At 62.7% G+C, this 56,795-nt stretch carries 59 protein-coding genes (2 of these 59 cut by a window edge); 42 read left to right on the top strand and 17 right to left on the bottom strand.

Annotated elements, in window-relative coordinates:
- Window positions 1-134: the 3' end of a sulfate adenylyltransferase subunit CysN gene (gene cysN, locus C7435_RS15490; RefSeq protein WP_075191188.1), read on the top strand. It extends 1,762 nt beyond the left edge of the window; only the last 134 of its 1,896 coding nucleotides appear in the window; its start codon lies beyond the left edge, outside the window; the stop codon is at window positions 132-134.
- A gap of 45 nt (window positions 135-179) precedes the next feature.
- On the opposite strand, the gene cysQ is transcribed toward cysN, so the two are convergent.
- Complete coding sequence (gene cysQ, locus C7435_RS15495; RefSeq protein WP_170150510.1) at window positions 180-977, bottom strand: 3'(2'),5'-bisphosphate nucleotidase CysQ; 798 nt, start codon at window positions 975-977, stop codon at window positions 180-182.
- Window positions 978-1,279: 302 nt separating this feature from the next.
- Between cysQ and C7435_RS15500 the strand changes: the two genes are divergently transcribed.
- On the top strand, window positions 1,280-2,290 hold the full coding sequence (locus C7435_RS15500; RefSeq protein ID WP_121212392.1) for a glycosyltransferase family 2 protein: 1,011 nt from the start codon (window positions 1,280-1,282) through the stop codon (window positions 2,288-2,290).
- Here the strand turns inward: C7435_RS15500 and C7435_RS15505 are convergent.
- Window positions 2,278-2,874, bottom strand: coding sequence for a hypothetical protein (locus tag C7435_RS15505; protein WP_075191191.1), 597 nt, complete (start codon window positions 2,872-2,874; stop codon window positions 2,278-2,280). The two genes, C7435_RS15500 and C7435_RS15505, sit on opposite strands and share 13 nt — an antisense overlap.
- 2 nt (window positions 2,875-2,876) lie before the next feature.
- Between C7435_RS15505 and C7435_RS15510 the strand changes: the two genes are divergently transcribed.
- The 4 genes from C7435_RS15510 (at window position 2,877) to C7435_RS15525 (ending at window position 5,025) form a co-directional block, all read left to right on the top strand.
- Entirely contained in the window at window positions 2,877-3,383 is a 507-nt protein-coding gene (locus C7435_RS15510) for a DUF4164 family protein (RefSeq protein WP_121212393.1), read from the top strand.
- A 4-nt stretch (window positions 3,384-3,387) separates the two neighbouring features.
- A complete protein-coding gene (locus C7435_RS15515) occupies window positions 3,388-3,813 on the top strand; it encodes a cell division protein ZapA (RefSeq protein WP_121212394.1) in 426 nt (141 codons plus the stop codon).
- 196 nt (window positions 3,814-4,009) lie between these two features.
- Window positions 4,010-4,618 carry a 5-formyltetrahydrofolate cyclo-ligase gene (locus tag C7435_RS15520; protein WP_121212395.1) on the top strand — a complete coding sequence of 203 codons (609 nt, stop codon included), beginning with the start codon at window positions 4,010-4,012 and terminating at the stop codon, window positions 4,616-4,618.
- A complete protein-coding gene (locus tag C7435_RS15525) occupies window positions 4,615-5,025 on the top strand; it encodes a hypothetical protein (protein ID WP_075191195.1) in 411 nt (136 codons plus the stop codon). The genes C7435_RS15520 and C7435_RS15525 overlap by 4 nt, the downstream gene beginning before the upstream one ends.
- Window positions 5,026-5,758: 733 nt before the next feature.
- On the opposite strand, the gene C7435_RS15530 is transcribed toward C7435_RS15525, so the two are convergent.
- From C7435_RS15530 to metK, 3 genes are all read right to left on the bottom strand, one after another.
- The gene (locus C7435_RS15530) at window positions 5,759-6,241 is read right to left on the bottom strand and encodes a hypothetical protein (RefSeq protein ID WP_121212396.1); all 483 of its coding nucleotides are present in this window, start codon (window positions 6,239-6,241) and stop codon (window positions 5,759-5,761) included.
- 110 nt (window positions 6,242-6,351) lie between these two features.
- Window positions 6,352-7,761 (bottom strand): adenosylhomocysteinase, encoded by a 1,410-nt coding sequence (ahcY, locus tag C7435_RS15535; RefSeq protein WP_199288368.1) that lies wholly within the window; start codon window positions 7,759-7,761, stop codon window positions 6,352-6,354.
- Between the two features lie 72 nt (window positions 7,762-7,833).
- Window positions 7,834-9,000: a methionine adenosyltransferase gene (metK, locus tag C7435_RS15540; protein ID WP_121212398.1), complete on the bottom strand. Its 1,167-nt coding sequence runs from the start codon at window positions 8,998-9,000 to the stop codon at window positions 7,834-7,836.
- A 251-nt stretch (window positions 9,001-9,251) separates the two neighbouring features.
- On the opposite strand from metK, the gene metF reads away from it, so the two are divergent.
- The 10 genes from metF (at window position 9,252) to tkt (ending at window position 22,120) form a co-directional block, all read left to right on the top strand.
- Entirely contained in the window at window positions 9,252-10,160 is a 909-nt protein-coding gene (metF, locus tag C7435_RS15545; RefSeq protein ID WP_121212399.1) for a methylenetetrahydrofolate reductase [NAD(P)H], read from the top strand.
- Window positions 10,157-11,215, top strand: coding sequence for a homocysteine S-methyltransferase family protein (locus tag C7435_RS17290; protein WP_233350809.1), 1,059 nt, complete (start codon window positions 10,157-10,159; stop codon window positions 11,213-11,215). Before metF ends, C7435_RS17290 begins: the two co-directional genes overlap by 4 nt.
- Window positions 11,216-11,226: 11 nt before the next feature.
- Window positions 11,227-13,884, top strand: coding sequence for a methionine synthase (metH, locus tag C7435_RS15550; RefSeq protein WP_233350810.1), 2,658 nt, complete (start codon window positions 11,227-11,229; stop codon window positions 13,882-13,884).
- 83 nt (window positions 13,885-13,967) lie between these two features.
- On the top strand, window positions 13,968-14,783 hold the full coding sequence (locus tag C7435_RS15555; RefSeq protein ID WP_121212400.1) for a TIGR00282 family metallophosphoesterase: 816 nt from the start codon (window positions 13,968-13,970) through the stop codon (window positions 14,781-14,783).
- 210 nt (window positions 14,784-14,993) lie between these two features.
- Entirely contained in the window at window positions 14,994-15,263 is a 270-nt protein-coding gene (locus C7435_RS15560) for a hypothetical protein (RefSeq protein WP_147422732.1), read from the top strand.
- Window positions 15,264-15,398: 135 nt separating this feature from the next.
- Window positions 15,399-16,460, top strand: a complete 1,062-nt coding sequence (locus tag C7435_RS15565) for a mannose-1-phosphate guanylyltransferase/mannose-6-phosphate isomerase (RefSeq protein WP_075191203.1) — start codon at window positions 15,399-15,401, stop codon at window positions 16,458-16,460.
- Window positions 16,461-16,551: 91 nt separating this feature from the next.
- The gene (locus C7435_RS15570) at window positions 16,552-17,316 is read left to right on the top strand and encodes a YebC/PmpR family DNA-binding transcriptional regulator (protein ID WP_121212402.1); all 765 of its coding nucleotides are present in this window, start codon (window positions 16,552-16,554) and stop codon (window positions 17,314-17,316) included.
- 24 nt (window positions 17,317-17,340) lie between these two features.
- The gene (locus C7435_RS15575) at window positions 17,341-18,501 is read left to right on the top strand and encodes an AGE family epimerase/isomerase (protein ID WP_170150511.1); all 1,161 of its coding nucleotides are present in this window, start codon (window positions 17,341-17,343) and stop codon (window positions 18,499-18,501) included.
- Window positions 18,502-18,554: 53 nt separating this feature from the next.
- On the top strand, window positions 18,555-20,108 hold the full coding sequence (gene pgi, locus C7435_RS15580) for a glucose-6-phosphate isomerase (RefSeq protein WP_075191206.1): 1,554 nt from the start codon (window positions 18,555-18,557) through the stop codon (window positions 20,106-20,108).
- A 29-nt stretch (window positions 20,109-20,137) separates the two neighbouring features.
- Window positions 20,138-22,120, top strand: a complete 1,983-nt coding sequence (gene tkt / locus C7435_RS15585; protein ID WP_121212404.1) for a transketolase — start codon at window positions 20,138-20,140, stop codon at window positions 22,118-22,120.
- Between the two features lie 33 nt (window positions 22,121-22,153).
- Here tkt and C7435_RS15590 read toward each other — a convergent pair whose 3' ends face one another.
- The 5 genes from C7435_RS15590 to C7435_RS15610 all read right to left on the bottom strand — a co-directional run bounded on the left by C7435_RS15590 (window position 22,154) and on the right by C7435_RS15610 (window position 26,442).
- Window positions 22,154-23,296: an SMP-30/gluconolactonase/LRE family protein gene (locus C7435_RS15590; RefSeq protein WP_121212405.1), complete on the bottom strand. Its 1,143-nt coding sequence runs from the start codon at window positions 23,294-23,296 to the stop codon at window positions 22,154-22,156.
- Between the two features lie 139 nt (window positions 23,297-23,435).
- Window positions 23,436-24,620 carry a cupin domain-containing protein gene (locus C7435_RS15595; RefSeq protein WP_075191209.1) on the bottom strand — a complete coding sequence of 395 codons (1,185 nt, stop codon included), beginning with the start codon at window positions 24,618-24,620 and terminating at the stop codon, window positions 23,436-23,438.
- 140 nt (window positions 24,621-24,760) lie between these two features.
- Complete coding sequence (locus C7435_RS15600; RefSeq protein WP_075191210.1) at window positions 24,761-25,315, bottom strand: hypothetical protein; 555 nt, start codon at window positions 25,313-25,315, stop codon at window positions 24,761-24,763.
- A gap of 54 nt (window positions 25,316-25,369) precedes the next feature.
- Window positions 25,370-25,999: a hypothetical protein gene (locus tag C7435_RS15605; protein WP_075191211.1), complete on the bottom strand. Its 630-nt coding sequence runs from the start codon at window positions 25,997-25,999 to the stop codon at window positions 25,370-25,372.
- Between the two features lie 107 nt (window positions 26,000-26,106).
- Entirely contained in the window at window positions 26,107-26,442 is a 336-nt protein-coding gene (locus tag C7435_RS15610; RefSeq protein ID WP_075191212.1) for a hypothetical protein, read from the bottom strand.
- Between the two features lie 317 nt (window positions 26,443-26,759).
- Between C7435_RS15610 and ruvC the strand changes: the two genes are divergently transcribed.
- From ruvC to C7435_RS15695, 17 genes are all read left to right on the top strand, one after another.
- On the top strand, window positions 26,760-27,260 hold the full coding sequence (gene ruvC, locus C7435_RS15615) for a crossover junction endodeoxyribonuclease RuvC (RefSeq protein WP_075191213.1): 501 nt from the start codon (window positions 26,760-26,762) through the stop codon (window positions 27,258-27,260).
- Entirely contained in the window at window positions 27,257-27,895 is a 639-nt protein-coding gene (gene ruvA, locus C7435_RS15620) for a Holliday junction branch migration protein RuvA (protein WP_121212406.1), read from the top strand. The genes ruvC and ruvA overlap by 4 nt, the downstream gene beginning before the upstream one ends.
- Window positions 27,896-28,034: 139 nt before the next feature.
- Window positions 28,035-29,036: a Holliday junction branch migration DNA helicase RuvB gene (gene ruvB / locus C7435_RS15625; RefSeq protein WP_170150522.1), complete on the top strand. Its 1,002-nt coding sequence runs from the start codon at window positions 28,035-28,037 to the stop codon at window positions 29,034-29,036.
- A complete protein-coding gene (gene ybgC / locus C7435_RS15630; RefSeq protein WP_121212408.1) occupies window positions 29,033-29,500 on the top strand; it encodes a tol-pal system-associated acyl-CoA thioesterase in 468 nt (155 codons plus the stop codon). The genes ruvB and ybgC overlap by 4 nt, the downstream gene beginning before the upstream one ends.
- Window positions 29,501-29,594: 94 nt before the next feature.
- Complete coding sequence (locus C7435_RS15635) at window positions 29,595-30,263, top strand: nuclear transport factor 2 family protein (protein WP_143743085.1); 669 nt, start codon at window positions 29,595-29,597, stop codon at window positions 30,261-30,263.
- Window positions 30,264-30,437: 174 nt separating this feature from the next.
- The gene (tolQ, locus tag C7435_RS15640) at window positions 30,438-31,106 is read left to right on the top strand and encodes a protein TolQ (RefSeq protein WP_075191218.1); all 669 of its coding nucleotides are present in this window, start codon (window positions 30,438-30,440) and stop codon (window positions 31,104-31,106) included.
- 4 nt (window positions 31,107-31,110) lie between these two features.
- Window positions 31,111-31,545 carry an ExbD/TolR family protein gene (locus C7435_RS15645; protein ID WP_075191219.1) on the top strand — a complete coding sequence of 145 codons (435 nt, stop codon included), beginning with the start codon at window positions 31,111-31,113 and terminating at the stop codon, window positions 31,543-31,545.
- A 67-nt stretch (window positions 31,546-31,612) separates the two neighbouring features.
- Window positions 31,613-32,395, top strand: coding sequence for a cell envelope integrity protein TolA (locus C7435_RS15650; RefSeq protein WP_147422733.1), 783 nt, complete (start codon window positions 31,613-31,615; stop codon window positions 32,393-32,395).
- A gap of 27 nt (window positions 32,396-32,422) precedes the next feature.
- Window positions 32,423-33,784 (top strand): Tol-Pal system protein TolB, encoded by a 1,362-nt coding sequence (locus tag C7435_RS15655; RefSeq protein WP_121212410.1) that lies wholly within the window; start codon window positions 32,423-32,425, stop codon window positions 33,782-33,784.
- Window positions 33,785-33,917: 133 nt separating this feature from the next.
- Window positions 33,918-34,442 carry a peptidoglycan-associated lipoprotein Pal gene (gene pal / locus C7435_RS15660; protein ID WP_121212411.1) on the top strand — a complete coding sequence of 175 codons (525 nt, stop codon included), beginning with the start codon at window positions 33,918-33,920 and terminating at the stop codon, window positions 34,440-34,442.
- Between the two features lie 111 nt (window positions 34,443-34,553).
- Entirely contained in the window at window positions 34,554-35,441 is an 888-nt protein-coding gene (gene ybgF / locus C7435_RS15665) for a tol-pal system protein YbgF (RefSeq protein WP_121212412.1), read from the top strand.
- A gap of 2 nt (window positions 35,442-35,443) precedes the next feature.
- Complete coding sequence (gene tilS / locus C7435_RS15670; RefSeq protein WP_170150512.1) at window positions 35,444-36,799, top strand: tRNA lysidine(34) synthetase TilS; 1,356 nt, start codon at window positions 35,444-35,446, stop codon at window positions 36,797-36,799.
- 101 nt (window positions 36,800-36,900) lie between these two features.
- The gene (gene ftsH, locus C7435_RS15675; RefSeq protein ID WP_121212414.1) at window positions 36,901-38,814 is read left to right on the top strand and encodes an ATP-dependent zinc metalloprotease FtsH; all 1,914 of its coding nucleotides are present in this window, start codon (window positions 36,901-36,903) and stop codon (window positions 38,812-38,814) included.
- 145 nt (window positions 38,815-38,959) lie between these two features.
- The gene (locus C7435_RS15680; RefSeq protein WP_121212415.1) at window positions 38,960-39,454 is read left to right on the top strand and encodes a hypothetical protein; all 495 of its coding nucleotides are present in this window, start codon (window positions 38,960-38,962) and stop codon (window positions 39,452-39,454) included.
- A 101-nt stretch (window positions 39,455-39,555) separates the two neighbouring features.
- On the top strand, window positions 39,556-40,386 hold the full coding sequence (gene folP / locus C7435_RS15685; protein ID WP_121212416.1) for a dihydropteroate synthase: 831 nt from the start codon (window positions 39,556-39,558) through the stop codon (window positions 40,384-40,386).
- A complete protein-coding gene (locus C7435_RS15690) occupies window positions 40,386-41,027 on the top strand; it encodes a glutathione S-transferase N-terminal domain-containing protein (RefSeq protein ID WP_121212417.1) in 642 nt (213 codons plus the stop codon). Before folP ends, C7435_RS15690 begins: the two co-directional genes overlap by 1 nt.
- Window positions 41,028-41,031: 4 nt before the next feature.
- On the top strand, window positions 41,032-41,370 hold the full coding sequence (locus C7435_RS15695; protein ID WP_121212418.1) for a DMT family transporter: 339 nt from the start codon (window positions 41,032-41,034) through the stop codon (window positions 41,368-41,370).
- On the opposite strand, the gene C7435_RS15700 is transcribed toward C7435_RS15695, so the two are convergent.
- The 4 genes from C7435_RS15700 to C7435_RS15715 form a co-directional block, all read right to left on the bottom strand.
- Window positions 41,367-42,560: a M24 family metallopeptidase gene (locus tag C7435_RS15700; protein WP_121212468.1), complete on the bottom strand. Its 1,194-nt coding sequence runs from the start codon at window positions 42,558-42,560 to the stop codon at window positions 41,367-41,369. The genes C7435_RS15695 and C7435_RS15700 overlap by 4 nt on opposite strands.
- A gap of 93 nt (window positions 42,561-42,653) precedes the next feature.
- On the bottom strand, window positions 42,654-43,415 hold the full coding sequence (locus C7435_RS15705; protein WP_121212419.1) for a cupin domain-containing protein: 762 nt from the start codon (window positions 43,413-43,415) through the stop codon (window positions 42,654-42,656).
- Window positions 43,416-43,515: 100 nt separating this feature from the next.
- The gene (locus tag C7435_RS15710) at window positions 43,516-44,169 is read right to left on the bottom strand and encodes a TetR/AcrR family transcriptional regulator (RefSeq protein ID WP_121212420.1); all 654 of its coding nucleotides are present in this window, start codon (window positions 44,167-44,169) and stop codon (window positions 43,516-43,518) included.
- A 4-nt stretch (window positions 44,170-44,173) separates the two neighbouring features.
- Entirely contained in the window at window positions 44,174-45,181 is a 1,008-nt protein-coding gene (locus C7435_RS15715; RefSeq protein ID WP_121212421.1) for an RluA family pseudouridine synthase, read from the bottom strand.
- Between the two features lie 163 nt (window positions 45,182-45,344).
- Between C7435_RS15715 and C7435_RS15720 the strand changes: the two genes are divergently transcribed.
- Window positions 45,345-47,705 carry a TonB-dependent receptor gene (locus C7435_RS15720; protein WP_121212422.1) on the top strand — a complete coding sequence of 787 codons (2,361 nt, stop codon included), beginning with the start codon at window positions 45,345-45,347 and terminating at the stop codon, window positions 47,703-47,705.
- Between the two features lie 177 nt (window positions 47,706-47,882).
- Complete coding sequence (locus tag C7435_RS15725; RefSeq protein ID WP_121212423.1) at window positions 47,883-49,583, top strand: alkaline phosphatase D family protein; 1,701 nt, start codon at window positions 47,883-47,885, stop codon at window positions 49,581-49,583.
- Window positions 49,584-49,592: 9 nt separating this feature from the next.
- Here C7435_RS15725 and C7435_RS15730 read toward each other — a convergent pair whose 3' ends face one another.
- Window positions 49,593-49,955, bottom strand: a complete 363-nt coding sequence (locus tag C7435_RS15730) for a winged helix-turn-helix transcriptional regulator (protein ID WP_121212424.1) — start codon at window positions 49,953-49,955, stop codon at window positions 49,593-49,595.
- Window positions 49,956-50,085: 130 nt separating this feature from the next.
- Between C7435_RS15730 and C7435_RS15735 the strand changes: the two genes are divergently transcribed.
- Together C7435_RS15735 and gstA are read left to right on the top strand one after the other, a co-directional pair.
- Window positions 50,086-51,159, top strand: a complete 1,074-nt coding sequence (locus tag C7435_RS15735) for an NAD(P)H-dependent flavin oxidoreductase (protein WP_121212425.1) — start codon at window positions 50,086-50,088, stop codon at window positions 51,157-51,159.
- A 35-nt stretch (window positions 51,160-51,194) separates the two neighbouring features.
- Window positions 51,195-51,815, top strand: coding sequence for a glutathione transferase GstA (gene gstA / locus C7435_RS15740; RefSeq protein WP_075191234.1), 621 nt, complete (start codon window positions 51,195-51,197; stop codon window positions 51,813-51,815).
- Between the two features lie 76 nt (window positions 51,816-51,891).
- On the opposite strand, the gene C7435_RS15745 is transcribed toward gstA, so the two are convergent.
- Complete coding sequence (locus tag C7435_RS15745) at window positions 51,892-52,194, bottom strand: DUF4168 domain-containing protein (protein WP_170150513.1); 303 nt, start codon at window positions 52,192-52,194, stop codon at window positions 51,892-51,894.
- Between the two features lie 333 nt (window positions 52,195-52,527).
- Window positions 52,528-53,145, bottom strand: a complete 618-nt coding sequence (folE, locus tag C7435_RS15750; protein WP_075191236.1) for a GTP cyclohydrolase I FolE — start codon at window positions 53,143-53,145, stop codon at window positions 52,528-52,530.
- A gap of 233 nt (window positions 53,146-53,378) precedes the next feature.
- Between folE and cysS the strand changes: the two genes are divergently transcribed.
- From cysS to thrS, 5 genes are all read left to right on the top strand, one after another.
- On the top strand, window positions 53,379-54,764 hold the full coding sequence (cysS, locus tag C7435_RS15755; protein WP_121212427.1) for a cysteine--tRNA ligase: 1,386 nt from the start codon (window positions 53,379-53,381) through the stop codon (window positions 54,762-54,764).
- A 4-nt stretch (window positions 54,765-54,768) separates the two neighbouring features.
- Window positions 54,769-55,038, top strand: a complete 270-nt coding sequence (locus C7435_RS15760; protein ID WP_121212428.1) for a hypothetical protein — start codon at window positions 54,769-54,771, stop codon at window positions 55,036-55,038.
- 57 nt (window positions 55,039-55,095) lie between these two features.
- Entirely contained in the window at window positions 55,096-55,560 is a 465-nt protein-coding gene (locus C7435_RS15765; protein WP_121212429.1) for an iron-sulfur cluster assembly scaffold protein, read from the top strand.
- Between the two features lie 148 nt (window positions 55,561-55,708).
- On the top strand, window positions 55,709-56,077 hold the full coding sequence (gene yidD / locus C7435_RS15770; protein WP_075191240.1) for a membrane protein insertion efficiency factor YidD: 369 nt from the start codon (window positions 55,709-55,711) through the stop codon (window positions 56,075-56,077).
- A gap of 2 nt (window positions 56,078-56,079) precedes the next feature.
- Window positions 56,080-56,795, top strand: the 5' end (the start) of a protein-coding gene (gene thrS / locus C7435_RS15775; RefSeq protein WP_121212430.1) for a threonine--tRNA ligase. The gene runs 1,219 nt beyond the window's last position; 716 of the gene's 1,935 nt are visible here — the first part of the coding sequence; it begins with the start codon at window positions 56,080-56,082; the stop codon falls past the right edge of the window.

Here is a 56,795-nt window from a genome sequence, read left to right on the forward strand (position 1 = left end):
ACTTCACCGGTTTTGACAGCCCCTATGAAGTGCCTGAATCCCCGGAACTGCATATCGAGACCGCCAATCTGAGTGCTGAAGAAGCGGCCGACAAGGTCATCGCAGAACTGAAACGGATGGGGCGTCTGGGCTGACGCCGAGGACTGTTGTGACGGGGCGGCATCGATGGATGGGCCCCGTCATTCTGTCCGGCCCCATGCGACAAAGGCGCCATTGAGATAGCCGGCGTCTTCCTTCGCATAGACGAAGGGGGCGCCGTCCGGCGTCAGCACAGCGCCGCCTGCAGCATTGAGCACGGCGTGACCCGCCCCGGTATCCCATTCCATGGTCGGGCCGAAGCGCGGGTAGACATCGGCGGTGCCTTCCGCAATCAGGCAGAACTTCAGTGACGAGCCAGCAGACACGCGTTCGGTAACGCCTTGGGCGTCGGCGAAGGCCAGTGTCGTCTCGTCCGCATGGGAACGGCTCATCACAGCGGTCATGCCGGAGGCCGGGCGAGCGCGGGTCGAAATCAGGGCCAGTGCATCAGCCGAGACGGACTGCCCCGCTTTCAATGTGCCGGCCCAGGCTTGGGTGCCGCCGACGAAAATGCGCTCCCGGGCCGGGGCGAAGACGCAGCCAGCCGTCGGGACGCGGCCTTCGATCAGCGCGATATTGACAGTGAACTCACCATTCTTGTTGATGAACTCCTTGGTGCCGTCGACAGGATCGACAAGAATGAACGCGCCATCTGTCTTCGGTCGGAAACCGGCCGCGAAACTCTCCTCAGCGAGCACCGGGATTTCGGGGAGCAAGTGCGCAAGTTCTGTAAGGATGATTTTTTCAGCCAGTTCGTCAGCGTCGGTCACAGGCGATTTGTCATCCTTCCCGCGGGCTTCGAAATCGGACTCGTATATTTCCATGACCTTGACAGCTGCCAGCGAGCAGATGCGGGCAAATTCGAAGGCAATGGCGTTCTTGTCGTCGAGAGTTGGCATAGCTCGGGTCCAGGTCACAAATACAAGTGGGCGTGATTATTCGGCGTGGTGGAGGCGTAGGCGACAATAGCGATGCTGCCAAGGCCCCGATGCGGATGAACAGGTCGTGCGCTTGAGTGAAGCGGCACAGCTGAGCGACGTTAGCGTGTGTTCAGCGTTATCACCACAAGCAAGGTGTGGGTAGCGTCTGGGTACCGCTTGTGCGTGAAGAGTTCGCGGCAGCCGGAAAGCATGCTACCCGCTCAGTGTGAAATTGGAAGGCGCTGCAACGCAGCATCCCGCAGTCGCAAGCTGGAAACCGCGTGTCTGATACCGCTGATACCATCGACATCACTGTCCTGATCGTCGCCTACAAGAGCGTCGGCACGCTCACGGCCTGCCTTGCAGCGCTGCAGGCGCAAACACGGGCTCCGCGTGAAGTCCTTGTCCTGGAGAACGGGTCGCCAGAGGGCCAACGTGTCGGTCCGGCCGACATGCCGTCCGGTGTCCGACTGATCGAAAGCGAAAAAAATCTCGGCTTTGCCGGCGGCAACAATCTCCTGGCAAAGGCTGCGGGTTCGACATGGTTGGCCCTGCTGAACCCGGATGCCTACGCTCGCCCGGACTGGATCGAGCAATTTGAGGCCGCCCGCCGGAAATATCCGGAAATCGCGCTTTTCGGATCGACACAGTTCGCAGCCGGCAAGACCGATGTCCTTGATGGCACGGGCGATTGCTATCATGCGCTTGGACTGGCTTACCGGTCGGGATATGGGCGTCGCGCCGGGCCGTTGGCGGAGGGCGAGGTTTTTGCGGCCTGTGGCGCTGCGATGTTCATTCGCCGCGACGTGTTCGAGGCGCTCGGTGGCTTTGATGAGCGGTTTTTTTGCTACAATGAGGACGTTGATTTGGGGTATCGCGCGCGCCTGAACGGATTGCCGACCGTTCAGTTGGCTGCGGCGATCGTTGACCATGTTGGCTATGGCTCGTCGGGTCGTCGCTCCGAGATCGCGACCTATTATGGCGTCCGCAACCGGCTATGGGTGTTCTTGAAGAACACTCCGGGCTGGTTGTTCTGGCTGCTGTTGCCCGGCCATGTCGCGGTGACGTTTGCGCTTTGGTTGTCGTCGTTTCGATTCGGGCAGGGCGCGTTGTTTGCGCGTGCGATCCGTGACGCCGTTTCGGGACGCGCCGATATCCTCGCGTCGCGCAGGGAGATCCAGGCAAACCGTCGCGTATCACCGATGCGTGTCGCGAGAATGATGAACTGGAATCCAGCGGACTTGTTCACGCGCCGGGCCAAGGTCCGGCCTATCGACGATCAGGGCGCTTGATCCGAGCAGGGCACTGCCTCGAGTGCCGTCAGTTCAACGCGCGACAGGTCCGCTTGGTTCTGGCTGCTGCGCCAGTCCGGCCAAAGACCTACATATCCAAATCCCCACTCGCACGTGGTTGGTGAGAGATCCATGGTGATGGTGTCAAATTCGGGGGCAAGCAGGTGCCGCTCCCAATCCTGTTGACTCCGTCCGGGGGTGAAGAAGTTCAGAAGGGCCTCATCTGCGCCGTTCGAACTGGCGGCTCTCAGCGTGTAAGTCAGCCGGATTCTGTGCCCCTGCAGAGCTTCGATCTCTTCTGTCGTCAGGGTGAAGAACGCGCCCGCAGACTGTATCCCGTCCAACGGGGCTCGAGCGGCAGAAACCCTGGCGAACCGAATCCCGTTCTCGGTCAGGAATTCCACGGTCAAACCATTGCCGACCGTCAACGCTGCCAAGCTTTCGCCCTCGAAGGTGATGCCTTCGGCGCGAATTTCCTCCGGTGTTCGGTGGTTGGTATCTCCGAAGCTCATGGCAGCGGCGATCATGCCGGCGGCCGCGGCAGCGGAGATCGGGTAAAACGCCCAGTCGGGAAGGGAGAGCATTGGTGGCGGAGACCCTTTATTGGGGTGTGACAATGGCGGAAACTTTTGGACTGTTCTGCCATGTCGGTCAAACGGAAGCGCGCCGGGGGCCGAGGTCTGAACCGTCCACCTTTCCGCCGCTTTTCACCGTCATGAATCGGTCTGGAGTCAAAGTCACAGGAGGTGAAGTTGAAGAAGAACTTGAACTTTGGGCCGACGCAGCCGATTCTGGACGTATGAACGTGCGTTCCGACATGCCTGAAGACCCGCTCGAAGTCGTCATTTCCCGCTTGGACAAGGCGATGGGCCGTGTTGAGGGCGTCGCCCGGACGATGCGGGCCCGCGTGCGCAAAGCAGAAATGGCGGCGGTTGAAGCTCGGGACGCCGATGTTGATCGAGCCAATCTGGCAGAAGCACTTGATGAAGCTCGCGGTCGTGAGGCCGTACTGCAAGACGCGGCGCAGTCGGCTTCGGATGCGCTCGACAGCGCCATCAGCGATCTGCGCGGCCTTTTGACCGAGGAGGGGTGAAGCGATGTCGCGCGTGACCGTCACCCTGAATGGCCGGGATTTCACGATTGGCTGCGAAGAAGGTCAGGAAGCGTATCTGCGCGAGCTCGCCGGAACCTTGGACAAGCGCGTGGCCGAGATTTCTGGCCAGGTCGGGCAGATCGGGGATCTTCGCCTTCTGCTGATGGCCTCGCTCATACTGGTGGACGACCTCAAGGAGGCCGACAGCCGCGTCGAGGCGCTTGAAGGGCAGGCACAGCGTCTGCGGCACGAAAATCACGGCGCCGCCAGCCTGCATGCCGAGGCTCGCGGGCGCCTCGCCGACCAGCTCAATCGGCTTGCTGATCGCATGGAGCGCTTGGCCGATGCCTTCGAAAACGGTGACGACGAGGCGAGCGGCGACAGTGACGCATCTGCGCAGCGCGACACGCTCGCGGAAGCTGGCGCTTGAGCTTGGTCGCAATCGGCGCCACATAGGGGGTGGCGGTCATCTGCTGCGTACGAGTGGGGCGTTTATCCTGCGGACCGTACACCTCCACGAGGGAACTGCCTCTGTCTGGGACCCTGGTCCCGTTCAAGTGGTGCCCACCTGAACTGTCGGGTTTGTGGGGATATACACGCGCTGACGGCGCAAGCGGAGCCGCCACATGACTTTTCCCGCAGACAAGCCGGCCCTGCGGTCCCGCATGATCGAACTGCGCCGCATGGCGGCCGAAAACCTGCCGGGGGCCGGTGATGACCTGGCCCGGAATTATCCCGGCGCTTGGTTGCCAGCAGCCGGCGCTCCCGTGGCCGGGTATTGGCCATTGCCGGGTGAAATTGATCCGCGCCCTCTCATGAAGCATCTGTGCGACCTCGGGCATCCCTTGTGTCTGCCGGTTGTGCAGGGGCACGATCAGCCGCTGGTTTTTCGGGGCTGGACAGACGGTGATGCGCTGGAGCGCCGGCCCATGGGCGTGATGGAGCCTCGCGACGACCGGCCCGCGCTCCGGCCGGGGCTTGTGCTGGTGCCACTGCTGGCTTGCGACCGCTCCGGCAATCGACTCGGCTTCGGCAAGGGCTATTACGACTATACACTGGCGGCGTTGCGCGCAGCCGGGCAGGTTCGGGCGATCGGACTGGCCTTTGACTGCCAGGTGCTTGCGACAATTCCCGCAGAACGGCATGATCAGGCTTTGGACGGGGTGGTCACCCAGAGCGGTTCAATGCCGTTTCCGGCCCATCCCGGGACGCCGGATGATCGAGGGATGCCATGACTTTCACCGTCACGCATGATCCCGCCAGTCACGCGGCCTGCCTGACCCATGTCGGACCGGTGGATGCCGAGGAAATCCTGGCGTCACGGCAGGAGCTTCGCGACGTGGCTATCGCCCAATCAGTGCGCGGGGTTTTGATCAATATCCGGGACTCGAGCATCAACGCCGAGCCCGTGCAGATCATCGACAATGTCCAGGGCCTGGTTGATGGACTGGCACCGGGTACGAAATTGGCTTTTGTCAGCAAGGCCGAGGATCAGAAGACGGTGTCCATGATTGTGGCAACCGTTGCCCATTCCTCGGGCCGAAAGGTCGGCCAGTTCCACGAGCTCGAGAAAGCCCTGGGCTGGATCCGGCTGGACTGGGATGCGGCGGTAGCCTCCGGCTTTGTGCCGATTGTCGACTAGCTGGCAGGGCAAGGCGGTGCTGAATGGTCTTGTTGCCATGGAGCGGGCTGTGCGAGCTTTCCCGCCAGCCCACGCTGTGGGGAAGAACCACTTATCCCCCGCACAAACTACCGCAAGCCGTCATCCTGACGAAGGTCAGGACCCAGTCTCGCACACCCGATTTCACCAAACCCTGCAACGACTTCGCGTCGCAGACTGGGTCCCGATTGTCATCGGGATGACGGTGTGTGGGGTGGGAATAGAGGTAAACTTATCCTCCCCCTTTGCCAACCGACATATAATGGCTTCGGTTTTCGGGACGGGAGGCACGAGCTCAGTCACTTGTGCCCGGAAACGAGCGGAGCCTGTCCGCGCGTCGGATGTGACAGTCCGAAGTTCCGGCAGGGCGTGCGACCAGGTCGCGGGGCACTAGACGACCGACCCCATCTACCTGACGCATTGGAATCGGGGGCGAGAGCGTCCGGGAAATCTCCCATCTTTTTGTTCAGGAAGGCTTGGCGGGATGTCGAGGACATCACGGACACCGCAGACCACCAACAGGACACCCCGGTGTCCGCCGACATCCCGTTCCCTCCCACGCTTCGGCGCAATCGCGGCCGAAGACGCAGGTGTATGGCCTCACGGGGGCTATGAATCGGGTTGCCTCCGTCTGCCACAGCCTGCCGCAATGGCGCTCAGAGCTCGCCGACCTGCCAACGCCGATGGCGGCACGGGTGGCCTGGCGCTGTTGTTGCTAGAGTTTGTAGGAGCCGGGTGTTTCGTGAAAAATGGCGTCCGCGTAGGCGACGAAGTCCGGTGACAAGCCAACCCTGCCGAATGATTCCCAGATCTCTCTGCCGCCATCGCAGTCGAGGATGAATTCGAGGTCCTTGAGGACGGCATGCCATTGGCTCTTTGGCAACAGGGCGTCGGCGTGCAGCTCGAACATGACGCTGTAGATCTGTAGAAAATGCCCGATGAGGATACCAAACTGCAGCCGCTCGTCCGGGTCGAGCTGGGCGTAGGACTCGATGCCGCGTCTGAACATTGAAGCGGTCGGCTTGCTGCCCACTGTCAGCGAATGCATCTGCCCTGTCGCTTCGACAAACTGGTAGCGCGCGGCGGCCTGCAATTGCTTGGTGTTCTGGCGGACTTGCAGGGCCAAGTACAGCAGTGTCGGCCCGACCAAGAGGACCGCGACGATCTGCGAAATCAGATAGGCATCGTTCAATGTCATGACGGTTCCCCCACCGCGAGACTGGACGATTCCCCGCTCTGCGTCACGAGTGATAAAAAGGGCGCCTCGCCGGCTGGCAAGGCGCCCCTTCCTTGTTCGGGTGCGTCGTCCTAGTAGCGGTAGTGCTCGGCCTTGAACGGGCCGTGTTGCGGCACGCCGATATAGTCGGCCTGCTCTTCGGACAGCACGGTCAGCTTGGCGCCGAGCTTGTCGAGGTGCAGGGCCGCGACCTTCTCATCGAGATGCTTGGGCAGGATGTAGACTTCGTTGCCGTATTGATCGCCTTTGGTCCACAGCTCGATCTGGGCCAGCGTCTGATTGGTGAAGCTGGACGACATCACGAAGCTCGGGTGACCGGTCGCATTACCCAAGTTCACCAGGCGGCCTTCCGACAGCAGGATGATGCGGTGGCCTTCCGGGAAGTTCACCAGGTCGACCTGCGGCTTCACATTGGTCCACTGATAATTTTTCAGGCTCTCGACCTGAATTTCATTATCGAAATGGCCGATATTGCAGACGATGGCCATGTCTTTCATGGCGCGCATGTGATCGACGGTGAGGATGTCCTTATTGCCGGTCGCGGTGACGAAGATATCCATCTCGCCGATCACGTCTTCGGCCAGAACGACTTCGAAACCGTCCATGCAGGCCTGCAGGGCGCAGATCGGGTCGATCTCGGTGACGTAGACGCGGGCGCCGGCACCGGCCAGCGATTCCGCCGAGCCCTTGCCGACATCGCCATAACCGAAGACCAGCGCCTTCTTGCCGGCCATCATCACGTCGGTGCCGCGACGGATGGCATCGACCAGGCTTTCGCGGCAGCCATAGCGATTGTCGAATTTCGACTTGGTGACGCTGTCATTGACGTTGATGGCCGGGAAGGGCAGCTCGCCGCGCTTCTGCATCTGGTACAGGCGCATGACGCCGGTCGTGGTCTCTTCGGACACGCCCTGGACGGCGGCCTTGGCTTTGGCGAACCAGCCCGGGGTCGCGGCGATACGCTTCTTGATCTGCGCGAACAGGAAGGTCTCTTCCTCGGACTTCGGATGGTCAAGAACGGACGGGTCGTTCTCGGCCTTCTCGCCAAGGATCAGGTACATTGTGGCGTCGCCACCATCATCCAAGATCATGTTGGCGGTTTCGCCGTTCGGCCAATGGAAGATGGCGTCGGCATAATCCCAGTATTCTTCCAGCGTCTCGCCCTTGGTGGCGAAGACCGGCACGCCGGTTTCCGCGATCGCGGCGGCGGCGTGGTCCTGGGTCGAGAAGATGTTGCAGGAGGCCCAGCGGACTTCGGCGCCGAGCGCGGTCAGCGTCTCGATCAGGATCGCGGTCTGCACGGTCATGTGCAGCGAGCCGGCGATGCGGGCGCCTTTCAGCGGCTGGCTGTCCTTGTACTCTTCGCGCAGGGCCATCAGGCCCGGCATTTCGATCTCGGCCATGTCGAATTCGATCCGGCCCCATTTGGCCAGCGACATGTCCTTGACGACATAGGGTTTGTCCGCAGCAAATTGCGTCATGACCATCAGGTCCTTCTGTATCGGTGTTCTCAGGGCGATAGGGCCGGTGACTTGGCCCAGCTCATATCAGGATCAAAGGAGAGAGCGAAGCTCGTCGGCGAGATCGGTGCGCTCCCAGGAAAAGGCACCGTCATCGGTCGGCGTCCGGCCGAAATGGCCATAGGCGGCCGTTCGGGCGTAAATCGGCTTGTTCAATTGCAGGCGCTCACGGATGCCACGCGGTGACAGATTGGCCAGTTGACGCAAGGCGTTTTCCAGCTTGGCTTCGTCAACGCGGCCGGTGCCGTGCAGGTCGACATAAAGCGAGAGCGGCTTGGAAACGCCGATCGCGTAGGAAACCTGGATTGTGCAGCGCTTGGCCAGTTCGGCAGCGACCACATTCTTGGCCAGCCAGCGGCAGGCATAGGCGGCCGAGCGGTCGACCTTGGTCGGGTCCTTGCCGGAGAAGGCGCCGCCACCATGCGGTGCGGCACCGCCATAGGTGTCGACAATGATCTTGCGGCCGGTCAGGCCGGCATCCCCGTCCGGTCCGCCGATCACGAAGGTGCCGGTCGGGTTGACGTAAAACTCGTCTTCCGGCGGGAACCAGCCCTCGGGCAGAACCTCGGCGACGACCGGGCGAACCAGTTCGCGGATATCCGCTTGGGTCAGCCCGTCTTTGTGCTGGGTCGAAACGACGACAGAGGTGACGCCGGCAGGGACGCCGTTCTCGTAGCGCATGGTCACCTGCGATTTGGCGTCGGGTTCGAATTCCGGTCGCGCGCCGGATTTTCGAAGTTCGGCCATGCGCTTGAGAATCTGGTGCGAATAGGTGATCGGCGCCGGCATGAGCTGCGGCGTTTCGTCCGAGGCGTAGCCGAACATGATGCCCTGATCGCCTGCCCCCTCATCCTTGTCGCCGCTGGCATCAACGCCCTGGGCGATATGCACTGATTGCTCGTGCAGGAAGTTCTGCAGATTGGCGGTCTGCCAGTGGAAGCCATCCTGCTCATAACCGATATCACGTACGGCTTCGCGGGCGGCCGCCTCGATCTCGCCATCGTCGATCTCTGCGGCGCAACGGACTTCGCCGGCCAGCACGATCTGGTTCGTGGTGGTCAGGGTCTCGCAGGCGACACGCGCTTCCGGGTCCTTGCCCAGGAAAAGGTCGACAATGGTGTCGGAAATGCGGTCGCACACCTTGTCCGGATGGCCTTCGGAAACACTTTCGGACGTGAAGATGTAGGAAGAACGGCTCACTGTGGAATCCTCATATAAGGAAAGCTTTATATCGTCGGGTAGACCAGATGTGGCGAGCGGATGCAAGCCTTGTGCGCTTCGCAGAAGATTTCACCAGCCCATATAGGCGCCGCTGTCCAATACGCCAATTCACCCCTAGCCAATCACATCATATAAAGATATCTTTATGTCGTGATGTTGATATTGTTTGGGTCGATGGTCGCTGGCGAACGCGATCTGTCGGTGGACATTTTATCGGTGAAAGGTGCCCCATGAGTGCGGATGGACAGACAGCGCGGAACACGAATGGCCTGGCCGTTTCGTTCGAATTCTTCCCGCCGAAGACCGACGCGATGGAGGCGACGCTTTGGGAGTCGATTTCGCGCCTCGAACCGCTCCAGCCTGACTTTGTGTCGGTGACTTACGGTGCTGGCGGGTCAACCCGCGACCGGACACACCGCACCGTGCACCGCATTGTCGAGGAAACCTCGATCCGGCCGGCCGCCCACCTCACTTGTGTCAGCGCAACGCGCGAGGAGGTCGACACGGTTATCCGCGACTACTGGCGGTCCGGTGTTCGGCATATCGTGGCGCTGCGCGGTGATCCGCCGGATGCGATCGGCGGCGCCTATGTTCCGCCGGCAGGCGGCTATGCCAACGCCGCCGAACTGTCGCGCGGCATCCGTGATGTCGGTGATTTCGAAATTTCCGTCGGTTGTTATCCGGAGACGCATCCGGAGAGTCCGAATGCCGATTTCGACATTGATTTGCTCAAGGCAAAGATCGATGGCGGGGCGACCCGTGCAATCACGCAATTTTTCTTCGACCCGGATATCTATTTCCGTTTCCGGGACCGGGCAGCGCGGGCAGGCATCACGATCCCGATCATTCCCGGCGTGATGCTGCAGCCGAACTTTAAAGGCCTCAAACGCATCGCCGGCCTGTGTGGCGCCAGCCTGCCGAGTTGGCTGCATGAGGCCTATGAGGGCCTTGATGACGATGCCGGCACGCGTCAGCTCGTGACGGCGCATGTGGCGGCAAAATTGTGCGGCAAGCTGCGGACCGGCGGCGTCGACGGGTTCCACTTCTACACGCTCAACCGCGCCGAGCTGGCTTTGTCGACCTGTCAGTTGTTGGGCGTGAAGGCCTGCGAACGCGAAAGCGAGGCGGTGGCGTCATGACCCGGATTGATCGTGTCAGCGCGCTCGAGCAGGTCGCGAGCGAGCGCATTCTCATTCTCGATGGTGCCATGGGCACGCAGATCCAGGACTTGAAGTTGGACGAAGCCGGCTATCGCGGTGAGCGCTTTGTCGACTGGGGTGTCTCGATCAAGGGCAATAACGACATTCTCAACCTGTCGGCTCCCGACGCGGTCAGGGCAATCCATCACGCTTATTTCGAGGCTGGCGCCGATATTGTCGAAACAAACACGTTCTCGGCGACCGCGATCGCGCAAGCGGACTACGAAATGCAGGCGCTGGCGCCGGAAATTGCCCGCGAGGGCGCACGTCTGGCGCGCGAGGCAGCTGACTGCTTCGCTGGAGATACCGGGCGCGTGTGCGGTGTTGCCGGTGCGATCGGGCCGACCAACAAGACGTTGTCGATCTCACCGGATGTGAATGATCCCGGGCATCGTGATGTTGATTTCGAGACCGTGCGGGCAACCTATTTTGAGCAGGTCGAGGCGATGGCGCCTCATGTTGACTTTTTTCTCATCGAAACCGTTTTCGACACGCTCAATGCCAAGGCGGCGATCAAGGCATTGCTCGATTTGCGCGCCAGCTCGGGTGAGCACGTCCCGATCATGATTTCCGGAACAATCACGGACCGGTCGGGACGGACGCTGTCCGGTCAGACGGCAGAGGCGTTCTGGTATTCGGTCCGGCATGCCCGGCCGTGGGCTGTTGGACTTAATTGTGCCTTGGGGGCCGATGAGATGCGGCCCTATATCAGTGAAATTTCGCGCGTCGCCGACACCTTGATCCTGGCCTATCCGAACGCCGGCCTGCCCAATGATATGGGCGAGTATGACGAGACTCCCGACCAGACAGCCGCGCATCTTGGTGAATGGGCGAACTCCGGCTTGGTCAATATTCTCGGCGGGTGCTGCGGCACAACGCCGGATCATATCCGCGCCATCGCAGCGGCGGCGAAATCCGCGGATCCACGCCGTCCCGCCCGACGCAAGCGCGCCACGCGCCTGTCGGGGCTGGAACCTTTCGAACTGGCGTCCTGAGGCCCTGTTTCATGTCCAAATCTGTACCCAGTTTCGTCAATATCGGCGAGCGAACCAATATTACCGGCTCAGCCCGCTTTCGTAAGCTGATCACCGAGGGTGATTACGCCGAGGCCGTGTCCGTTGCCCGTCAGCAGGTCGAGAACGGCGCCCAGATCATCGATGTGAACATGGATGAGGGCTTGCTCGACAGCGTGGAAGCGATGACCCGTTTCATGCGTCTGATCGCCGGCGAGCCCGACGTGGCGCGTGTCCCGGTCATGGTCGACAGCTCCAAATGGGAGGTGATCGAGGCCGGGTTGCAGAACACGCAAGGCAAGGCCATCGTCAATTCGATCAGCCTCAAGGAAGGCGAGGCTCAGTTTCGCGAGCATGCCGGCAAATGCCTGGCCTATGGCGCAGCGGTCGTGGTGATGGCCTTTGACGAGACCGGCCAGGCGGACACCGCAGCCCGCAAGTACGAGATTTGTGAGCGGGCCTATAAAATCCTGGTCGACGAGATCGGTTTCCCGCCGGAAGATATCATCTTCGACCCGAATATCTTTGCCGTGGCGACCGGGATCGAGGAGCATAACAACTATGCCGTCGATTTCATCGAGGCGACCCGCCGTATTCGTGACAATCTGCCGGGCTGTCACGTCTCGGGCGGCCTGTCGAACATCTCCTTTTCCTTCCGCGGCAATGAAACCGTGCGCCGCGCCATGCATTCGGTCTTCCTCTACCACGCCATCAAGGCGGGCATGGATATGGGGATCGTCAATGCCGGCCAGCTCGACATTTATGACGATATCGAACCCGAGCTGCGGGAATTGGTCGAGGACGTCATCCTCAATCGCCGCGCTGACGGGACTGACCGCCTTCTCGAGGCGGCTGAACGCTATCGCGGTCAGGGCGCCGGACCGGCCAAGGTGCGTGATCTGAAATGGCGTGATGCCCCTGTCGGTGATCGCATCCGTCATGCCCTCGTCCACGGCATCAATGAATTCATTGTCGACGACACCGAAGAGGCCCGTACGTCTTTTGACCGGCCGCTGCACGTGATCGAGGGGCCGCTGATGGACGGCATGAATGTCGTCGGCGACCTGTTTGGCGATGGTAAGATGTTCCTGCCGCAAGTGGTCAAGTCGGCTCGCGTGATGAAGCAGGCCGTTGCCCACCTCATCCCGTTCATGGAGGAGGAAAAGGCCCTGACCGGCGATCAGGGCAAGTCGAACGGCAAGATTGTCATGGCCACCGTCAAGGGCGATGTGCATGACATCGGCAAGAACATCGTCGGCGTCGTGCTGCAATGTAACGGTTATGACGTGATCGATCTTGGCGTGATGGTTCCGTGTGAGAAAATCCTCGAGACGGCACGCAAGGAAGGCGCGGATATCATTGGCCTGTCCGGTCTGATCACCCCCTCGCTCGACGAGATGGTGTTTGTGGCGTCCGAGATGGAGCGTCAGAAGGTCGATATCCCGTTGCTGATCGGTGGCGCGACGACCAGTCCCGCGCACACGGCGGTCAAGATTGATCCGTCGATCCATGTGGCGCCCGTCGTCCATGTGCATGACGCCAGCCGGGCGGTCGGTGTGGTCTCGAAACTCCTGTCGGATCAGCGCGATGCCTATGCAGGCGAGGTCAAGGCGGAACTGGCCAAGATACGCGAGCGCCGTCTTGCCGCCCGCTCGGCGAAGGCCCGTTTGCCGATCGCGCGGGCGCGGGAGAACGCTTGGGATTGCGATTGGTCCACCTATGAACCGCCGGTGCCGAACCGCCCCGGTGTCACCACGCTCCAGCCGGATCTCGCCAGCTTGGTCGATTATATCGACTGGACGCCCTTCTTCTTTACCTGGGAGCTCAAGGGCAGTTATCCGGCCATTTTCGAGGACCCCAAGCGCGGTGAGGCGGCCAAATCCCTGTTCGCCGATGCCCAGGTGATGCTCGATCGGATCGTCAAAGAGCAATTGCTGCAGCCACGCGCCGTGGTCGGGTTCTGGCCGGCCAATCGCGATGGTGATGATGCAGTCCTGTTCACCGATGACACGCGTGAGACCGAATTGGTGCGGTTTTACGGGCTGCGCCAGCAAGCCGCCAAGGACAATGATCGCCCGCATCTCAGCCAGTATGATTTCCTGGCGCCCGCCGGTCACGCAGACTGGATCGGGGGGTTCGCCGTCACGGCTGGCGACAATGCGGAGCTTTTGGCGCGTTTTGAGGCCGATAAGGACGATTACAATTCCATCCTGTTCAAGGCGCTCTCCGACCGTTTGGCTGAGGCGGCTGCCGAATGGCTGCATGAGCGGGTGCGTCGTGAGCATTGGGGCTATGCGCCGGACGAAGAATTTTCCAATCGCGACCTGATTTCAGAGGCCTATGACGGCATCCGGCCAGCGCCGGGTTATCCGTCCCAGCCGGATCACTCCGAGAAGCGGACCCTGTTCGGCTTGCTCGATGCCCAGGAAAAGGCGGGCATCGGCCTGACCAATTCCTTCGCCATGATGCCGGCCTCGTCGGTGTCCGGCATCTACCTGTCACATCCCGACAGCCATTACTTCGCCGTTGGCCGGATCCTGCGCGATCAGGTCGAGGATTATGCGCGTCGCAAGGGCTGGACGCTTGAAGAGGCCGAACGGTGTCTGGCCCCGATCCTTGACTATGTCCCCGGTGCCGTGGACGCCGCCTGATCCGGATGTATCAGTCATGACTTGGACATTCGGTGCCTGATGCGCCATATCCGTCGACCTGATCGCAGACGGAGCCCTTATTCATGCGCCTGGCCTTTTTTGGAGACATTGTCGGCAAGACCGGCCGCCGCGCGATCGAGGATCATCTGCCACGCGTGCGCGAGGTGTTGAAACCCGACTTCATCGTCGTCAACGCCGAGAATGCGGCGGCCGGGTTTGGTGTTACCGAAAAGATTTGCAACCAGTTGTTTGATCTGGGCGTCGATGTGCTCACGCTGGGCAATCACGCGTGGGATCAGCGCGAGACGTTGAGCTTCATTGACCGCGAGCCGCGTCTGCTGCGTCCCGCCAATTATCCGGTCGGCTCGACCCCGGGCGCCGGCGCCAATCTCTATGATCTGCCGGATGGGCGCCGGGTCTTTGTCATGAATGTGATGGGCAATCTCTTCATGGAGTCGCTGGATGACCCTTTCACAGCGGTCGAGCGAGAGCTTTCCGCGGCGCCGCTGGCGGTGGTTGCGGACGCCGTAATCGTCGATTTCCACGGGGAGGCGACGAGTGAGAAAATGGCGATGGGGGCCTTCTGCGACGGTCGGGCGAGCCTCGTTGTCGGCACGCACACCCACGTCCCGACAGCCGATGCGCGCGTGTTGCCGGGCGGCACGGGCTATCAGACCGATGCCGGCATGTGCGGTGACTATGACAGCGTGATCGGCATGGACAAGGAAGAGCCCCTGCGCCGTTTCACCACACGCATGCGGTCCGGCCGCTTCGAGCCGGCGACCGGCGAAGCGACCATGTGCGGTGTCTTCGTCGAGACCGATGACGCCACCGGCCTGGCCCTTCGCTGCGAGCCGATCCGGCTCGGCGGGCAACTCGCCGAAGCGCTTCCCGCGTGATGTGACAATTTTGCTGCGATGCAGCGGATTCCCTGTGGTTCGCCGTTGCTACTGCTTGATGTGCGCAAAATCGTCGATACCGTATCTTGACGTCGCGCCGCTGCCGCTGTGACCCCGATCACGGTCGGTCAGGCGGGAAGGGCGCAGAATGTCATTTGGTGGGGCGGGAATGGGCCCCGACCGAGTGACACGAGGTGTCAGGGGGAGAGCGTGTTCAAACAAACGATCCGGTTCGATGACGTGCGGTCGGCACACGAGTTCGACCAGCATCTCGCCGCTTTTCTGCGCGCATTCGATGCCGAGGAGGGCCATGACGACGCCTGCGTCTTTGCTACGGGTGGCGTCGATGGAGACGCCTATGTCCGTGTTGTTCAGACAGACAGCGCATTGGTGCTGGGGCGATTGTTGAATTATTTGTCGGCCAGAGATTTTCCGCCCGCGACGTCAGTTCGCGCGCAGTACGCGGAGTTGGCCAACTGAGTTTGGCATCTGTTGTCGTTGACCAGAGCGTCGCTTCCTGACACAGCGCGGTTGTAATGTCGCGTCGATCTGCTTCATTCATGTCCTCGATTGTTAGCGGGAGGAAACGCTGTGGCGTTGGTTGTACCGGTTATCATGTCCGGCGGGTCAGGAACACGGCTCTGGCCGCTGTCCAGGACCGCGCATCCAAAACAGCTCCATGCCCTGGTTTCCGACATGACGATGATTCAGGAAACCGTCTCCCGGGTCGCCGAAACGCGGAAAGATTTCCGCTTTGCTCCGCCGATTGTGATTCTCAACGAACGTCAGCACGCACTCGCCCGCCTTCAGCTTGATGCGCTCGGCGTTCGACCATCCCATTTTGTCGTCGAGCCGGTTGCCCGCAACACGGCTGCAGTCGCTGCAGTGGCTGCAACGCTGGTCGCTCGGGAACATGGTGATGATGCGATCGTATTGCTGTTGCCGGCCGACCACCATATTCGGAAGCCCGACGCGTTCCACGACGCGATCGAAGCCGCTTTGTCACTGGCAAATTCGGACCACATAATTACCTTCGGTATCGAGCCGTCCACGCCGGAAACCGGCTATGGCTATATCGAACGCGGTGAACCCGTCGCGACCGGCTACCGGGTCAAGCGGTTTACTGAAAAGCCTGTCAGGGAGGTTGCCGAACGCTTCGTCGCGGCCGGCGATTTTTACTGGAATGCCGGCATATTTATGTTCGGGTCAGGCGCTGTGCTGGCGGAGATGGATGCGCTTTGTCCGGATATCTCCGTGATCAGTCGCGAAGCCTTGGCCAATGGAATGGTTGACGGCGACCTCATCACGCTGTGCGCCGACGCTTTTTCGCGATGCCCGGCCAATTCGTTCGACTATGCGGTGATGGAAAAGACGGAACGGGCTGCCGTCATTCCTGCCGACATCGGATGGTCCGATGTCGGTGCCTGGAACGCGTTGTGGGAGATCGCTGACGACAAGACGCCCGAAGGGAATGTTTCCCGCGGTGACGTTCATTTCGTCGATACACAGAATTCCTACGTAATGGCCGCCGGGCGCCGTGTCGGGGTCGTGGGTTTGGACAATGTCGTTATCGTGGTCACGGATGATGCGGTTTTGGTGAGCGACGGGGCGCGGACGCAGGATGTCAAGGTATTGGTCAATGCTCTCGTTGATGAGGGGCGCGGCGACCTGCTCTGAATGACGCGGCAATGTGGCGCAAAGTATGGTGTTTGGCTGACATTCTCGGTAGAGAAAACGCCTCGAATCCGCAGGAACAGGAAACTCGACCATGGCCGGACACTCCAAATGGGCCAATATCCAGCACCGCAAGGGGCGCCAGGACAAGCTGCGTTCCAAGCTGTTCTCGCGCCTGTCCAAGGAAATTTCCATCGCCGCGAAGATGGGCGGCCCCGATCCGGATGCCAATCCGCGCCTTCGCCTCGCCATCGCCAACGCCAAAGGGCAGTCGATGCCCAAGGACAATATCCAGCGCGCGGTCGACAAGGCCTCGGGCGGCGATGGCGATGATTTTGAAGACATCCGCTATGAGGGTTTTGGTCCGGCCGGAATCGGCGTGATCGTTGAGGTCTCGACCGACAACCGCAATCGCGCGGCCGCTGAAGTCCGCACTGCTTTCGCCAAGAATGGCGGGAATCTTGGCGAGACCGGCTCGGTCGCTTTCATGTTCGATAATGTCGGCGAGATCCGCTATCCGCTGTCGACTGCTGACGAAGATGACATGATGGAGGCCGCCATCGAAGCGGGCGCCGAAGATGTCGGGTCCGAACCAGGCGATGAGGACAATGAAGGCGAGCATGTGATTTACACCGCCCGTGAAGACCTCATGGAAGTGGTGGGAAATCTCTCCGAACGTTTTGAGGATCCGTCCTCGGCCAAGTTGATCTGGAGGCCGCAAAACCTCATCGAAGTCACCGGCGACAAGGTCGGCTCCTTGATGAAGATGATGGAAACGCTCGAAGATTGTGACGACGTACAGAACGTTTATGCCAATTTTGACATTTCCGATGAGGATATGGCGCAACTCGACGGCTAGCGCCGTGGGGGCTTGGGGGGTGTTTTGAATTCGTTGGAACGGTTCGCCGACTGGGGGGTCAATGTCGCCCTGCCATTTTGGGCCGGTCATGCCTGGGACAGGCGAAGCGGCGGATTTCTCGAATCTCTCAGCCTCGACGGCAGGCCGGTCACCGGCGACACACGGCGGGTCCGCACCCAAGCACGCCAGGTCTATGTCTTTGCGCGCGCGCATCTTGCCGGATGGTGTGATGGTTTTGACCTTGCCGTTGACGGTTTCGAGTTGCTCGAGCGCCGCGCGAAATCACCGGACGGCAAGCCGGGCTGGGTCCATCGTCTGAGCGATTCAGGCGAGGTCGAGGATCCGATGCGGGATCTCTATGATCATGCCTTCCTGTTGCTGGCCTTGGCGTGGCTGCATCGATTGACGCGGGACAGTTATTACCGGAACAGTGCCGACGCGTTGATCGCATATCTCGACGACGCATTTGGCCATCCGGCAGGCGGCTATTGCGAGAATGTCGGTGGTGCTGCGCTGCCGCGCCGCCAGAACCCGCATATGCACTTCTTTGAATGTTTGCTCGCTTGGCACGAAGCGACAGCGGACCCGGAATACCTGCGCCGGGCCGGTCATATCCTCACGCTCTTGCAGGATCGTTTCATGGTCGCGCCGGGCGGCTTTCTCGCCGAGCATTTTGACAATGAACTGCGCCCGGCACCTCGTCCCGATGAGGGGCTTTTGGTCGAACCGGGCCACGAACTTGAATGGGTGTGGCTGCTCGACGAGGGTCGAGAGGCGGGTCTGGTGGTTCGGGAAAATTTGCCCGACGAGTTGTACGCACATGCCTGTCGGTTCGGGCGCAATGCCAAGACCGGCTTCATGATGAGTGCCATTTCCGGAGCCGGCGATATTATCGATGGGGGCAGTCGGACCTGGGTACAAACGGAGTGGTTGCGCGCCGCGCTCGCTCGCCAGCGTCTGAGCCATGTCGATGGCGGGAGCGAGGTCGAACGTGCTGCTGCGCAACTGCTGCAGCATCACATTGACCCGGCCCTTCCGGGCGGTTGGATCGACCAGGTCGATGGGTCCGGTCAGCGGGTTGCTGACCGCATGCCGGCCAGCACGCTCTATCACCTGCTCGGTGCGGTCGTGGAGGCCGATCGCGCGGGTTCCAAGGACCATGAAAGCGCGTCCGACGCCTTGTGAAGCGACCGCCCTGCCAATAGGTTGTCATTTCCACTCTGAGCGCAGGAAGTCCCGTGTCCGATACCGATTTGAACGCCCATGCCGAACGCCTGTCCGGCCTTTCTCTCCGTGCGCTGGCCGAGGCTGGCGAAGATCGTTCCAAAGCCCTGATCCTGAGCGCGGCAGGCCTCGAACTTGACGCGACCAAACAGCGTCTCGATGAGGCGGCCCTGCAGGCCCTGTTTGCCCGTGCCCGCGCGAGCGGACTTGAAAGCAAACGCGATGCGCTTCTTTCGGGCGCAATTGTGAACGCTACCGAAGGCCGCCCGGCCTTGCACATGGCCTATCGTGAGGGCGGCAATCTCGCGGGCAGTGATGCGGCAGCATTGGTCAAGCGGACACAGGCCGAGACGCGTGATTTCGCCGAGCGTGTACGTTCCGGTGCCTATGCGCCGTCCGGGGTCAGGATCAGCCGTGTTGTCAATATCGGGATTGGTGGGTCGGATCTGGGGCCGCGTTTGGTTGCGGATGCGCTGGCTGACCATGCCGATGGCGGCCCTGAGCTTCGATTCGTCGCCAGCCTCGATCCCAGCGACCTCAAACATGCGGTCGCCGGGGCAGAGCCGGCCGCGATCCTGTTCATCGTTGCCTCGAAATCCTTCTCGACCCAGGAAACCCTGATGTCCGGCGAAGCCGCCCGGGATTGGCTGGCCGGGCATGTCGGCGCCGACAAGGCGGGGGCCCATTTCGCAGCCGCATCGGCTGCGCCCGAGAAGGCCAAGGCCTTCGGGATTGATCCCTCGCTGGTGTTTGATTTCCCGGACTGGGTCGGGGGGCGTTATTCCGTCTGGAGTGCGGTTGGATTGGCGCTCGAGATCGGCCTTGGTCCGGATGTCTTCCAGGCCTTCCGCGATGGCGCAAAAGCCATGGACACGCACTTCGCGACAGCGCCGCTTGAGCGCAACATGCCGGTTCTCAAAGGGTTGATCGATGTCTGGAACCGGATCGGCCTGGACTATCCGGCCCGCTGTGTCGCCGCTTATTCGGCCCGACTGGGAAAGTTGGCGGACTATTTCCAGCAGCTGGAAATGGAATCGCTCGGCAAGTCCGTGACGGTCGACGGCAAGCCCGGCTCAACCCCGGGCGGAGCGTTGGTGTGGGGCGGCAATGGTACTGAGATCCAGCACTCCTTCTTCCAGTGGCTGCATCAGGGCGGTGACGTGGTGCCGGTCGATTTCATCGGCATCGCGCGGCACTTTTCCAGCTCTGATGCGCGTGAGCAGGCACTTGCCGCGAACATGGCAGCGCAAGGTGCGGCCCTGCTCGACGGTCGCAAGATTGATCCGGCGATCGAACCGGAGCTTGCCAGTCACAAGTCCATGCCGGGCGGCCGACCATCATCAACCCTGTTGCTCGATGACCTGACGCCGGCAACGCTTGGGGCGCTTATCGCCTTGCACGAACACAAGGTTTTTGTCGAAAGCGTGCTCTATGACATCAATCCGTTCGACCAATGGGGTGTCGAGCTGGGAAAAGTGCTGACCAAGGGGATTTTGGACGGCGATATATCCAGCTATGACGCCTCCACAAAAGCCTTGCTCGCAAGGACAGGCCTGATATCCGGCTAGCGGCCGGCCCGGCGCATGGAGACGCTCGCATGACCACGCTTTCCACCTCGGTTTCGATGTCCGATATGGCCAATGCCATCCGGGCGCTGTCGATGGATGCCGTCCAGCGGGCCAATTCCGGCCACCCCGGCATGCCGATGGGCATGGCCGATGTGGCAACAGTGTTGTGGGCCAAGCATATGAAGTTTGATCCGACCGCGCCGGGCTGGGCGGATCGCGACCGCTTTGTCCTGTCAGCGGGCCATGGCTCGATGCTGCTTTATTCCTTGCTGCACCTGACCGGGTTTGAAGACATCACCCTCGATGAGCTGAAGAATTTCCGCCAGATCGACAGCCTCACCGCCGGCCATCCGGAATATGGACATACACCGGGTGTGGAAGCGACCACTGGACCGCTGGGGCAGGGTATCTCGATGTCGGTCGGCATGGCTCTCGCCGAGCGCATGATGAATGCCCGCTATGGCGACGAGCTGGTCGATCACCGCACCTGGGTGATCGCGTCCGACGGTGACCTGCAGGAAGGTATCTCCCACGAGGCGATCTCGCTGGCCGGCCATCTCGGGCTCAACCGCCTGTGTGTCCTTTGGGACGATAACGAGATTTCCATCGACGGTCCGACCGATCTTTCCGAGAGCACTGATGTGCTCAGACGTTTCGAGGCAGCCGGCTGGGCGGTTTCGCGCATTGATGGCCATGATCACGCGGCCATCGACGCCGCCCTGCAGGCCGCGCGTTCGTCCGACAAGCCGGTCCTGATTGCGTGCCGCACGACGATCGGTTTCGGGGCGCCGACCAAGGCCGGTACGGCGGGCAGCCATGGCGCGCCGCTCGGCGACGAGGAGATCGCCGGTACGCGCAAGGCGCTGGGCTGGACGTCGGCGCCGTTCGATATCCCCGCCGACATCCTCGATGCCTGGCGCGCGACGGGTTCGGCGGATTCCCATCAGGCCTGGCAGGACCGTCTCGCCGGCTCGGAGAAGGCCGATGACTTCGTGTCACAGATATCCGGTGAGCCCGGCGAGGCCGAACTCGCTGCGCTTGATGCCTGGCGTCGCAAGGTTGCCGAAGACAAGCCGGCCGTCGCATCGCGGGCCGCTTCCGGGCAGACGCTGGCGGCGATCATCGGTGACTGGCCGAGCCTGGCGGGTGGCTCGGCCGACCTGGCGGGCTCCAATCTGACAAAGACGCCAGGCGTGGGTATCGTCAAAGCGGGCGACTATGCCGGCCAGTACATTCATTTCGGCGTGCGAGAGCATGGCATGGCGGCCTGTGCCAACGGCATGTCCCTGCATGGCGGTTTCCGGCCGCATGTCGCGACCTTCCTGGTCTTTGCCGATTACTGTCGCCCCTCGATGCGCCTGTCCTCGCTCATGCACCAGCCCGTGGTCTATGTGATGACGCACGATTCCATCGGCCTGGGAGAAGACGGTCCGACGCACCAGCCGGTCGAGACACTGGCATCGCTACGCGCCATTCCGAACATGCATGTCTTCCGGCCGGCCGACGCGCTGGAAACGGCAGAGGCCTGGGATCTCGCATTGCGTCGGATCGACGGCCCGTCCGTCCTGGCGCTATCGCGCCAGAAACTGCCTTTCCTGCGCGACGATGACGGCAGCGAAAACCGTTCGGCGCGCGGCGCTTATGTGCTCTCTGATAGTAATGGTGCGCCGGATGTTGTGCTGGTCGCGACCGGCTCGGAGGTTTCGCTGGCCGTCGAGGCCGCGTCGGCGCTCCGCGGCAAAGGGCGCAGTGTTCGCGTGATCTCGGCACCTTGCCTCGATCTCCTGCTTGAGCAGGGCGATGACCATATTGATGATCTCTTCCCCGCCGGTATCCCGGTGGTCGCCTGCGAGGCGGCACTGCGTTTCGGTTGGGACCAGATCATCGGGCGCAAAGGCGCGTTTGTCGGCATGACCGGCTTTGGTGCGAGCGCGCCCGCGGAGACCTTGTACGAGCATTTCGGCATCACAGCGGAGGGCATCGTCAACGCCGCCGAAAGTTTGCTCGCATAGGCGGTCGCGACATCCGGACCGTCTGGGAACAGACTAGTCAGTGCCGCCAGTGCGCGGGGGCGCGGTGGCGCGCAATCCGGCTTGGACGGCGGCCTGTGGCAGCTGCGCGATATAGCCACAATCGGCTGAGCCGAACCATAATTCCTGGTCCACCGACAGTGTCATGTTCGAGATATGGCACAATTGGCTGTGTGTGCCGTGCAGCGACGAGATGATCGTGCCGTCCTGTTCGTTGATCACCGCAATGAAGGCGTTCGGCCGCCCACCGGTCGGTTGCACCCAGCGGGGCAGCCGCGAAACGATCCGCGCAAGCCACGGGTTGCGGCGGATTGTTCGCAGGGTCGGGTCGCGCTGGGCGGGGAAGGCGATGAACAAGTGGCCTGAACCGTCGGTCGCCAACCCGTCTGGTAGTCCGGGCAGATTTTCGACGAAAACTTCCGACTCGCCGCGTCTCGGTCCGTCCACCCAATAGCGGAGTATCCGGTAGCGGAAGGTTTCAGCGATATAGATGGATTGCCGGTCTGACGCGACAGCCAGGCCGTTGGGAAAGTAGAGCCGGTCCGCCGCCAGACGGGTTTGATGCGTTCGCGGATCCCAAACATAAAGCGCGCCGTGCGGCCGGTTTTCCAGCATGTCGTCGCGATGGCTGTTCCGGTCGGGGTCATTGCCAAGCATGACCGAGGAGTCGGTGAAATATATCTCGCCATTCGGCGTGACGGCGAGGTCGTTGGCATATCCGAAGGGGTAGCCGGGGACGCCGGCGCTGACCTGGGTGGAACTGCCGGTGATGGTATTGACTGCGAACAAACCGTTCGCGGTGGTGGCTCCGAGCGTGCCCGCATTGATCCAGCTTAGGCCGAGCACGGGAGCGGTGTCGAAGTCTGCGATCACGGTTCCGGGCGTGCTTGCTTGTGCGGGGTCGATGCGGACGACCTCGCCGGTAAGATTTCCGTAGTAGAGGGCGCCGTCCGGTCCGAGTGCGATGCTGCGGGCAGCGCCTGAAACACCAACATTTACGAAGCGGGCGGTGTCCAGTGCCGCGTTCGGAGCCAGCGGTCCGGCCATCGCCGGCGGCTCCGGCTCATCCCAGTAAACCGGGTTGATCGACGAAGGCCACATCAGCCACAGCACTGCGAAAACCGCCGCCAGACCCAGAATTGTGACACCGAAACGCAATGGCCTACCTGCCTGCAAACAAGTGAGCGGCCCGGAGGTGCCGGGCCGCTTCAGGGAGCCGCATGTAGAGTTTTAACCATACCGTCCGCAAGTGATTGGCAGGTTTTGAATTATAACCTGCGGTTTCGCGGACTGCCGATCACGTCGGCACGATGAGGCCGAAAGCGTGCAATTTGGCGAGTGTTTCGATCGCGCCGGCCTCATCCTGACCGGCAAAGCTGGCCGCGGTGACCGTGCCGCCATCAAGCAGGATGTGCAGGCCGGCCTCGGCCTCTGCGGCAAAGCGCACTTCGCCGCCCGCCGTGATGATGACGTTCTCCTCGCCATCACCGGCAAACCGCCACGGCACGAAGGGGCGCAAGCGGAAAGCCTGGCCAGGTTTGCCGGGTGCAAGATATCCGTTGATCGTACCCCTTGTGTTGGGCACGCGTGAGCGGATGAAGCTGTCGACGAAGAAGTCCATCGCCCCGTCGACGCTCATCTCGCTGGCCAGGGTCTCGGTCATGGCCTTGAAATATGATGCAGCTTCGCTGCGGTCAAAATTGGGATCGGCGAAACCCGGCGGCAGCGAACGGCGCATGGCCGGCGTGCGCAGTGCCACCTCGGAGACCGCTTCCAGCATCAGGTCGGCCCAGGTCTTGACGATCAGACCCAGCGTCACGTGCAGCGATGCGGTGTCGCCATGGGTCTGGGCGTCATGCATCAGGCCGCGCGGCACATAGATGCATTCGCCCGCCTTGAGCACAAATTCGGCGACCGGTTCGCCGGCCTTGTGGGCGTCGGGGCGGAAACCTTCGCCCCGATAGGGGTTCTCGACAGGCGTTTCATAAAAGCGCCAGAGTTTCTCGCCCTCAATCTGCAACACAAAGACGTCATGGTCGTCATAATGGGTGTTGAAGCCCTGATTGTCCGGCGGGGTGAGATAGATATTGGTCTGGACGTGGCAACTCAGGATCGACTCGACCGCGCGGCAAAATTCCCCGAGCACAGCGTCTGACATGTGCAATTGCGGAAGGATGATTGTGGCGCCCTGGCGGAACTGGTTGGCGACACCGCCGCGATCGACATAACCGGTGTCGAACATGTAGTCCTCGCGGCTGACCGGCGGTTCCGACCGAGCCATGTCGAGCGATCCCTCGCGCAGATCGATGCTCGAAATGATCTCATCGATCCGGGCCATCGAGAGCAGGCCAGCATAGCGCCCCGGGTCGTCGCGGTGAACGATGAGTGGCTTGGCCTCGTGATAGTCGCGGAAAAAGGTGTCGCGATCGATCGGGTCAATCATCGCGCGGAACGGATCCGTCAGCCAGAGCGGTGCGGTCATGTGGTCTCTCTCCCCCGGGAATGAATGAGAAGGTTAGCGGTGTCGTCAGGGATTGTCGCCACTGTGCTGCCTTGGATGTCAGTGGCATACGAAAAACCCCCGCGCGTTGGCGCGGGGGTTTTCTGATCAGTCCGGATGCTTCAGCAGCGTCGGCCCCCGCCGACCGGGTCGGCATAATTGCCGCTGTCATTATCGGTGCACGATCGTCCGCCGCGCCCGCCGCCGACCGGGTCGGCATAGCGTCCGGTGTCGCTGTCGGTCGTGCCGCGATACCCGCTGCCGCGTCCGCGTCCCACCGGGTCCGCATAGCTTCCGGTATCACTGTCAGTCACGCCGGAACTGCCACGGCCGCGACCGGCGGGATCGGCATAGGAACCGCTGTCGGCATCCGTGACGCCGCCGCCACGCCCGCCGCCCACCGGGTCGGCATAGCGACCGCTATCTGCATCGGTGACACCACCGCCGCGACCATTGCCGACCGGGTCGGCATAACGCCCGGTATCGCTGTCCGTCACGCCGGTATTGCCGTAGCCGCCGCGGCCACCGCCAGCCGGATCGGCATAGCGGCCCGTGTCGGTGTCAGTGTAGCCGGTCGTTGCGCAACCGGCGACGGTGCCGGCGGCGCCGGTCACAACCGCAGCGCCAGCGACCCGCGTCAGGAATGATCGCCGGGAAAGTTTGCCTCGTTTGGCCATTCAAGCCTCCATGGGTGAGGCCGGCATCGATCTGGTCGAGCGGCCCTGCGGGAATCAGCGGCAGCGATCGCCGCGACCAACGGGGTCGGCATAGCTGCCGGTGTCACTGTCGGTACATGAGCGGCGCCCGCGGCCATTGCCGGCGGGGTCTGCATAGGCACCGCTATCGCTGTCGGTGACGCCGGAGCGCCCGCGGCCATTGCCGACCGGATCAGCATAGGCACCGGTGTCGCTGTCGGTGATGCCCGAATTGCGGCGTCCGCGGCCATTGCCGGCCGGATCCGCATAGGCACCGGTATCGCTGTCGGTAATGCCCGAATTGCGACGCCCGCGGCCATTGCCGGCCGGATCCGCATATGAGCCGCTGTCACTGTCCGTGATGCCCGACCGTCCGCGGCCATTGCCGACCGGGTCGGCATAGGCGCCGGTGTCATTGTCGGTAACGCCCGAGCTGCCGCGGCCATATCCGGCGCGGTCAGCATTGCGACCGCTATCGCTGTCGGTTGCGCCGGTGCGCCCATAGCCCGCGCGATCCGCATAGCTGCCAGTGTCACTGTCCGTGCGGCCGGTGCGGTTTTGCGCCGCAGCAGCGCCTGTCACGGCTCCGGCGGCGCCGGTTGCAATCGCAGTTCCAGCGACGCGCGTCAGAAACGAGCGGCGGCTGAGCTTGCCCTTCTTGGCCATGAAACTACCTCACTCTCGTGTCCGGCAATCCCCCACGAACTGCCTGGTGTCCCTCACGATAGAGATATGGCGGCGGCACCAGGGATGGCGCCGCCGCGAAGTCTTGACTACAGGCTGGAGCCGCGGCCACGACCACCCGGGTCGGTGCAGCCCGAGCTGTCGCTGTCGGTATAGCCTGTATTGCCACGGCCGAACCCGGCCTGGTCGGCGCAGGCGCCGCTGTCACTGTCGGTGCGACCGGTACGGCTTGTGCCGTGGTTGGCGTAATCATTCGGGTCGGAATCGGTGATGCCGGTACGTGCCACACCATCAACCGGGTCGGCATCCGAATAGCGTTGCACCACAGCTGCGCCCGCAACCGTGGCAATTGCACCGGTTGCGATCGTTCCGCCCGCGACGCGGGTCAGGAAAGAGCGACGGCTCAGTTTGCCTTTTTTGGCCATGTTGAATTCCCCCTGTAGCTTCGTTGCGCAATCCATAGCGCGCACGATCAAATTCACTGAGAGTCTAAGCACGCAACCACAACGGCGCAAACGAAAGTGTAATATAAAATAATCAACGATTTCATATGTATGTAAGTATTCATGAGAATGCATCTCACTAATTTTGAGTATGCGACTGGTTCTCACCAAGTGCGCGCTAACAATGCGAGTTAATCGCAAGAAAATCCGCGCGGTGCCGGCCGCGAGCGGAGATATGTCGTTCACGTCTTGTTCCGGGGCTCTCGCTGGTGTTAGCTAGGGGCAACCGGGAGGGGCGAATGGCGTTATCCGTGCGAATTCTTGGGATTGACCCCGGCCTGCGACGCATGGGCTGGGGCATGATCAGTGTCGAGGGGAGTCGGCTGAGCGCGATCGCCCATGGCGTTGTCACGCCACCGACCAATGCGCCATTGTCGGAACGTCTCATCCATTTGTTCGATGCCGTCGGCGATCTTGTGAGGCAATACAGGCCCGACGAAGCGGCCATTGAAGAGGCCTTCATGGCGGCGAATGCGTCTTCGGCGCTCAAACTGGGACACGCGCGCGCTGCGGCCTTGCTCGCGCCGGCCCAGGCCGGATTGCCCGTCGCCGAGTATGCCGCGCGGCTGGTGAAGAAATCGGTGGTCGGAACCGGCGCCGCCGACAAGGCCCAGATTGCGGCCATGGTCGGTGTCCTGCTGCCGGGAACACGGGCGACGGCGGATGCGGCTGATGCGCTCGCCATTGCGATCTGCCACGCTCATCATCGGCGGGCATCACAAGTCGGGAGTGCGGCATGATCGGAATGCTCAGGGGGCGGGTTGAAGCGCTTGGCGCTGACGAGCTCGTTCTCGACGTGAACGGGGTGGGCTATCTGGTCGGCGCCGGAGCGCGGACCCTGTCACGCCTTGAACCCGGCGAGGACATTGTCCTGCACATTGAGACCCATGTTCGCGAGGACGCATTCAAACTGTACGGCTTTCTCCACGACATCGACCGGGCCTGGTTCGTGCATCTGCAGAACATCCAGGGCGTCGGCGCCAAGGCCGCCTTTGCCATTCTCGACACTGTGCCGGTCAGCGAGATCGCCAATGCCGCCGCGCTGGGGGACAAATCAACCTTTGCCCGCGCCAAGGGTGTCGGACCCAAGCTGGCGACGCGGATCGCCACGGAGCTGAAAGACAAGGCGCCGCCGGTCGGGCGCAGCTTCTCTATCGGCTTGCCGGTTCATTCCGGCGATACCGCACCGGCGGCGGCGCCGCGGTCGGATAATGCCGACAGCGCGGCGCGCGAGGACGCCGTCTCGGCCCTCGTCAATCTCGGCTACAATGATGGCGCGGCGCGGCAGGCCGTGGCGAAAATCCTGCGGGAGCGCGGCAATGACGCACCACTTGGCGACGTTATCCGCCTGTCGCTGAAGGAGTTGGCGCAATGAGGTCTTGCTTGGATCGTGGTTGCGCGCCGGGCCGACGAACACGTGTTCATGGACGCGGGAACCCGGATCACGATACATCCCGGCGATCATGACTGACACTCCTGACCCATCCGGCGATGACCGCCTTGTTGACCAAGACATGCAGCCTGGCGACGGGCGGGACCGTGCGCTGCGACCCTTGTCTTTCTCCGATTTCGTCGGCCAGAAGGCGGCGATCGCGAACCTGAAAGTCTTCGTAGAGGCAGCGCGCCGGCGCGAGGAGGCACTGGATCATGTGCTCCTGTCGGGCCCTCCCGGGCTGGGCAAAACGACGCTGGCCCAGATCGTGGCGCGGGAAATGGGCGTCGGTTTCCGGGCGACGTCCGGTCCGGTGATCGCCAAGGCCGGCGATCTGGCAGCGATCCTGACCAATCTCGAACCGCGCGACGTCTTGTTCATCGATGAAATTCACCGTCTGGCGCCGGCGGTTGAGGAAATCCTGTACCCGGCGATGGAGGATTTCTGCCTCGACCTGGTGATCGGCGAGGGGCCGTCGGCCCGGACCGTGCGGATCGAGCTTCCGCCTTTCACGCTGGTCGGAGCGACAACGCGCGCCGGTCTGTTGGCAACGCCGCTGCGCGACCGCTTTGGTGTGCCGGTGCGGCTGGAATTCTATGACGAGGCGGAGCTTGGCTTCATTGTCACCCGGGCGGCGTCAAAGCTGGGGATCGGGGCGACGCCGGATGGCGCGCGTGAAATTGCGCGCCGTGCCCGTGGCACGCCGCGGGTTGCCGGCCGCCTGTTGCGTCGGGTGCGTGATTTTGCCGAGGCCGAAGACGCGACGGCGATTACCGATCTTGTTGCTGATCGTGCCTTGAAACGCCTGGAAGTCGACGCGATCGGGCTCGACAGCCTGGATCGCCGTTATCTGAAGGCCCTGACCGAGAGTTTTGGCGGCGGTCCGGTGGGTGTCGAGACGCTGGCGGCAGCCCTGGCCGAGGCCCGAGACGCGCTGGAAGATGTGGTCGAGCCCTTCCTGATCCAGCAGGGCTTCATCCAGCGCACCCCGCGTGGCCGGACCGCGACCGGGCGGGCCTGGGAGCATTTGGGGCTGGCGCCGCCACAACCGGCAGCCGCGCCGGGAGGCTTGTTCGGAAAATGACCAATGCGCCGTTGATGCCGGCCGCCGGGGCGTTCGGCGATGATCATGTCCATCGCCTGCCCGTGCGGGTCTATTATGAGGACACCGACTTTTCCGGCGTGGTCTATCATGCGTGCTATCTCCATTTCTTCGAGCGTGGGCGGACCGAGAGCTTGCGCGCTTGTGGCATCCATCATTCGGAACTCGCTGCGATGGAGCCATCGCTCGCCTTTGCCGTGCGTCGGATGGGAATCGAATTCGTGCGCGCGGCCCGCGTCGACGATGTGTTGATTGTTGAAACAGCATTCCGACCGCAACAGGGCGCGCGCCTGATGATGGAGCAGCGCCTGACCAGGGAAGGCGAGGTCGTGGCGATTGCCACGGTTCAGGCCGTCTGTATTGACGGCGCCGGGCGGGCCAAGCGGCCGCCGCAATGGATGCGACAGAAGTGGGTCCACTATGTTTCGGAAGGTTTGCAGGAATAAGTCGCAGTTGCAATAATAGCATGCAAAAGCTCATGGAGATGACTTGCCTGGCACCGTGGCAGTCGCTACCCCTGTAGGTAATAGGGGAATATAGTTGGCTGACTATCTGAAAACGCCCGGCCGCTCGAAGCCTGACGCGACGCGCCCGTCGACACCACCTCCCAATTTCGCGCTCAATGTTGCCCGTGTGTTGCAGGACGGGGCGGACATGTTCATCCACTCGGTGCATGAAGTCGAAGCCGACGGCGACGTCTGGGTGACGATGAGCATGGTCCGGCGTGACCGGACAGGACCGATGACCGTGAAGCGTCAGGTGTCGGCACGTTTCACTGCGAGCGACGGGTATTGTGCCGTGTCGTCGGCGGCGGATCCGGACCCCAATCTTGAAAACGAGGGCGCCCTGAACAAGGCTCAGGTCAGCGCTTTCATACGGATGGTGGTGCGTGATGGCGGTGTCGAGCACCGTGACGCCTTCATTGATCGCGGACGTTTCGTCAGCCACTCACCGGGCGCCTGCTGCCGGCCGGAAGGCTATGACGCGCTGGTGGACCGCCGCCGCCCGCGCCCCGGCCTGACCTATCATGGTGTCGATGAAATGGTCGGCGAGGGCCCCTATGTTGCGGTCTTCTCCTGTTTCGACATGGACGGCGCCACCTATCGCGCCTGCGACCTGCTGAGGCTCGAAGACGGGCGCATCGTCGAGCACTGGGATGTGATCGAGGAAGTCGCCTCGCACTCGGTTGCCCATAACGACGAGACGTGATCGCGCAGTATTTACGGTTATCACCTCCTGAAATTTGCCGTATTCGATAGGCAAGGATCCGTCCCGGGCGGAGTGCGTTGTTGCAGGCATGATGCCTGCATGGCGTCGGATGGATTGTGAAACAAGGTATCGGATCGGCGCGGGGCGCGGGTCCGGAGCGCAAGGGTGAGCGTTATGGAGTCTTCTGTCGTTGAGGTTGCGCAGGTCGTGGAAGGCTTCTCCTTCTACGCGTTGTTCATGCGCGCCGACTGGGTTGTGAAAGGTGTGATGGGCATTCTCGCCTTCATGTCGGTCTGGTCCTGGGCCATTGCGATCGACAAGGCGCTGCAATTGCGCGGCCTGCACGCCAAGGCCAAGCATTTCGAGCGTGAATTCTGGTCCGGCCGCTCGCTTGACGCTCTCGCCGACCAGTTTGCCAAGACGGCACGCGAGCCGTTTTCACGCGTCTTCGCCGCGGGTCTGCGCGAATGGAAGGGCGACAATCCCGGCGGCCGCGTCTCCAAGGCAGCGGGTGCGGAAGCCGGACGCCAGATGACGAGTTCGGAAGGCGGGCTGGGTATCCTCGCGACCATCGCGTCGGCAGCGCCCTTTGTTGGCCTGTTCGGTACGGTTTGGGGCATCATGAATGCCTTCCGCGCCATCGCGGCGTCCCAGGAAACCAATCTTGCTGTCGTCGCCCCGGGCATCGCCGAAGCCCTGTTCGCGACGGCGCTCGGCCTGTTGGCCGCCATCCCGGCGGTGATCTTCTTCAACGCCTTGTCAGCCAATATCGCCAAATACGGCTCCCGCCTCGATGGCTTCGTGGATGAGCTTTCGGCGCTTGCCGATCGCGACGGGCTTTAGGCCGATGGCTGTCTCACTTGATAGCGGCGGTTCGGGTCGGGGCCGCGCCCGTTGGAAGCCGAAGGCGGAAATCAATGTCACGCCCTTCGTCGATGTGATGCTGGTCCTGCTGATCGTCTTCATGATCACGGCGCCGCTGCTTACGGTCGGGGTGCCGGTCAACCTGCCGGAAACCGAAGCGCGCAGCCTGCCAGCCGGCGAGGAGCCGCTGACGGTCACGATCGATGCGAGCGGTGTGATTTATCTGCAGGAAACGGAAGTCCAGATCACCGAACTCGTGCCGCGTCTGCGCGCGATTGCCGGTACCGGTTTCGACGCCCGGATCTATATCCGGGCCGATGATGGTGCCGCCTATGGCGATGTCGCCCGGGTGATGGCCAATATCAATGCGGCCGGCTTCTCCAATCTGGGCCTGGTCACGGACCCGATCGAGCAATAACGGCGGTCATTCTGTGCGTGGTTTTGTCCTTTCCCTTTTTGTGCACGGCGGCATCATAGCCGCGGGGTTGATTTATCTGCCCCGCGTCGCGACCGTGTTCGAAACCACGCCGATCATCCCGATCGAGCTGGTGACCCTGGGTGAGCGGACGAATATCCGGGCGGCAAGGCCGGACCCGGAGCCTGTCGTCGAAGACGAATCCGAAGTCACGATTGACGACGCAATCGACGAACCCGTTGAAGCAGCGCCGGTGCCAGAACCGGAACCCGTCGAGACCGAGCCGGAAATCATCGATACGGCACCGGAAACCCCGGCCGAGCCGGAGCCCGCGCCCGTCGAAGACGCGCCGGAGCCGGAACCCGAGCCGGTGCGTCAGCAACCGCAACCGGAGCGCCCCCGCGAGCGCCAGCCCGAGCCGGCCGAACCTTCGCTGAACGACATGTTGGGCGATTTGTCGCGCAGCGTTGCCGAGACGCGCGATACCCAGGCGGCTGATGACGGTGCCCGCCGCAATGCGGTCGGCAATGGCGAGCAGATGACGGCGACTTTGCAAGACCTGCTGCGATCCCACTTGTCCCGTTGCTGGCGGGCTTCGCTGGATGCGCCCGAACCGGACGAACTGGCCGTGCAGCTTGTCCTGCAACTCAACCGCAACGGCGAATTGTCGGCGCCGCCACGCATTATTGACCAGGCTCGCGTACTCCATTCGCCCAACCCCTATCTGCGCGTTGCCGGCGAGCGGGCCTTGCGTGCGGCTGTGCAATGCCAGCCTTATTCATTGCCGCCGGAAGCCTATTCCCAATGGCGTCAAATTGAGGTCAATTTTTCGCCGTCCTTATACGGTGGCTAGTCACACCCGTCCCGGAGACCCTGTCCCATGACCCGCATACTTGTCCTGATTGCCGCGTTTCTTGCCCTGTTAGGCTGGAGCGGTGTCGTCACCGCCCAGGAACCTCTGCGGGTCGATGTGACCCAGGGCAATCTCGATCCCATGCCGATCGCCGTGCCGGACTTTGTCGGCGTCTCTGACGAAGCCATGCGCCGCGGCGCAGACATCACGCGGGTCGTCGCCAATGACCTGGCCAGCTCCGGCCTGTTTGCCCCGGTCGACCAGGAAGCCTTCATCGAGGACATCACCAATATCGACCTGCGCCCGCGCTTTTCAGATTGGCGCGTGATCAATGCCGACGCCCTTCTGGTCGGCAGCGTGACGATCCAGGAAGATGGTCGTCTCGTGGTCGGCTTCCGGCTCTGGGATACGCGCCTGGAAGAGCAGCTCCTGGGCCTGCAATATCGCACCGCACCGGAAAACTGGCGCCGCGTGGCGCACCGTCTGGCGGACGCCGTCTATGAGCGTCTCACCGGTGAGACCGGTTATTTCAACACGCGCATTGTCTATGTCTCGGAAGGCCGCGGCATTGAGGGGGAGCCGATCCGCCAGCTCGCCCTGATGGACCAGGACGGCGCCAATCCGTCCTTTCTCACCGACCGCTCCTACATGGCGTTATTGCCCAATTATTCGCCGAGCGCCCAGGAGATCACCTATGTCTCCTTCCTCGACGGTCAGGCGACGACCTATCTCTACAATCTTGAAACCGGACGCCAGGAAGCCCTGTTTGCCTCCGGCGGCGCAGGTGCAGCGAGCCAGGTTGATCCGGACGGGCAAAGCCTGTCCGCGCGTTTCTCACCGGATGGATCGGAACTGGCCGTGTCGATCGAGACCCGGTCCGGACACGACATTCATCTGTTCGACCTTCGCACCCGCAATCTGCAGCGCCTGACGCAACACCCGGCCGATGATGTCGAGCCATCCTTCTCGCCCGATGGTGAGCGTATTGTTTTCTCGTCAGCCCGTGGCGGTGGGTCTCAGCTATACGTGATGGATCGCGACGGGTCCGACGTCCAGCGTGTGACTTTCGGCTCGGGTCGCTACACGACACCGGTCTGGTCGCCGCGTGGGGATTTGATCGCGTTTACCAAGCAGATCGGCGGCCAGTTTGCGCTCGGCGTTGTCCGGGCCGATGGGTCTGGAATCGAGCGGATTCTGTTTGAAGGCTATTTCGTCGACACGCCGGCCTGGTCGCCGAACGGACGTGTTTTGCTGTTCACACGCGGGGAACCACGCACCAATGGTACGCGTTATGAAATCTGGAGCGTCGATCTGGCTGGTTTCAATCTAAGGCGGCTCGCAACGGGCGGAATGGCGTCCGACCCCGCATGGTCGCCCTTGATTGAGTAGCAGATTTCTGCGTAACGTTTTGTCCGGTAAACGGCACCAATGGGGGGGCCGTCATCGGTTCAACGTCACGTGACGCGTGATTGGGAGTAAGCCTCAGGCGGTTTGCGCTTGGGCTGATTGAGGGTGTAACATTATGAATATCAAACTGTTTGCTATTGCGGCGCTTGGGGCGTTTGCGACCGCTTGTGCGTCGACTCCTCCGGTCGACGACACGGCCCCCGTGCGTGCGCCTGATCCGATTGTCGAACCGGATCCCGGTCCTGTCGATACCGGCCCGGGATATGAACTGGGCTCCACCGCGCATTTTGTTGAAGCCGCGGGCGACCGGGTTTTCTTCGGCCTCGACCGTCATGACCTGTCGGACGAAGCCCGCGCCACCCTGCGTCGCCAGGCGGCTTGGCTTGCCTCCTACCCGGATGCCCGCATCCTGGTGGCCGGCAATTGCGATGAGCGCGGAACGCGTGAGTACAACCTGGCTCTCGGGGCACGACGCGCCAATGCGGCCCGCACCTATCTGATCAGCCAGGGCGTGGACCCGTCGCGGGTCTCGACCACCTCTTACGGCAAGGAACGCCCGACCTGCATGCAGTCGTCGGAAACCTGCTGGGCGGTCAACCGCAATGCGGCCACGACACTGGTTGGCGGCTACACCAACTAGTTCGTGCAGGCATGAAACAGGAAACGCCCGTGACCGACCCGTCGCGGGCGTTTTCCATTCTTCTCCGGGGCAGCCGTAATTTCGCCGTCCTCGTCCGATAGGTGCGTTTCCATGATCAGAGTTCTTTGCCTCTCCGCCCTCGCGACAGCCTTGATTGCCGCCGCGCCCGCCCAGGCCCAGTCACGCCGGGAATTGTCTGAACGCATCGATGCCACGGAAGTGCGTATCGGCGAGCTGGAGCGCCAGTTCATGGCCGGCGACCCGGTCGCGGAAGCATTGATCCGGCGCATGGACGAGCTGGAATACCAGGTCCAGGCGCTGACCGGTGAGGCGGAACGTCTCAGCTTCGAAAACCGCCAATTGCGCCAACAGGTCGAGACGCTCGAGAGTGAGCTTGAGGCCAATGCCCGTCCGGCGGCACCGGCCATGGACGATGCGGCTGTGGCATGGATGCAGGATGGTCTCGATGCCGACGGCGACGCGGCGGACGGTTCGCAGATTGCCATCATTGATCCGGCCGACCCGCATGGTGAGGCCCGCGCCGCCGCGACCGGTGTGCTTGGCGGTGCTCCGGCGGCGGCGGATAGTGCCGGTACGAACCCGGCCGCACCGGCCGACCCGTCCATAGCCTATGAGGCGGCGCGTGCGCGGCTGCTCGATGGTGATTTCGACGGCGCCCAAAGCGGTTTCGAAAGCTTCGTGGCGAACAATCCCGATCATGCCCTGACCGCGCAAGCGCAATACTGGCTTGGTGAAACCTTCTATGTCCGGAGTGATTTTACCCAGGCCGCCGACGCCTATATCGCCTCGCTTCGCCAAGCCCCGGAGGGTGAGAAAGCACCGGACGCACTGGTCCGGCTTGCCGCGTCGCTGCACGGGATGGGCCGCACCGAAGATGCCTGTGCCACCCTGTCCCGTTTCGGGCGCCAATTCCCCAATGCCGCGCCGGCCTCGCAGGCCCGCGCCGCGCGGGAATCGGTTCGCGCCAACTGCCAATAGGCGTGAGCGCTGCGGCCGTCGACATTGTCGGCACTGCGCTGGACCGGCTGGGCGGGGACGGTGTCCTCGGCCTCGCCTGCTCGGGCGGTGGTGACAGTCTCGCCCTGCTGTTGATCGCATCGGACTGGGCCGACCGGAATGGTCGGCGGCTCCACGTCTTCACCGTTGATCACCGATTGCGGCCAGAGGCCGCCGTAGAGGCGCAAGAGGTCAGCCGTATTGCGGCAGAGCTGGGTTGGCCGTGCGATATCCTGCCCTGGCAGGAGGCTCGCGCCGGGGCTGGCATTCAGGCCCGCGCCCGCAAGGCCCGTCATCGCCTGTTGGCCAATGCCTGCCAGACGCATGGAATTGATCGGCTAATGCTGGCCCATACGCGGGACGACCAGTCCGAGACGGTCTGGTTGCGCCTTGCTGCGGGTGGCAGCTGGCGCAGTGCAGCGGCGATGGCCGAGACGGCACCGTCGCCGGTCTGGCCGGAAGGTCGTGACCTGACGCTGATCCGCCCCTGCCTCTGCATCGACCGTGCGGATTTGCGGCAAATCCTGGCGACCGCCGGCCGCCGCTGGGTCGATGATCCGTCGAATGAAGATTGTCGTTATGCGCGGATCCGCACCCGGGGCACGCTGTGCCAGCTCGGTGAGGCGGGTTTCGAGACGGCGCGCTTTGCCGCCTTGGCGACGACACTGCAGGCGCTGATCCAGGCCGAACGGGCGGCTGCCTGGCGCGCGGCCGGCACCTGTGTCGGGATCGAGGCATGGGGGGGCGCCCGGATTGACCGCGCCACTTGGTCGGCCCTGACTCCGGCGATCCGCTTTTGCATGCTCGACGCTCTGGTGATGGCGGTCTCCGGGGAAGAGCAGAATCCGACCCGGTCGCGGCTTGAACCGATCGACGCGGCGCTGTGCGATGGCCGGCCGGTGTCGGGCTGCGGCGTCCGACTGTTGGAAGAGCGGGACGGCGCGGTTTGGATGGTTCGCGATGCCGGTGCCGTTCTGGGCCGGGTTGACCGGCCCGTCCCCGAGCCTTGGTGCGAAACGGCAGCAAGCTCTGGTGGTCGCCAGTCAACATGGATCTTCGACGGTCGTTTCGAGCTTGCAAACCGTCAACGCAAACTTGATTGGCGTTTGCTGGGCGAGGCGTATCAAGGTGTGTCGGATCGAGCTATACTCGATCCTGTGCCAGGTCCGGCCCGATCCGGCCTGCTGGTCGGCGAGCGGAACGGCGAGGTGGTCGAGATCGCCGGATTTGCCGCAGCGGACGGCTCGGCGACCATGCGATCGCTGCTCGCGCACAGATTTTGCAGGCGTCTGCTGCCGCACCCTGCGGCGAGATGGTTTGATGAACCGAATGCGGCCTGAATGGGTCGGGATTGCAAGCGGGCTGCGCGCCTGACTGGCGCTGAGCGCCCGGAATGCCCATATCTGGTCGTGAATGACCGACTGATTGAACGGATAAATGCATGCCCATGAGAAATTTTGCGATCCTGGCCGTGGTGCTGGTCCTGTTGATGGTGTTGATGCAGATGATGGGGCAGTCCTCTGACCCGGCATCCCAGCAACGCGGACCATCCTATTCGGATTTCCTCGACCGGGTTGAACGCAGCGAGATTTCCAGCGCTACGATCCAGGGCGACACGCTGCGTGCCGTGACCCATTCGGGCGAAAGCTTTGAGGTGACGCTGCCGCCGTCTGACACGCAGACGGTCAGCCTGCTGCGCGAAGCCGACGTCAATGTCCGTGTCGAGCCGGTGTCCGAAGATGGCAATATCTTCCTCTCCATGCTGTTCAACTGGTTCCCGCTGCTGCTGCTGATCGGTGTCTGGATATTCTTCATGCGCCAGATGCAGGGCGGTGGACGCGGCGGCGCCATGGGCTTTGGCAAGTCGAAGGCGCGGCTTTTGACCGAGCATCATGGCCGCAAGACGTTCGATGATGTTGCCGGTGTCGATGAAGCCAAGGATGAACTCCAGGAAGTCGTCGAGTATCTGAAGGATCCGTCGAAATTCCAGCGTCTGGGCGGCAAGATCCCGAAAGGCGCCTTGCTCGTCGGACCTCCGGGCACCGGCAAGACATTGCTGGCCCGCGCCGTCGCCGGTGAGGCCAATGTCCCCTTCTTCACGATCTCCGGTTCCGATTTCGTGGAAATGTTTGTCGGCGTCGGCGCCAGCCGTGTCCGTGACATGTTCGAACAGGCCAAGAAGAACGCGCCCTGTATCATCTTCATCGACGAGATCGACGCGGTCGGTCGGTCGCGCGGGGCCGGTCTCGGCGGCGGCAATGATGAACGCGAACAGACGCTGAACCAGCTCCTGGTCGAGATGGACGGGTTTGAGTCGAATGAAGGCATCATCCTGATCGCCGCCACCAACCGTCCCGACGTGCTCGATCCGGCGCTCTTGCGTCCGGGCCGTTTCGACCGTCAGGTCGTGGTGCCCAATCCGGACATCACCGGGCGTGAGAAGATCGTCAAGGTCCATATGCGCGATGTGCCGCTGGCCGATGATGTCGACCCCAAGGTGATTGCGCGCGGCACGCCCGGTTTCTCCGGTGCCGACCTCGCCAACCTGGTCAATGAGGCCGCCCTGCTGGCCGCCCGTCGCAACAAGCGCCGCGTGGCTATGCAGGAATTCGAGGACGCCAAGGACAAGGTGATGATGGGGCCGGAGCGGCGTTCCATGGTCATGTCCGAGAAGGAAAAGCAGCTCACCGCCTATCACGAGTCCGGCCATGCCATCGTCGCCATCAACGTGCCGTCGGCTGACCCGGTGCACAAGGCGACCATCATTCCGCGCGGTCGTGCCCTGGGCATGGTCATGCAGCTGCCGGAAGGCGACAAGATGTCGATGACGCACGAGGAAATGACCTCGCGTCTCGCCATCATGATGGGTGGCCGCGTTGCCGAGGAAATGAAGTTCGGCAAGGAGAAAGTCACCTCCGGCGCCGCGTCGGACATCCAGCAGGCGACCCGACTGGCCAAGGCCATGGTGACCCAGTGGGGCTTCTCCGACGAGCTCGGTCCGATCGATTATGCCGACAATCAGGGCGAGGTTTTCCTCGGCCAGCAACTGGTGCAGAGCAAATCCGTGTCCGGCACCACGGCTCGCAAGATCGAAGAAGAGGTTCGCAATCTGGTGCAGACCGGCATGGACGAGGCGCGCCGCATCCTGACCGCCAAGCGCAAGGATTGGGAGACCCTGTCGGAAGGCCTGCTGGAATACGAAACCCTGTCCGGCAGCGAGATCACCGACCTGCTCAACGGCAAACCGCCGGTCCGCCCCGACGATACGCCGCCCCCGCCCAGCGACACGCCGACCAGCGCCGTGCCGACAACGGATGAGGGGCCGGAAACCGGTCCGGAACCGCAGGGCGCCTGATCCGGCGATAACGCGCAATGACAAAGCCCCGGACCTTGAACAGGTTCGGGGCTTTTTTGATCATGGGGCTGTGCCGATCAACGCTTGCCCGCTTGGCCAAATCACAACCAAATCGTGTTTCAGTAACAAGAGGCATCCGGTGGTCATGCGATACTTGTCAGCAATCTTCGCCAGCGCGTTTCTGGCCGCTTGTGCCCATGACCCCGCCGCTGCGCCGACTCCCCAGGCTTCGGCCTTGGTGACTGAATACTCCGTCTCGGTCGACGCCGCCTTGCCGGGGCAGAGGGTGACCGTCGGGGAGGAGTCCAGCTTCCGCAGCAATGGTGACGGCGAGATGGTCGTAATGGTGTTTCTGGAAGACCTGCCGGCCGGCGTCACTGACCTTGCCGACGCCAGTGGCACGGACAGCCGGACATTGATGGTTGGCATGCAGCCGTCGCGCGATGGTGACGGTCGTATCGTCTATGAGATCCACTTGGCGTTCCAGGATGATGTCGAGGCACACCCGTTCGGATTGCAGGACAGGCCGCGTCTTGTCGCCGCCGAAGGTGAGACCGCGACCGTACATCTCGGTCAGGAGGCCGGTGAGGTCTATTCCCGATTAACCATTGATGTGACCTCGCACACTGTCGTGGACTAAACCGGCTCCGGGAGCCGGGGTTTTCGTTTGTCGCCCAGTGCCGGTGCAGCGTATATCAGGGGCAGGCAGTCACCCTCCCGCTTCCCAGCAAACGGATCGTCATGGCCAAATTCCGTTCCCGTCGCCAGTCCGACCTGCCCTTCGTGATGGGCGTTCTCAATGTCACGCCGGACAGTTTCTCCGATGGTGGTGATTTCATTGACCAGGAAGCTGCAGTCGAGCGCGGTCTGGAAATGTTGAAGAACGGCGCCGACGTGATCGATGTCGGTGGCGAGTCGACACGTCCGGGCGCGGCACCCGTGGCCGAGGATGAAGAACTGCGGCGTGTCATTCCGGTGATCAAGACCCTGCGCGAGCGCTCTGGCGCCCGCATTTCGATCGACACATTCAAACCGGCCGTGGCGCGCGCCGCCGTCGAGGCCGGAGCCGATATCTGGAATGATGTCATGGCGCTTCGTGCCGACGGCGCCCTTGAGACCGCGGCCGAACTCGGCGTGCCGGTTATCCTCATGCACATGTCGGGCACACCCAAGACGATGCAAAAGGACCCGCAATATGACGACGTGGTGTCCGAGGTCTGCGACTTCCTGACCGAACGGGCCGATATCGCCATGGCCAAGGGCGTCAGTGCTGACAGTATCTGGCTCGACCCGGGCATTGGTTTCGGAAAATCGCTCGATCACAATCTGGCGCTGATGCGTGACCTCGATCAGGTGATCGGGCTTGGCTATCCGGTCCTGTTCGGCGCCTCGCGCAAACGTTTCATTGCTGCCATCGACGAGGGTGCTGCCGAGATGGAGCGGTTGGGTGGATCGCTGGCAGCGGCCTTGCGCGCGGCCTCGGCCGGCGCCGCCATGGTGCGCGTTCATGATGTCCGCATGACGGTCCAGGCGCTGAAGGTCCAGGCCGCCATCCGCAAGGGACGCGCCTGATGTCCTATACGCTTTATGGCAAGGCGGGTTTCGGTTCGGTCTGCGTCGAGGCGGCGCTGGAACTGGTTGGGGCGGAGTACGACTTCGTCGAAGCTGATCCCTTGGGCGATGAGGCCGACCAGCGCCGTGTGCGCGCCATTAATCCGGCCGGCCAGGTTCCCGCCCTCATCCTGCCGGACGACAGCGTCATGACCGAGAGCGCCGCCATCCTCATCTGGCTTGGTGATCGTTATCCCGAGGCCGGTATCGCGCCCGCCATCGACGCACCGGAGCGTGCCGAATATCTGCGCTGGATGCTGTTTCTGGCGGCCAGCATCTATTCCACCTTCACCCTGTCGGACGGGCCGGAGCGTTTTCACCCCGACCCCGCAACCCATGAGACCCTGCTGGCGTTGACCAATCAGCGCCGCAACGACATGTGGACCTTGATGAATGATGCGTTTGACGGTGCTCCCGGCCGCTTCCTGCTCGGCGACAGTCTCAGCCTGCTGGACGTCTATGTCGCCATGATGTGCCGTTGGTCGCCGGGGCGCTCCAGCTTCGCCCGTGTCTGCCGGGCTCTTCTGCCGGTGGTGGAGGCGACCGAGGCCGACCCGATCATCGCCGAGGTCTGGGCGCGCAATTTCCGACGCCAGGACTGAGCCGGTGGCCTTCCTGACCAATCCCTGGACCCTGTTGGTGCTCGGCGGCATCTGCGAGATGGGCTGGGCGCTGGGGTTCAAATATGTCCGCAGCGACGCGCCCTGGTGGCAGCACGCGGCGGTCTTCGCCGTGCTCGCCGCCTCGATGGCATTGTTGTGGGTCGCCATGAAATCCCTGCCCGCCGGCACCGCCTATGCGGTGGGGACCGGGATCGGCGCGCTGGGCGTGGCGACACTTGGCATCCTCGTTTTCAACGAGCCGGCGACGCATTTGCGCATCTTCTTCCTGGCCCTGATCCTGATCGGCATTGTCGGCCTGAAAGCCGTCAGCGGCGAGCGCTAGCCGAACGGATCATCGACCGCATGCGCCGGCTCGGTGAACCAGCGCGGGCCGGTCGGTGTCATGTAGAAATGGTCCTCCAGCCGGATGCCGAATTCGCCCGGCACACAAATCATCGGCTCATTGGAAAAACACATGCCGGCGTCCAGTGGCGTGTCATCGCCGCCGACCAGGTAGGGACCTTCATGGATGTCCAGGCCGATGCCATGGCCGGTGCGGTGGGGAATGCCGGGCAGGTCATAGCCAGGTCCGAAGCCGCGTCGTTCGGCCTCGGTACGGGCAGCGGCATCGACGGCGCTGCAGGCGCCCCCGATCTGCGCCGCTTGGAAGGCCGCCAGCTGGCACGCCTTCTCGGCCTCCCAGACTTCGCGTTGCCGGTCGCTGGCTTCGCCGAACACATAGGAGCGCGTGATATCGGATTGGTAGCCATGCATGCCGCAGCCGGTATCAATCAGCACCACATCGCCGTCTTCCAGCGCCTTGGGATTGGCGACGCCGTGCGGGAAGGCGGTGTCCGGTCCGAACAGGACGATGCAGAAGGTCGATCCGCCCGGCGCGCCGATCGCCTTGTGGGCGGCATGGATGAATTCGGTGACCTCCCGGGTCGTGATCCCGGGGCGGAGGATGCGCGCCGTCGCGGCATGCACTTCCAGGGTCGCTGACATGGTTGCCTGCATGAGCGCGATCTCGTCGGCATCCTTGGTCTTGCGGGCAGACAGGACCACCTCGCTGGCATCGCCGGTATCACCGCGCCAGGCCTGCGAGATCGCATTGGCGGTCACCAGCGGTGTCGTCGGGTCGAGGCCGAGGCGCCCGGAGGCGCCATCAAGACCGGCGAGCAGGGCATAGGGGCTTTCATGCTCCTCCCAGACCGATAGTGGCGCGCTCAGGCGCATGAAGCCTTCCAGCGTCCCGGTCTCGAAGGCCGGGCCGAGATAGGTCAATCCGCCATCGACGGTGACGAGGGCGCCGACCAGACGTTCCGTGGCTGGCCAGCGCAGGCCGGTATAATAGTTGAGATTGCTGCCGGCATTGAGCCAGATCGCGTCCAGCCCGGCGGCTTTCATCCGCTCGCGCAGCCCGTCCAGCCGCTCGCTGAGGCGTTCGACCGGGATGGGCTGGCAATGGCTGAGCCGGTCGGTGAGCTTCGCCAGCTCAGCCTCGGCCGTCGAACCGCCAACGCCGCGTGTCATGGTCTGGGTTGCCATCTCAATCTCCGTGTCTGGAGGCGTGAGGCTATGCGGCGGCGGCGTCGCAGACAACGCCGCCGCTGCAGGCATTCCGTATCAGGCGCCGTCACCGAACATGAAGAGCAGGAATTCCGCCGGTTGGTCGAACGGGTTGAGGAATTCATGGCTCATCCCAGCCGGGATGAGGATCATCTGGCCATCGCCGACTTCCTTGTCGATCCCGTTGATCCGCGCGATCGCACGATTGCCGGTGAAGACGATGAGGGTGGGAAAGTCATTGGTCCGGCTGCGCGGATCAGCATTCACGTGCTGGCCCGGCATGACGTAGCCGAAGCCGCTGCGAAACCCCGGCTGATAGTAGATAATCCCGGCATTGCCGCCATGGACTTCGCGGGTTTCATGTTCACGCCAATTGATGATCTCGGGCGTGCCGCGGGTCCAGAAGTGGAACGTCATCGACAGGATGATCGGGTCAAAGCCGGCGCCCTCCATCAGCTCGATATCCATTGGTGCATAATCGGTCGAAAACGCCTTGCCCATCGCCGTCAACGCCGCCATTTCTCCGCGGTCGACCTTGGCCAGCGTTTCCGCCTCTGCGGTGTAGTAGAATGTCGGGCTGGCGGGCGCGCCCGGCCTGACGGAATAGTCGCCTTCGGCGTGATTGAGCGCGACCGTCCACCAGTCACCGTCGACCAGGACGCCGAACTCGACATCGGCCTGGAAGGTGGGGTCTTCAAGATAGTCAGCGGCAAAGCGCGTCAGGATTTCCCGGGTATCGTCATCCTGCGCCTGGGCGGCCATGGGCAGGGCGAGGCTGCAGGCCAAGCCGATCAGCCCGTTTCGGATCCATTTTGTCATTGTCACAAGTCCCTTTGTTCGTTTCCAGAAAGCCTCCACGCAAATTTAACTAACTAGATAGATAATTATGACGGCGAATTTCACCGCCAATCTGTCCGGTTCACCCCTTGTGTGATGTGATGCCCGAAAGCACCAGATCGCGCAGGTGACGCGTGAAGGGTGCAACTTCGATCTCGAAGTCTGCCATTCCTTGATGCGTCGACAGGGTGGATCGGATGCGGCGGGTGATCGAAAAAAAGATCGCGGCGCCAACAATCGAGAGGTGGAGCATGTGCGGGTCCACCTCGCGGAACCGCCCGGCCGCCCGGCCGGCAAGGTAGAAGCGCCGGGTCGTGTCCATGAAGCCGCGCAGTTTTCGGGCCGGCCCCTCGCGCGTCATGATGTCACCGTCGAGATAGTCACGCAGGATCATGCGCGGGAAGCTCGGCCGACTGATGATCGCGCGGGCAAAGATTTCGATGAAGTCGCCCATGTCGGCCACCGGATCGGCCGGGGCGGCAAGGGCGCTCTCGAGATTGGCCAGTACATCATCAATGATTGTTTCGATGATTGCCGTGTAGAGACCGTCCTTGTCCCCGAAATAATAGCGCACCATCGCCTTGTTGGCCTCGGCGTGTCCGGCGATGTTGTCCAGTGTCGTGGCAGCGAAGCCATGGGCGGAAAACAGGGCCTCCCCCGCCGCCATCAGGCGCGCCTTGGTCGCCTCGGCATTGCGGCGGCGCGGCGGGGTGACGGGTTGGGACGCAGTCGTCATCGTCTCACAGCGTTTCCAGGATCGCTTCCACGCGTTTCATGTCATCGGGAAGATCGGTCTCGAAGCGCAGCGCCTCGCCGGTGACCGGGTGATCAAAGCCCAGGATGGCGGCGTGCAGCGCCTGGCGGCGGAAGGCGCGCAGTGTACCGCTGTCATCGTCATGGTCGAGCAGGCGGCCACGTTTCTGGCCATACATGGGATCGCCCAGAAGCGGGCAGTTAATATGCGCCATATGGACCCGGATCTGGTGGGTGCGACCGGTCTCGAGTCGGCATTCGACCTTGGCCGCCATGCCGGTCCCGACCGCTGCGCCCTCGGCCTGACCGAAGCGTTTCAGCGTGGTGTAGTTCGTGATCGCATGCTTGCCGGCCTCCGAGTTGGGATCGTGCGGCACTTCGAATTTCTTGCGGTCGCGAGAGGAGCGCGCCAGCTGGGTCGCGATGCGGCCGGATTTCGGATTGGGGGCGTTGCGGGTGAAGGCGATATAGGCGCGCTCGACCGTGTGGCGGGCGAACTGGATGCTCAGCCCCTTGTGGGCGGCGTCCGACTTGGCCACCACCATCACGCCGGAGGTTTCCTTGTCGAGGCGATGAACAATGCCGGGTCGTTCAACACCACCAATGCCCGACAGCGATCCCGCGCAATGGTGCAGCAGGCCGTGCACCAGCGTGCCGGACCAATGACCCGCCGCCGGGTGGACCGACAGGCCGGCCGGTTTCAACAATACGATGAGGTCATTGTCTTCGTGCAGGACGTTGAGATCCATCGGTTCCGGCGTCGGTGCATCGGGCCGCGGGGCCGGTATGGCGACGCTGTAGACGCCGCCCGCGATGACCTTGGCCGAGGGGTCGGTCACCGGTGCGCCGCCGAGCAGGACCTGGCCCTCTTCGATCAGGGCTTTCAGGCGCGAGCGGGACAGGTTTTCGGCGCTGGCGGTGAGCCAGCGGTCGAGGCGCTGCCCGGCGTCGTCGTCAGACGCCTCGAAGGCGCGGGTTTCGGCGATTTCCGTCATGCAATGACACTCCCCCAGCTGATGCCGGATTGCAACGCATCGGCTGATTGCTGCAGTGCGTCATCTAGCTGTCACAGCGCTGTGGGCAAAGCGTCATGACCAGCGCATAAGCACGCCGGACCAAGCGCAGTCGAGGGGGCTGCGCGTGTATGAGGATCGTACCATGACATTGAAGTCTCGTCTTTTGGCGGCGGCCGCCATCTCCCTGACGGCCATCGCAGCGCCGACAGCCCTGGCCCAGGACACAGCCGACGAGACCGTCGATGTCATCCGTGTGACCACACAGTTCCGCGAACAATCGCTGGCCGACGTGCCAATCAATGTCACCGCTTTTGACGCCGAGCGCCTTGACGCGCTCGCCATTGCCGATTTCGAAGACCTCGCCGCCTTCACCCCGGGCCTCGTTGTTCAGGAGCAAAGCCCGAACAATACCGGCTACTCGATCCGCGGCATCACCACGGACAGCGGCGAAGCGACGTCAGAAACCCGCGTTGCCGTGTTCCAGGACGGTGTCTCGATCACCCGTTCGCGCGGCTCCTATGTCGAATTGTTCGACATCGAGCGCGTCGAAGTCGCCAAAGGGCCGCAGCCGACCCTGTTCGGGCGCGGCGCCCTGATCGGCGGCATCAATATCATCCAGAACAAGGCCGATGATGAGTTCTCCGCCTCGGTGGAAGTCGGCGCCGGCAATGAAGGCCAGCTTGAAGCGCGCGGCCATGTCAATTTCGCCTTGAGCGAAAATTACGGCCTGCGCTTCGCCGCCGTCAGCCGTGAGCGCGACGGCTATATCGACAATGCGCTCGGCGGTGAGGGCCTGCAGGGTCGCGACACCCAGGCCATGCGCATGGTGTTCTCGGGAGCGCCGACCGAGGCTTTCTCCTTCGACCTGATCGCCAATTACCAGCAGGACACGCCTCCGGGCACCTCCTTCAAATCCGGCACCATCCCGGCACCGGGTGGCGACACCAACCCTTTCACCCCGGCGGCATTGAATACGTTCGGCGGCTTTGAAGGCGGCGCCCCGCTCGGTCTCGACCGCGAAGTGCGCGGTGTGACCTTGTTGGCCGATTACGCGCTCAACGATGCCTGGACACTCAGCTCCATAAGTGGCTGGCGTGACTTCACCTCGGTCGAGATTTTCGATCCGGACGGCACGGCGCTGCCATTCCTGACCATCGCCGAAGACGCGACCGGTGAGCAGTTCAGCCAGGAATTCCGCCTGTCCTACGATAATGGTGGTCGCCTGACGGGCTCACTCGGCGCGCTTTACTTCACCGAAGAAGGCGAGCAGCGCATTCCGATCGGTCTTGATGAGCGCATCGCGCAAGCCATGCTCGCCCCGACCCTGGCGGCCGGTTTCGGCGCGACAGTGGAACAGCTGGAAGGCCTTCTGGCACTCAATGGCTTCCCGGGCGTTGATCTCGACAACCCGCTCGATCCCTTCCCCTATTCGGTGGCCGGCCTGCTGACCCTGGGTCAGTTGATCCCGCTGCGGGACTTCTACCTGGAAGAGGGATCAAACAGCGCCGAGACAACGTCGTGGGATGTTTTCGCTGACGCCTCCTACGCGGTGACGGATCGTCTGACCCTGACCGCCGGTCTGCGTTATACGGCCGAAGACAAGACCTCGGCCGGCTATGGTCGCCCGTTGGCGGGTCCGAATTTTGTGACCTTCGGCGACACGCTCATCACGCCCTATACGCCGAATGGTGCTGAAGTGAGCCAGTCCGGTGACTTTGATGACTTCACCTGGCGTTTCGCTGCGTCCTACGCTCTGACCGACCGGATCAACACCTGGGCCAGCTATGCCCGTGGACGCCGACCGGACGTGATTTCGGTCGACACCAATTCGCCGAGCTATTTCTCCGAAGCGCCGGCGGAAATCGTCGACTCGATCGAGGCCGGGGCCTTCATCACCTTTGATCGTGGCACCGTGTCCGGCTCGGTCTTCTACTCCGAATACGAGAACTTCCAGACCACGCGGTTTGACCCCAACACGATCTCCTTCGTCACCGATAATGCCGGCAATGCCACGCAATACGGTCTCGAATTGCAGGGTGATTTCGATCTGGCGGACACGGCCAACCTGTTTGTGAGCTACGCCTACAACATGGCGACGTTCGACGACACGGACAGCGCCGGCAATGCGTTGGAGCTGGCCGGAAACCGCTTCCGCTATGCACCGGAACACGCGCTGGCATTCGGTCTGAACTGGGACGTCGTGTCGGGCGGTTGGGGTTCGGTCAGCTTCCTGCCGACCTGGTCCTGGCAGTCGAAGATTTACTTCGACAACAATAATAACCGCTTCGGGGGTGTGCTGCAGCAGGAGGCCTATGGCCTGCTCAATGCCCGCCTGCGTTATGAAAGCGCCGACGCGCGTTATCATGCCGAGATCTACGGTTCGAACCTGACCGACGAGGCCTATCTGATTGACGCCGGCAATACCGGTGGGTCCTTCGGCATGCCAACCTACATCGCTGGCGCCCCGCTGCTTTGGGGCGTCCGCATCGGGGCCGATTTTTAGGACCTGAACCGAGAGCACTGACCCGGGCTGGGTGAGGGCAGGGCGCGGTGGACTTTGATGTCCGCCGCGCCTACGTCGTTCAAGTCCATAGTGAAACCATCATGAAAACACGCTAGGCAGGATGGCGATGAACGCGCACAAGCGTTGTCGTGCGTTACATGGGTGAGGGGAAACATCATGACCAAGACCAATCTGACACGCCGGACCGCCCTGATCGGGGCTGCGGGCGCCGGCCTCGCTGTGTCTGCCTGCTCGCAGTCCCCGGATGTTTTCCAACCGGTCGAAAACGGTCATTTCAATCATGGCGTGGCGTCGGGCGATCCGGACCAATCCAGCGTGATGTTGTGGACGGCCCTCACCAATGATGGCGGCGGGTATCGCGGCGTTGAAGTGGCGCGGGATGAGGCTTTCACCGACATTGTTTTCGAGCAGGGCGAAGAGATCACCTATGTGATGATGCAGCCGCTGGGCACGTTGAAAATTCTCGCGACGGGGCTCGAGCCGGGCACCTCCTATTTCTACCGTTTCCGCCTCAACGACCAATACTCGCCGGTCGGCGTCACGCGCACCTTGCCGGAAGGCGCGCTCGATCAATACCGGATTGGCGTCTTCTCCTGTTCCAATTTCCCCGCCGGGCATTTCAACGTCTATCGGGAAGCCGCCGAGAATGGCGAACTCGATCTCGTCGTCCACCTTGGTGACTATCTCTACGAATATGCGCCGGGCCAATACGCCACCGAGAACTCGGACGCCATGAACCGGGTGCCGGTTCCGGCGCATGAAATCGTTTCCTATGAGGATTATGTCGGCCGTCACGCCCAGTACAAATCCGACCCGGATTTGCAGGCGCTGCACGCGGCCGCGCCCTGGATCATCAGCTGGGATGATCACGAGACCGCCAACAACTCCTGGCGCGAGGGTGCCCAGAACCACAATGAGGGTGAGGGCAGCTGGGAAGATCGCCGCAACGCCGCCCTGCGCGCCTGGTATGACTGGCAGCCCGCTCGCGAGCCCGCCGACGATTTGCGCGAACATCGCGGCACGTATGAAATCGGCGATCTGGCGACGCTCTGCCTGCTGGAAAGCCGCCTCACCGCCCGCGATCAGGAAATCGGTCTCGACACCTTCCCGATCCCGTCCGACGCCGACGATACCGATCCGGCCAATCTCGAAGCCGTCGCCGCCTGGAAGCGCGATGTTGTCGGCGCCGAAGACCGTACCCTGCTCGGGGCCGACCAGATCGCTGATATCGGTGCGGCCTGTGCCGCCTCGAAGGCGGCCGGCAAGCCGTGGCGCATCCTGGCCAACCAGGTCATCATGGCACGGGTCAACTTCCCCAATTTTGCCACTGAGATGCCGGGCTGGTTGCGTTGGTGGGCGACGCGGGACAGCGAATTTGCCCGTCAATTCATCATGCGGACCCGCTTCGGCATCCCGTTCAATCTCGACATGTGGGACGGATATTCGGCCGAGCGTGACCGTCTGTACGCGGCCCTGCGCGCGGCCGAGGCCGATATCATCACCATCACCGGCGATGTCCATTCCTTCTGGGCCAATGATCTGGTCGATGGCGAGGGCAATCGGATCGGGACCGAGCTGGTCGGAGCGTCCGTGACCAGCCCGTCACCTTTCTCCGGCTTCAAGGCGCCGGGGGTGGATTACGGGCAGATGATGATCGACGCCAATCCTGATGTCGGCCACTGCAATATGGAAGACCATGGCTATATCCGCCTGACCCTGACCCGGGACGCCGCGGACGCTGAGTTCATCAAGGTCAGCGACATCCTCACGCGTGACTACCGGGCCGGTGTCGAAAGCGCTTGGCGCATCCATCCTGCAGAAGGCGGTGATGTCGCCGCGGCTGAGCGCGTCAGCTAAGCGGCGAGCTCAGTCCGGGCAGGCACCCGCGGTGCGTTTCAGGCGGGTGCCGACATCAACGATGGCCTTGATCACCGGCAGCAGTTCGCGGCCGAGTTCGCTGAGTGTGTAATCGACACTGGGCGGTGATGTCGGCTGTACGGTGCGGATCACCACGCCTTTCGTGCACAATTCCTTGAGCCGGGTCGACAGGACTTTCGCCGAAATTGGCGGAATATCGCTCTCCAGCTCGGAGAAGCGGCGTGGACCAGCGGATAAATGCCAGATGATGTAGGGCGTCCAGCTGCCGCCGAGCAGTTTCATGCATTCATCGACCGGGCAGTGCGTGCCGTCATCAAGGGGCGGTGCCTGGTTGCGGCGGCGTTTGAGCATGCTGACTTCCCGGTAAGCGGCTTACCACCGGGATAGTACAAAATCACGATTACCGAAAGCGACAAGGTTACAATTCGTAAGCAGGCGCCCCACCTGTGCCGTCGATGGCAACGGACAGGAGGACAATCCCGTGCCCCAGACGGACATCCAGCAGCGTATCGGTCTGCGCCACCCGATCATCCAGGGACCATTCGGCGGCGGCCTGTCGACGGTTGAACTGGCAGCCGCGGTCACCGATGCCGGCGGCCTCGGTTCCTTTGGTGCCCATTATCTGGAACCCGACGGGATTGAGGCCCTGGCGGCCCGCTTGCGCGCCGCGACCGCCGGTCCTGTCGCCCTCAATCTGTGGATCTCGGATCATGATCCGGGTGGTGATCCGTTTTCGAGCGAGGCCTTCGACGCGGTCTGGCAGGTCTACCAGCCTTTCTTCGCCGAATACGGTCTTGAACGGCCGGAGCCACAGCCGCGTTATCATCCAAGATTCACCGAGCAGATCGATGCCGTGCTGGAAGCCCGGCCGCGTGTCTTCTCCTTCGTGTTCGGCATTCCCGATCGCGCCGTCCTGGAAGCGTGCCGGCAGCGCGATATTGTCACGCTGGGTGCCGCGACGACGCTGGCGGAAGCCGAAGCGCTTGATGCGGCCGGCGTCGACCTGATCCTGGCGACGGGTTTTGAGGCCGGCGGTCACCGCCCCGCTTTCCTTGAGCCGGCCGAGAAAAATCTGATCGGCACACTGCCCCTGACCCGCCAGATCGCGAGCCGGATCAAGCGTCCGGTGATCGCCGCCGGCGGCATTGCGGACCGGGTCGGGATCGAGGGGGCGATGGCGCTTGGCGCGGGCGCCGCCCAGCTCGGGACGGCTTTTCTTGCCTGTGCCGAGTCCGGCACCAATGATGCCCACCGCGATGTCCTCTTCACCGACCGGGCGCGCCACACCGTGCTCACCCGCGCCTATACCGGCCGGTTGGCGCGCGGCATTCCCAACCGGGTCATCGCCGAGATGGACAAGCGGGCCGGCCAGCTGCCGCCCTTTCCTGTCCAGGCCTGGTTCCTCGGCCATCTCAAACGCGCTGCCATTGCTGCCGGCGATGAGGACTTCGCCTCGCTCTATGCCGGGCAGGGCGCGCCGCTTCTCAAGCATCGCCGGGTCTCCGACCTGATGGCCGATCTCACCACACCGGCAGTGGCCCCTGTCGCTGCCTGACCTTCCCCTTCATCACCAGCAAAAGGACATGTCTGATGAAACTCTATTTCTCCCCCGGCGCCTGCTCGCTCTCCCCCCATATCGCGCTGCGCGAGGCCGGTGTGCCGGTTGAACTCGAGCGGGTCGATCTGGCCAGCGGCAAGATCGTCGCCAGCGGTGCTCGCTTCCGGGACGTCAATCCGAAAGGCTATGTGCCGGCGCTGGATATCGGTGAAGCCCTGCCGCTGACCGAAGGCGCGGCGATCGTCCAGCACATCGCCGACAGCCATCCCGAAGCCGGCCTGGCGCCGGCCGCCGGCACACCGGCGCGGGCCCGCGTCAATGAATGGCTGACTTTCCTGTCATCGGAATTGCACAAGAGCTTCGGCCCGCTGTTTTCACCGGACACCAGCGATGAGGCCAAGCAGGCTGCGATCACCAAGGTGAAGTCGCGCCTCGACATGATCGAGGCGACCCTAGCCGATGGCCGCGACTATCTGACGGGCGCCGACTTCTCGATTGCCGACGCCTATCTCTTCACCCTGGCCAATTGGACCGGTCCGACCAAGATCGGCCTTGCGGACCAGCCAAGGCTGGCAGCCTACCAGGCGCGCGTGGCCGCCCGTCCGGCAGTTCAGGCAGCCTTGAAGGCTGAAGGCCTGCTTGAAGCCGCCTGATCACGGGGCTTCGGCAAAAAAGAGAGGGCCGCAGCGTGGATCACGGTGCGGCCCCTTTTCTTGTCGCGTTGGAACGCTATTGCTGCGTGTCCATTGCTTCGGCGGTCATGCGGATGCGGTTGGCAATGTCCTCATCGCTCTGCGCCGCGTTGGCGATCGAATTATACTGGACGACCGTCAGGCCGGCATCCGTGACAATCTCGGCCATCTGGGCCTGGGCCTGCGTCTGGAGCTGCTGGCGTGTGTCCTCGGTCTCGGCCGCCTCGATCTGCGGGCCGAGATCCTCAACGACGGCATTTATGCCGGTCGCGGCGTGAATGAAGGCGGTCACGTGTTGATCGGTCAGTTCGAACTGTTCCGGGGCTTGGGCGTCGGTCATGTCTGGCTCCTGGCTTAGTGAGGGAGATGCCATCGCGACGGCCAACACGGCAGACGCGAAGGTTGTGATGACAATATTTTGCATGTTGCACATCCCTTTCTTCGATCAGAATTTTCGGATTTCTCAGTATCGCGGCAATAAAGCGCATGAGATGAAGGCGTAACAGACTGAGTGATGGAATCCAGACCTCGCGCTGAATTCGTTATAAAGTCTTCACATTCCGCGTATGATGGTCGTGGTGACTGACTGATATCATTCCTACTATTTCGAATTCGCACAAAAAAGCCCCGAAGCATCGCTTCGGGGCTCGTTCGGTGTCGTCTTCAAAGATGTCTAGGCGCGCTCAAGCAGGCGCATGAAACGGTCCTTGAGATCGCGGTCATTGCGGAATTCGCCGGTGAAGGTGGTGGTGATGGTCGAGACATTGGGATGGTGCACGCCGCGTGTGGTCATGCACTGGTGCTTGGCATCGACCAGCACGGCAACGCCGCGCGGTTCCATCGCCTCGGTCAGGGCGTCGGCGATCTGGGCGGTCATCGTCTCCTGCGTCTGCATGCGCTTGGAGAAGATCTCGACGACGCGGGCAATCTTGGAGATGCCGACCACGGCCTTTGACGGCAGGTAGGCGACATGGGCCACGCCCATGATCGGGGCGAGATGGTGTTCGCAATGGCTCTCGACATCGATATTGGTCAGCATGACCATGTCGTCATAGCCCTGCACGTCCTCGAAAGTCTTGCCGAGCGCCTTGAGCGGATCGGCGCCATAGCCCGAGAACCATTCCTCATAGGCTTTGACCACGCGCTTGGGCGTGTCGAGCAGGCCTTCACGGTCCGGATCATCGCCGGCCCAGGAGATCAGGGTGCGAACAGCGGCTTCCGCCTCTTCGCGGCTCGGCTTGGATTTGATAGCGGCTGCCAACCGGGCAGCGTCAGGGGTCACGGCGTCCATCCTCATGGATCCTTTCGTTCTCGGGTCGGTTCGGCGTATACGTCCAAACCGTAGTGCCGGTTTCCGGATCGAGGATGCAGACGACAGCGATTGGACTGTCGTACCTGTTATCCTCTGCTTTCGCGCTTGCGCACTTGCGGGTATTTAGGCGGTCCGCGCGTGATTTCCAATGATTGGGTCGCATACGGCGCGGAATATTTCAGTATCACACCAGACCAAAGACGGGTTTCCCCATGACTTCGCTCACCCTTTTCGACACGATGGCGCGCCGCAAGCGCGACTTCGAACCGACCGATCCAGGCCGGGTGACGATGTATGTCTGCGGACCGACCGTCTATTCCTACGCCCATATCGGCAATGCCCGTCCGGCGGTCGTCTTCGACACGCTGTTCCGCGTCCTGCGTCGTCTCTACGGCGCCGACCAGGTGATCTATGCCCGCAATATCACCGATGTGGATGACAAGATCATCGAAACGGCGCGCGAAAGCGGCAAGCCGATCGAGGACATCACCACCCATTATGCCGACATCTACCGGGCCGATATGGGCGCGCTGGGCGTCACCCTGCCGACCATCGAACCGCATGCCACCGATCACATCCCCGAGATGATCGGCATGGTGCAGAACCTGGTCTATGGCGGTCATGCCTATGAGGCGGATGGCCATGTCCTGTTCGATGTCGCTTCGTATGAAAAATACGGCCGTCTCTCCAATCGCGATCTCGACGACATGATCGCCGGGGCGCGGGTCGAAGTGGCCAGCTACAAGCGCAATCCGGCTGATTTCGTGTTGTGGAAGCCGGCCAAGGATGACGAGCCGGGTTGGGAGAGCCCGTGGGGTCGCGGTCGTCCGGGCTGGCACCTGGAATGCTCGGCCATGAGCGAGAAACATCTCGGCAAGACGATCGACATTCATGGCGGCGGCACCGATCTGGTCTTCCCGCACCATGAGAACGAGATCGCCCAGTCGGTCTGCGCCCACAAGGGCGCGCCGATGGCCAATTACTGGCTGCACAATGGTTTTCTGACCATGGGCACAGACAAGATGTCGAAATCTCTGGGCAATGTTCAGCTCGTGCACGAGTTGATCAAGGATCATCCCGGTGAAGTGCTGCGCTATGCCCTGCTGACCGCGCATTACCGGGCGCCGCTGACCTGGACGGCAGACCTGCTGGCCAAGACGCGGCGGTCGCTGGACCGCGTCTATGGCGTGCTGCGCCGTCTCGGCGATGTCGAGGCGACACCGGGCGATGTGCCGGCGGCCTTCCTGGAGGCGCTGCATGACGATCTCAACACGCCCAAGGCCCTGTCCGAGCTGTTCCAGCTCGCCGGCAATGCCAACAAGGCGGTCAGCGATGTTGAAAAGGCGCGGGCCAAGGGCGAGCTGCTGGCGGCGGCCAGCCTGTTGGGCCTGGGCCAGTCGGATCCGGATGCCTGGTTCGGCCTGACCGATCTCGATCCGGCCGAACGGGCGAAGATCGACGACCTCATCATCCGTCGCCAGACGGCACGGGAAGGCAAGGATTGGGCGACGGCGGATGCGGTCCGTGACGAGCTCAACGCGCTCAAGGTCCAGGTCGATGACGGGCCGGAAGGCTCGACCTGGCGCAAGCTGGACTAGGACGATGGCACTTAAAGGCTTCAATGTGCTCCTGCAGGTCGAGGATGCCGTGGGTGATTGCTTCGTCACCTACGGCGTCGTCGCTGCGGATGCGGACGCGGCCGGCCGTCTGGCCGAAGGCGCCGCCCAGGCGGAAGGCTTCTGGTCGATCGAGATCGATGATGTCTGGGAACCGGACCCGGACGAGGGCGACGAGCCTTTCGGTGACATCCCGGAAGTGCTCGGCCGCACCGAGCCGACCTATCTCGATGAGGATGATTACGAGGAGGATTGAGGCGCAGGATCGCACCCACTGGCGCGCCGCCGCGTTTCTCCCTAAATTATCCCTGACATGAGCGATGAACTCTACTCCAATGCCGTCTTGCGGCTGGCCGCGGATATTCCGCGCATCGGGCGTCTCGCCCGGCCGCACGCGTCTGCGCGCAAGGTGTCGCGCCTGTGCGGCTCGGAGATCGAGGTCGATATCGCCATGGCCGGCAACCGGGTCGGGGATCTGGCCCTGCGGGTGAAAGCCTGTGCGCTCGGGCAGGCTTCGGCGGCCATTCTCGGCCGCCATGTGATCGGCGCCTCGCACAAGGATCTCGTGATGGCCCGTGACCAGCTTCGGGCGATGCTGAAAGAGGGCAAGCCAGCGCCTCGTGGCCGCTTTGCCGAGCTGGCCCTGCTGGAAAGCGCGCGCGCCTATCCGGCCCGCCACCAGTCGGTGATGCTGGCGTTTGAAGCGGTTGTTGATGCCGCCGCGACCGCGACCCGCGGCCGCGCTGCCACGCCACAAACCACTCCGCTGACTGGCTAGGGCCGTCCGCACCTGCCGCGCCGGCAGGGGGCGGTGGACGGTCCGCAAGCAAACAGACCTCACCCCGTAACTTTACTGCGGTCCGCGAAGCGCGCTTCATGTCCATGGTGGACAGCGCGCACCGCGACGTTAAAAGGCTTGATTCCATATGCGTTCACGCGAACGGAGATGGGGGCTCAACGGCCCGGTTGCCGGCATCATGCTGATCGGGCTTCGTGCCTATCAGCTCAGCCTGTCTCCGGTCTTCTATGCCCTCGGCATCCGCTGCCGGCATGAACCGACCTGCTCGCATTATTCCATGGACGCGATCCGCGCCCAGGGACCCTGGCGCGGTGGTTGGTTGACGCTGGGGCGGCTGGGCCGATGCCGGCCCGGCGGCACTTTCGGTGTCGATCCGGCCCCGCGCGAACGCAACGAAGCGCCCTGGTGGGCGGTCTGGCGATTCAGATCGAAACCGGGTCGTGTGATGGATGACAGGCTTCCGCCGGCGGACCGCGCCGACGACAAGGACATGTGACAATGATCAATGTGACGCTTCCCGACGGATCCAAACGCGAATTGCCGGATGGCGCCTCCCCGCTGGACCTCGCCGAGGATATTTCCAAATCCCTCGCCAAGGCGGCCATCATCGCCCAGGTCGACGGTCAGGACTGGGACCTGAAACGCCCGCTCGAGGGCGATGCCCAAGTGGCCATCATCACCCGCAAGGATGACAGGGCGCTCGAGGTGATCCGCCACGACACCGCCCACATTCTCGCGCAAGCGGTGCAGGATCTTTTCCCCGGCACGCAAGTCACGATCGGCCCGGCCATCGAGGATGGCTTCTATTACGACTTTGCCCGCAGCGAACCCTTCACGCCGGAAGATTTCGAGGCGATCGAAAAGCGCATGGGCGAGATCGTCGATGCCGACCTGCCGTTCGAGCGTGAAGTCTGGGACCGCAATGACGCCATCGCGAAATTCGAATCCATGGGTGAGACCTACAAGGCCGAGCTGATCCGCGATCTGCCGGAAGACGAGACGATCACGATCTATCGCCAGGGCGAATGGTTTGATCTCTGCCTCGGGCCGCACCTGCCGTCGACGGGCAAGATCGGCAAGGCGTTCAAGCTGATGAAGGTGGCCGGTGCCTATTGGCGCGGCGATCATCGCAACGCCATGCTGCAGCGCATTTACGGCACGGCCTGGGCCGACGAGAAGCAGCTCAAGGCGCACCTGCATCGCCTCGAAGAGGC

Source organism: Maricaulis maris, assembly GCF_003634045.1.
Classification (GTDB): domain Bacteria; phylum Pseudomonadota; class Alphaproteobacteria; order Caulobacterales; family Maricaulaceae; genus Maricaulis; species Maricaulis maris.

Bases quoted from the DNA above. Each gene is read 5' to 3' on its own strand.
- cysQ (WP_170150510.1), bottom strand. From the start codon at position 977: ATGCCAACTCTCGACGACAAGAACGCCATTGCCTTCGAATTTGCCCGC.
- C7435_RS15505 (WP_075191191.1), bottom strand. From the start codon at position 2,874: ATGCTCTCCCTTCCCGACTGGGCGTTTTACCCGATCTCCGCTGCCGCG.
- C7435_RS15515 (WP_121212394.1), top strand. From the start codon at position 3,388: ATGTCGCGCGTGACCGTCACCCTGAATGGCCGGGATTTCACGATTGGC.
- C7435_RS15520 (WP_121212395.1), top strand. From the start codon at position 4,010: ATGACTTTTCCCGCAGACAAGCCGGCCCTGCGGTCCCGCATGATCGAA.
- C7435_RS15525 (WP_075191195.1), top strand. From the start codon at position 4,615: ATGACTTTCACCGTCACGCATGATCCCGCCAGTCACGCGGCCTGCCTG.
- C7435_RS15530 (WP_121212396.1), bottom strand. From the start codon at position 6,241: ATGACATTGAACGATGCCTATCTGATTTCGCAGATCGTCGCGGTCCTC.
- ahcY (WP_199288368.1), bottom strand. From the start codon at position 7,761: ATGACGCAATTTGCTGCGGACAAACCCTATGTCGTCAAGGACATGTCG.
- metF (WP_121212399.1), top strand. From the start codon at position 9,252: ATGAGTGCGGATGGACAGACAGCGCGGAACACGAATGGCCTGGCCGTT.
- C7435_RS17290 (WP_233350809.1), top strand. From the start codon at position 10,157: ATGACCCGGATTGATCGTGTCAGCGCGCTCGAGCAGGTCGCGAGCGAG.
- metH (WP_233350810.1), top strand. From the start codon at position 11,227: ATGTCCAAATCTGTACCCAGTTTCGTCAATATCGGCGAGCGAACCAAT.
- C7435_RS15555 (WP_121212400.1), top strand. From the start codon at position 13,968: ATGCGCCTGGCCTTTTTTGGAGACATTGTCGGCAAGACCGGCCGCCGC.
- C7435_RS15565 (WP_075191203.1), top strand. From the start codon at position 15,399: ATGTCCGGCGGGTCAGGAACACGGCTCTGGCCGCTGTCCAGGACCGCG.
- C7435_RS15570 (WP_121212402.1), top strand. From the start codon at position 16,552: ATGGCCGGACACTCCAAATGGGCCAATATCCAGCACCGCAAGGGGCGC.
- tkt (WP_121212404.1), top strand. From the start codon at position 20,138: ATGACCACGCTTTCCACCTCGGTTTCGATGTCCGATATGGCCAATGCC.
- C7435_RS15595 (WP_075191209.1), bottom strand. From the start codon at position 24,620: ATGACCGCACCGCTCTGGCTGACGGATCCGTTCCGCGCGATGATTGAC.
- C7435_RS15600 (WP_075191210.1), bottom strand. From the start codon at position 25,315: ATGGCCAAACGAGGCAAACTTTCCCGGCGATCATTCCTGACGCGGGTC.
- C7435_RS15605 (WP_075191211.1), bottom strand. From the start codon at position 25,999: ATGGCCAAGAAGGGCAAGCTCAGCCGCCGCTCGTTTCTGACGCGCGTC.
- C7435_RS15610 (WP_075191212.1), bottom strand. From the start codon at position 26,442: ATGGCCAAAAAAGGCAAACTGAGCCGTCGCTCTTTCCTGACCCGCGTC.
- ruvC (WP_075191213.1), top strand. From the start codon at position 26,760: ATGGCGTTATCCGTGCGAATTCTTGGGATTGACCCCGGCCTGCGACGC.
- ruvA (WP_121212406.1), top strand. From the start codon at position 27,257: ATGATCGGAATGCTCAGGGGGCGGGTTGAAGCGCTTGGCGCTGACGAG.
- ruvB (WP_170150522.1), top strand. From the start codon at position 28,035: ATGCAGCCTGGCGACGGGCGGGACCGTGCGCTGCGACCCTTGTCTTTC.
- ybgC (WP_121212408.1), top strand. From the start codon at position 29,033: ATGACCAATGCGCCGTTGATGCCGGCCGCCGGGGCGTTCGGCGATGAT.
- tolQ (WP_075191218.1), top strand. From the start codon at position 30,438: ATGGAGTCTTCTGTCGTTGAGGTTGCGCAGGTCGTGGAAGGCTTCTCC.
- C7435_RS15645 (WP_075191219.1), top strand. From the start codon at position 31,111: ATGGCTGTCTCACTTGATAGCGGCGGTTCGGGTCGGGGCCGCGCCCGT.
- C7435_RS15655 (WP_121212410.1), top strand. From the start codon at position 32,423: ATGACCCGCATACTTGTCCTGATTGCCGCGTTTCTTGCCCTGTTAGGC.
- pal (WP_121212411.1), top strand. From the start codon at position 33,918: ATGAATATCAAACTGTTTGCTATTGCGGCGCTTGGGGCGTTTGCGACC.
- ybgF (WP_121212412.1), top strand. From the start codon at position 34,554: ATGATCAGAGTTCTTTGCCTCTCCGCCCTCGCGACAGCCTTGATTGCC.
- ftsH (WP_121212414.1), top strand. From the start codon at position 36,901: ATGCCCATGAGAAATTTTGCGATCCTGGCCGTGGTGCTGGTCCTGTTG.
- C7435_RS15680 (WP_121212415.1), top strand. From the start codon at position 38,960: ATGCGATACTTGTCAGCAATCTTCGCCAGCGCGTTTCTGGCCGCTTGT.
- folP (WP_121212416.1), top strand. From the start codon at position 39,556: ATGGCCAAATTCCGTTCCCGTCGCCAGTCCGACCTGCCCTTCGTGATG.
- C7435_RS15690 (WP_121212417.1), top strand. From the start codon at position 40,386: ATGTCCTATACGCTTTATGGCAAGGCGGGTTTCGGTTCGGTCTGCGTC.
- C7435_RS15700 (WP_121212468.1), bottom strand. From the start codon at position 42,560: ATGACACGCGGCGTTGGCGGTTCGACGGCCGAGGCTGAGCTGGCGAAG.
- C7435_RS15705 (WP_121212419.1), bottom strand. From the start codon at position 43,415: ATGACAAAATGGATCCGAAACGGGCTGATCGGCTTGGCCTGCAGCCTC.
- C7435_RS15710 (WP_121212420.1), bottom strand. From the start codon at position 44,169: ATGACGACTGCGTCCCAACCCGTCACCCCGCCGCGCCGCCGCAATGCC.
- C7435_RS15715 (WP_121212421.1), bottom strand. From the start codon at position 45,181: ATGACGGAAATCGCCGAAACCCGCGCCTTCGAGGCGTCTGACGACGAC.
- C7435_RS15720 (WP_121212422.1), top strand. From the start codon at position 45,345: ATGACATTGAAGTCTCGTCTTTTGGCGGCGGCCGCCATCTCCCTGACG.
- C7435_RS15725 (WP_121212423.1), top strand. From the start codon at position 47,883: ATGACCAAGACCAATCTGACACGCCGGACCGCCCTGATCGGGGCTGCG.
- C7435_RS15730 (WP_121212424.1), bottom strand. From the start codon at position 49,955: ATGCTCAAACGCCGCCGCAACCAGGCACCGCCCCTTGATGACGGCACG.
- gstA (WP_075191234.1), top strand. From the start codon at position 51,195: ATGAAACTCTATTTCTCCCCCGGCGCCTGCTCGCTCTCCCCCCATATC.
- C7435_RS15745 (WP_170150513.1), bottom strand. From the start codon at position 52,194: ATGACCGACGCCCAAGCCCCGGAACAGTTCGAACTGACCGATCAACAC.
- folE (WP_075191236.1), bottom strand. From the start codon at position 53,145: ATGGACGCCGTGACCCCTGACGCTGCCCGGTTGGCAGCCGCTATCAAA.
- cysS (WP_121212427.1), top strand. From the start codon at position 53,379: ATGACTTCGCTCACCCTTTTCGACACGATGGCGCGCCGCAAGCGCGAC.
- C7435_RS15760 (WP_121212428.1), top strand. From the start codon at position 54,769: ATGGCACTTAAAGGCTTCAATGTGCTCCTGCAGGTCGAGGATGCCGTG.
- C7435_RS15765 (WP_121212429.1), top strand. From the start codon at position 55,096: ATGAGCGATGAACTCTACTCCAATGCCGTCTTGCGGCTGGCCGCGGAT.
- yidD (WP_075191240.1), top strand. From the start codon at position 55,709: ATGCGTTCACGCGAACGGAGATGGGGGCTCAACGGCCCGGTTGCCGGC.